A 48,891-nucleotide genomic window follows, 5' to 3' on the forward strand; every position below is an offset into this window, starting at 1 on the left:
CATTGGGAGATATGTCACCAAGGGAATACAAAGACCGTTTCGGGGAGGAATTCCTCCCCGAAACAAACATTATTAATGAAAAATTGTTGAATTTAGAGTTATCCTAAAAAGGGGAAGGCTACACCCTGTCCTAAAAACCCCAGACTGAGAACTCCCATTGAAGTTGAGGAAAAAGTGCTTCACCTAAGAAAGAAGTACCATTTTGGTCCAGAGAGAATCTATATGTACCTAAAACGGTATTTGAACATAGAGACATCGGAAAGCAGCGTTTCCGTATCCTGAAAAGAAATGGGGTCAACAGGCTTCCAAGGAACACAAAGAAACGTTCACCGGGACCAAAGATCAAGCTGTACGAAAAACAGACGCCAGGCCACCATGTGCAAATGGATGTCAAGTTCCTGGCCTTTACCGATAAGCAGGGAAAGAACATTAAACGCTATCAATACACGGCCATAGACGATGCCACTGGGATACGTGCATTAAAGGTCTATGACAGGCACAACCAGGACAACGCCATCCACTTTCTGGATTACGTGATCAAAAAATTCCCTTTCAGGATAAAAGTGGTAAGAACCGATAATGGGCATGAGTTCCAAACAAGGTTCCATTGGCATTGTTTGGACCAAGGGGTTGAGCATGTCTACATAAAACCTGCCAGCCCAAGGTTAAATGGCAAAGTGGAAAGGTCCCACTGGACCGATAAGCAGGAATTTTATCAATTGATAGAGTACACATCGGACGTTGACCTGAGCAAAAAATAGATCAGTGGGAGAAATTCTATAACTTTAACAGACCCCATAAATCAAATGGCGGTTTGACACCATATGAAGTCTTTAGAGCCAAAATGAACATTAATATACAAGGTTAATCCAAGTTTGAAGTATCACACTAGGGGTAAATCTGACGAAAAAATAGCTGGAGTTAGAATTGTATCATTTAAGCTATCACAATGAAATACACGGATGCCGTTTCGAATAAGTCCCAATTCCCTAATCAAATAGATTATGATGGAATGAAAATGAAAGTGGTGACAGCTCTAAAACTCGAAGATGATTTTATAAGATTTGTGGAGGACTTTCCCGTTATGAATTATAATGACAAATGCGCTATTCCCTATTCAACCAATCAACAGTTTCGGGTATGTGCTCTTTGGACTGATGGGGCAAGTGTTATGCATAAAGGAAAGCTATCAGAACTATTAGGTTCTTCGGAAGAAGAATGAGAACAACTGCCAAAGTTCAAATAAAGGATTCATTAAATGTCCATATTTGCTAAATATGGATAATTTTTATAGATTTATGTCAAAATGGGTTTGTTATGAATATCAGTTTCACAAAAAAGCAGAAAGAATATATTGCTAAACAGGTGGCCACGGGCGAATATCAAAACAATAGTGAGGTGATTCGTGATGCCATTCGTCTACATAGAATTTATCGGGACAAGGTCATCGAAGATCTTAGAAGGGAGATAGAAAAAGGTTGGAACGGGCCCGATAGCACCAGAACAATGGATGATATTATATCCTCAAAGAAGAACGGGTGACAAAAGGTTACGTTCTATCGCAGGAAGCGGACAATGACATTGAGGATATTTTCGAATACGGGCAACACCAATTTGGTGACTCTCAAGCAATCGAATACCTAGTTGGCCTAAACAATCATTTCAAGGCAATTGCCAAGAATCCTGATATCGGGAAGGAAAGAAAGGAGATTAAGGATGGGCTTTTCAGTTTTCCTTATATCTCTCATATAATTTTCTACCATAAAATGAACGGATATATACGTATAGTAAGAATACTCTACGGCGGAAGGGATTTGGTAAAGTTTCTAACTTAAAAGTTCAAATAAACGATACACGATTGCATAATTCCATTACTCTTTTAGGACATACAAAAATTACCATAAAACTAACGCCTCAGAGGATAAATTGAAAAATAAAATAGTTTATACATATATTGCCATATGTTAAAAATCATTAAAATGAAAAAGCTATTTGTCATTGCTTCAGTCATCTTATTTTCAACTGCTGTATTTTGTCAAGAAGATGAACCTACTGATTCGCAAAAAAGAATTGAGAAGTTTTCTGTGGACAAAAGGAATGAGGTAAGCATTGATGTTATATCGGCGATAGCCATCCCCGCCCTTAATCCTCGGTATGAATATATCTTGGGGCGTTATTCTGGAGTCGGAGTGGATTTGTTTGTTTCTCTAGAAGGGAGTGATGATTTTGATAATTTTTCGGAGTATGAAAAATTTTCACTGACACCATATTACCGACAATACTTTTTTTCAAAGCAAGACTACGGGGCTAAGGGGTTTTATGCCGAGGTGTTCTTAAAGTTTTTCACCTTCGAAGACCAAACGTTTGATAGTGCAAGCGATTCATTTAGCACAGACAGCTTTTTCGATACTTCCATTGGAGCTGGAATCGGTTGGAAGTGGATAAGCGAGAGCGGTTTTCTTGTAGATCTGGGTATAGGAATCGGAAGGAACTTTCGACTGCCGAGTGATGATAATGTGGGGTGGGAGGTCCAACCCAGAGGTGGTTTACATTTTGGTTGGCGGTTTTGACCTGTCTTAATTTCCAATCCTTGTTAGCCGTGTGAATGATTTCAAATTACAACAAAAAGAATCAGTGGCAACGTCCTGCCAAAGTGTCTTTGTGATTCGACAAGAATAAAAAAAGCCGATAAGAGATTATCGGCTTCGACTGACTAACTCAAATCAAGAACGTAGCCGAAGACGGCTCCACAATATTAGTCTACCTGTTCTGCGTAAAGGCAAAAATTAGTTGATGATATTGTTACTATATTGAAAGCTGAAAGTTCAAAAAAACGATTTTCAAATACTATGAAAAGACAATTATTAAATATACCTCATGAGGATTTCGAAAACCCAATTTTTGTAAGAGAGAAAGAAACCATCTTAAGATTTATATAATTGATGAAGTTGAATATGAAAAGTTCAAGAAATACCAAGATGATCAAAAAATTGTCAGTATTAATTGTGTTTTCTTAGAATATTTCGAGGAGGAAAACCGACTTGTCTACAACATGAAAAAACCCACCACAATGTTCCCTATTTCAAGTGATAAAGTTGAATTGATGATGGCAGGCATGGAATGATAACGTTCAAATAAACTATTGGAAAATGAAGGCATAAGTTCGTCATTGTACTTCAGCCATCATTATTTCTGTTATTTCAAAGAAATCTGCACAAATATCTTCTGTTTCAAAAGATTCGTAGATATAACCACTGAATATTATACGCAAACCATTTATTTCAAATTCATCACTAAGATTACAAGGACTCAAGATTCCTATTGGGTTTCGATCTAGTTGTTCATTTGGATCAATAATAAATCCACACAGTTCATTCATTACAATTGCTCCAATTACATTCTCTACTGTGGCAACTATACGTCTGCCACTTTTTTGATAACACCTTGGTACAGGACCATCATCTGAACATCCAAAGAATAAAACAATACTTATGACCAATAATCCTTTTTCCATACTTTTATTTAAGGATACGAAAATTAGCATTTGTTGCTTTTAATTTGTTATAAATGCATCAAGTTCAATAAAACGGTGGATTAAATGTAATTGGACCGTCCCGTAAAAGGTCAATTAACGAAACCACTAAAAGAGACCACCTTTAGGACTTTGTAGATAAAAAATTATGGCATCAAATAAAGAGCCCCGTAAAATGGCCGATTTTTGAAACTTAGAATATGGTAACCTATGACAAGTATTAGTGGAATCTAATCGTTAATTATGTATTTTTATATTGGTTCTTAACTATATTTCAAATTGGCAGTACGGAAAAAATCATCAATATGAATAAAACAAGAATAGTAATTTGTATAATAGCAGTTACAGGAATATTTTATTCCTGTAATGAAGAAAAGCAAAGACCAACCTATATGAAATCAATTGAATCAGGATGGAAATTGGTTTACCAAAATGACGAGAACGGAAGTCGATTAACAGGTAATATAGATTCATTAATAGTAGGAATTAGAAATGGATATGATATAAGAGTGGGCTGGGGCTGGGAAGAAGAATTAGCAGATTCAGTTCTTCGACTTGAACATATGGCAGAACCTGTTTTCCTTTCCATAATTCAAGAAAAAAGCGTGTCCGTTGTTATTGATGGTCATCCCCTTTTACAAAGCTACATTGATGCAGATAATCAGAAAATTGGAGAGGGAGGGCACATTTGGCAATGTGTTTTGACTACTAGTGGCACATTCAGTGCCCAAGTCCATAATCGTTCAACAGGCGAGTTAATTAAAGATTGGCCCCAGAGGCATAAAATGACCTGGTTTTTAGAATATCCTAACTACAAACAGAAAAAAAATAAACCTTTATTTTAAAAAATGAAACCATTTATCACTGTTATTTTGTTATTGATTTCGACCTTTTGCTTCTCACAGGACAATTGGAAAATGATTTATGAAAATGATGCCGAAGGCGTAGCGGTCCAAGGGGAATTGACCGAATTGATCTCAGCTATACAAAATGGAGAGAATATTAAAATCTATTTCAGAATGGAAAGGAAGAGTCTGCCGGATATCTACGTGGAACATACAGCAATGGTCAAGTTTACTACCATAATGAACTCGCCGAAGGGAAAGTCCGTAACGGGGCAAATCGACCCTATAATCGGACAGGTGCCGGATTATGAAAACGAACAGGCATTGCTCAAGGAGAACTTGGAATGGGCTCTAAGCGTCTCTTCAAGCGGAAATAATGATACGATGACCAGAAATGTGATAACGGGGGAAATAGTAGACCATAGAGTTGTAAGATGGGGCACGAAATGGTACGTGGAAAAGAAATAGCCACCCGCTATAAGCGCAGGTAAGGGTCTGCTTAATTTCCCCTTGACAAACCATTGCCAGTTGACCCTATTGTCAAGATGGTGAAGTATAGAAAGGGGCTTTTGACCGTAGAACGGTAAATTTTAAAATTACTATATTCTTCCCCTAAAACCGACCAATAAAAAGACTTTCTCTACTTCTAAAATCAGTTCGAATAACTCGCCGATTTTAAGAACATTTTTAGCAGTAGAAAATTAAAAGCCCCCTGACATTAATCTAAGGGGCCTAAATTCGTTCTTGGACAGATATTTGTACATTCAAATCCAATCAATACACTCCAATCAACTTTTACCCAATACTATTTGGTGTGTTTCTTCTGATTCTTTTCCAAGTATTCTTAAAAAATACATGCCATTGCCATATCGCTTCAGATTCAGCTCCATCTCACCGTTCCATTTTCGGTTTCTCTTTTCAAACAACATTTTACCGTATCGGTCATAGATTTCAAAACTGTATTTTTCGGAAGTGCCTCTTGATTTTGATTGACCATTTGAAGAAACCGACGATGTTGAAGTCGTTCGGGGAGAACGCAAACTAGCATTTTCGTAACTTCTTTCGCCAACATAGAACGTACCATCGTTAGATGGATTTGGATATACACTGAAGAAGCCACCACCCCCACAATTGACCACTTTTACAGGAAAGCTGACGCTAGAGGTGCCACAAGAATTGGTTGTCCGTAACGTTACGGTATATGTGCCCGCACGAGTGCCATAGAAATTTATGGGAGTGGGTGCGTAGTCATAAGTAACACTACTGCCTCCCTCAATCTGCAGATAGGGTGAACTTGAAATGAGCTTGTAAGAGTCCGCACCTGGTGATGCTGGGAGTATCCATGTCTCCTCTTGAATAAATACGTTCATGCAGACATCCTGCACCGGCCCTGCATAGGTCAGCGGTCTTCCAACATAGATCTGTTTGCTGACACTTGTGGAAGGGCCACAGGCAGCATCAGAAAGTGTCGCGGTGATGGTCGCATTGCCCCTATAACCATTTCCTTGGGAAAAGGTGGTCGATGCCTGGTTTTGTTGAAAATTCAATGAGGTAGATGGGCTTACCGACCAAGTGACCGAGTTGTTGGGCGCCGGAACGCTAAAAGTGGCCGATGTGCAAAAGTCGGAGGGGCCGTTGATCGTGATATTACTGCACACAAAACCGCAATCAAAGGTAGAGGACGCGTTATTGAGCTCATCGGCCAACCAGTCCCCGTTTCTTGCATTGAACGATAAATGTATTTCATTGGTCGAGATGGTGTTGAAAGAAGTCGTAAAGTTGTCGAAAGGAATGGCCCGACTGCCCGTGGGCCTGTTGGTCTGGGTGTAGGTGCGGGTATAATCGGATGTGTTCAAGGTCGTTGCGCCACTGCCGACATCCAAGGCACTGACAGCAGGTATGAAGTTTACGTTTTCGACTACATCAAGATTATAATTATACCTCACAAAAAAATTGCTTTCAGCATCAGAGTCGCTTTCAAAAAAATCATAGAACGGACCGACACCTCCCGAGAAATTATCTTGAAATAGCGACCCAATGGGTGAATTGAAGCTTCTGTCAGTAAAGGTTCTGGTGATGGGCATCAGCCACAAAAAAGTCTTTTTATAGGTAATTCGGCCAGAATAGATGTTCGCGGTGCCCGAACTGGGGAAGGCCCTCACTTTAAAATCGGTTTCTAAAGTTGCCCGGCCCGGCAAAAAGCCCAACAGGGCGGTTTCAAGATCGCCCAAGGCCACACCCACCAAAAAACCCGCAGGAAAAACGGACAGCACAATATCGGTGAATGCCCGGGTATTGCCCGAACCGTTCAGCCTGAACAACTGTTGGTTCGAGATTAGGCCTTGGGGCTCGGCACAATGGCTGGCATTGCTCAAGGCCACGTTGCGGGTCTGCTGTGGGTAGCCCATCGAACGCAGCTCACTCTGCCATGTGTTGTGTACACTGTTATCAAGCCCATAGTCTTCACGCACGTAATTGGTCAGCAACTGCTTTGCCGCTTGCGAATCTAATAGTCGAATGGCCTCGCCCACCGGAAAGTCTCCGCCGGCCACGGCGATGCCCACATTGCCCGCCGGGGTGGCCAACACCTCATTGACCAACTGGCGTGCCATATAAAACAGGCCCAAGGGCAGATGCACCCCTTGGTGCGGGGCGTCATGGCTCACGTAAAGGTTGGTGTCATGGTCCTCGTTGCGGTTCTCCATATCGCGCAGGGCATAGCGGGCGATGACCCCGCCCATGCTCTGCCCCAAGACCACATTGGGCGTACTGCCCGTTTTGTTGGCATTGACCCAATCGATGACCGCCTGCAGTACATAGGCATTGCGGCGCAGATCGTCCGTACCGTTGTCCCAATTGACGTAGATGACATCATAATCATTGGTAATCACAGCATTAGTTGTCGATATTAAATCAATTAGACTTTGACTTCCTGAATTATCTACAAATTGAAGAAATTGTTCTATATCACTATCGCCAATCGTTCCGCCCTCTTGCTGTAAACCCGTGTCCAAACCTTCGGCCACGATCAAGGGCTTGGTGATCTGCCCACAGGTATTGGCATAGGCAATCTGAAGGGTGGCCGAACCTGCAATGCTCTGGAAGGAACGGGTAGCATTGATGCCCTGAATGGCAATATTACAGGATGCATTTCTTGCTGTTAATGTATTTTGTCGCTCTGCACCCGTGACCTTTAACCGATTACGGCAATAGAGGTATTGCCCATTGGTCAACCTTAAGCGAAAGGTTACCGTGTAGTCACCATCACTGGCATAGGTATGCAAAAGCGCATTGCCCAGTGAAAAGCTTTTATAGCCACTGCCATCCCCAAAATTGACGGCAAAGCTGTGCACGTTTGAACTTTGGTTGGTGTACCAGGTGTCGTTGGAAATCAACAGCGAAACTTTTGAATTGGCGATATGCTGTACCGGTAGGGTCATGCCAAAACTGCTTTTGGTCTCATAGGGATTTTGCCATGTACCACTGATATAGACATCATCGTATTTGCCATTGGTCACCCTGATGTCGTTCTGTGAAAGTGCATTGCTCCGGATACGGGAGTACTTGTAATATAGGCCGTTCAATACCAAGGCACTGGTGGGGCTGCCCTTGCCCAATTTGTTCGTCTCACTTTTTCGTTTTGAGGCCCAAGCATCCTCCAGATCTTCGGGAGCTTCCAGACCGGGTACGGAGGTGTTAATACGTGAGGAAAGTAGGGTATTGTACAGCTCGCGGTAGATACCCGGCGAGAGGTAATTGTTGCTTCGTAGCACCCCATCGTATTGGGTCGCATCCAAAAAATCATAGCCGTAATCGAGCAATAGCTGATGGGGCACCCGGTTCTTTTCCAAGAGGCTGAACACCGTATTGGTCTGGCTCGCCACTTGGGTGTCGATGTGCTGTTGTGCGTTTAAAAATGGGCATAGCAATAGCTGTAAGATAAGTAGAGACTTTCTCATATAGGTAATTTTTAAAGGTTAAAGGATTGTTATGTTAAGATGTTATCATCAAAATTAGTATCGGTTAAGTTAGTTAATTGGTATATCTAAGATCAAACCGGCCATCGGTTATCCGTATTTCATTGCCCTCATTGTCAAGCACCGTAAACTCAAAGGTGCCGGAAATTATTTCATCTGTGAAGTTCGTTATGGTTAGAATACCTGGCTCCTCATCGGTAGGAGATGATGTTAGTTCAATACCACCGCCTATAAGATATTCTGCAAAAAAATTGCCGGATTCAAAAGTTGTAAGAGAATACGTCTTTTCTTCCAAACCCTCTATGTCCAAGGCACCTAGATTAAATCCAACCATTGTTTCACCTCCTCCTCTGGAAGCACTGATTCCCAAGGTGTAGGCATCACGAACAAACTGATAAAATGCAGAAGGCTGATCACCCCCAAACCTACCAGGAAAGAAGGGCTCACCGTCAATCAGACAACCAAAAGTGCCCTCTCCTGTTTGCGTGGCTGGAGGCAAAGCATCTGCGGGGTTTTCGGGCGTGCCGTCGTCATCGTTGTTGCAGGCCGTAAGGATGACCATGAGCATAAAGGCGAGCAGGGTTTTCATATTGTCAATAATTTTAAGAAAATGTTATCAATTGGTGTACTTAAGATCAAAACGTCCATCAGTAATCCGTATCTCAGTCCCGTCATTGTCAATCACAGTAAACTCAAAGGTGCCGGAGATGATTTCGTCGGTGAAATTGGTTATTGTCAAAGTACCTGGGTTTTCATATGTAGTTCTAGCTCTAAGAACTATTCCTCCTCCAAGATTATATCTACCTGAAAAATTTCCTAACCCTTCTGAAATAAGTAAATAGGTAGTCACTTCTAGTCCTTCAATATCCAGCGCACCCAACCCAATGCTAACAAAATTTTCACCCCCCCCGTCGTTTCTTCCGGCACTAATACCCAAGGTGTAAGCCCCACGAACAAATTGATAAAAGGCGGAAGGCCTATTACTGCCACTCTCTGGAAAAAAAGGCTCCCCATCTATAAGGCAGCCAAAGGTCTGCTCACCGGTCTGTGTGGCCGGGGGCAGGGCATCGGCCGGGTTATCGGGCGTGCCATTGTCATCGTTGTTGCAGGCGGTCAAGGTTGCCAAAAACACTAAAACAAGTAGGTTTTTCATGTAGTCAAGATTTTAAAGAAAAGTATTGCGATTTTATTTTAAGGGAATGTTATCAATTGGTATATCTGAGGTCAAAGCGTCCATTGGTTATCCGTATTTCATTGCCGTCATTGTCAAGTACTGAAAACTCAAAAGTTCCTGAGATTATTTCATCGGTAAAATTCGTTATGGTCAATGTACCCGGATTCTCTTCAGTAGTAGAACCGTCTAGAATATTTCCTACAGCAATATCATATTCAGCAGAAAAATTACCGGGCATTCTAGATTTAAGAGAATATGTTGAAATATCCAATCCTTTAATGTCCAAACCAGATATTCTTAGAGACTGTTTTTCAACCCCCCCCCCTCTAGAAGCACTAATGCCTAGGGTATATGCTCCACAAACAAATTGATAAAAAGCCGATGGCCTGTCGCCCCCGAACCTACCCGGGAAAAAGGGCTCGCCGTCTATAAGACACCCAAAAGTGCCCTCTCCTGTTTGCGTGGCCGGAGGCAAAGCATCGGCGGGGTTTTCTGGCGTGCCATTGTCATCATCGTTATTACAGGCAACTATAAGAAATGACAGAAATAAGAAAAGTAGGTTTTTCATTGAGACTAATTCACTTCAAATGTAAGAAAATACTGTAGGTTTATCTTACTGTAATGTTATCAATTGGTGTGCCGAAGATCAAAACGGCCATCGGTGATCTGTATTTCATTGCCGTCATTGTAAAGCACCGTAAACTCAAAAGTTCTAATAAAAAAAATATAGTTCCTTAAAACAAACATTTTTTGGGAATCTACTCCTTCCTTCCAAAGAGTCTCATAAACTCTCCGTTTTCTGGCACATCTCCTACCTCGCAATATTTGCCTGTTTTTTGTCAAAATTAATTCTCACACTTTCGCTTACCAATTGCTCATATCGGCAGATTCTTCAAGTCTATGGTAGACAGAAGATAGTAATCTTGATGATTTCTACAAAGACATATAGCGTTGGTTGAAGAAGCCTGAGCAATAGTTATATTATACAATTGGTTTTTAGTAATCAGTGAAAATCAAGGCGTCTCCTATAGCCCTTTCTCCAGATAGATCTGACGAACTCCCTGTTTTTTTGCCATTGACTATCATCATACTTGAGCCACCTCCATCCAAATTAAATGCTTCAGTGACTCCTAAATTTTTAAATAAATTCGACATTTCAGTAATGGAAGCTCCTGCCGAAATACCGGGCTGACGTCCATATACCACTGCTATATATACTTTGTTGTCTGATGTAATGCCAATAGCAGTTCTCGGATGTCTTCGAACCACCCATCCATGGTAAAATCCTGCCCTTGAACCTATTTCTGTAGTTTCAAAAGCAGCCTTGTCTTTTTTGTCTACATATTCATCTGAAACTTTAAAATCAGAAAAAACAGTCTCCCAACCTTCTTTAAATCTATCAGCTATCTCATGGTTCCCCTTCCTTAGTAGTGTGGGGCCTCCATTTACTGCATATAGGCCTTTTTTGAGTAGTATTGGGCCTTCGTCGCTTGTTATTGATATGTGCTTGGTCACTGTCATTTCTACTTTTGCAACATTTTCAAGATATGTCGCACTCAATCCTATTGCTTGTAACAAATACCCATTTTCTGGTATTTCACCCCCTCTTTGGCGTTTTATAGATATAATTCTGTCTGTACTATCTAAGGCGATTTCCAGACCTTCACCTATATCACCTTTGTTTCCATATTCGGGAGTGAATATGACTATTTCGTCTTTATTTCTACAGACAAAATCATGAATTGGGATTACATAACCTGACCCATCAAAGTTGCCACAATTCAATATCCTTCCAACTGACCTGTTAATCCCATGAACTCTTAATTTAATTGAGTCAAGCTCTATTTGGATATCTGTATTCACGTTGTGCGCAACTGAAAAAAGTGCCGGTAAATTGTTTTCTATAAGCAAAATAGACCTTCCCCCTATAGCTTCACTCAAGAGTTTACCATCTATTACTGAAATTCCAGCTGGGTCTCCTGGCATACCGACCTCGTTTTCCCATGCAAAAAATCCTGCATTTACAGCGGCCAAAGCCCTAAGGTTTCTTGACATTTTAGAGGTAGTTTCTTTTCCCGAAACCTGATTATTTCCTAATATTGCTTTTACCTGTCCTTTGTATTTGGTAAGGTCAATTTTTAAAAGGGATATCAAAAATGGCCCTGATGTAGGATACCCATCCTCTGCCGTGTGCCGAATCGCCATAGAAATGCCCTTGCAACTAAGCTTTTCTCTTAGCTTAATTGCTGCTTCTTTTGTATTGAAAGTTCCGACTCTAACAATTTTGCCGAGTTTACCCCCATGAGGATCGGGTTCAGGGGAATACTCCAATCGGGCAACCATACCTAGATTCTCTATTTTCAACGATAGTTCTTCTGCTTTGGCAGGAGTGACAATTCCACTGGTAAGCGTAAAAAAATCACTGTTAGAGAAATGCCCTCGATTGACTTGGATAAAATCTAGCCCATCTTGTATATTTTTAACAACCACCTTTTGTTCAAGGCCCATTTTGCCAATATCCAAATCTGGAAAGTTCATTGGATCACTGGCACAGGAAAACATCAATAGTATAATGAGTGCTTTTTTCATAGGGGTACTACTTATTTATCACTGGCCTGACTGTTTTAAATCAGAAAAAAAGGGATTGGAAAAATCTCCGCCCCCTTTTCAAACTAACTCAAACTAAAAACCAACTAAGTATAAACAACTTAAGCATATGAATCAATCAATATCCGGGATTCTGATTTAATCCGGCCAAATCGACCTCCCTTTGGGGGATGGGAAGTAACAATTGATTTTGTTCCGTAACATTTTCAAGCCGTTCAATGGCCTTGTTGGTGCGAACCAAATCATACCAAAAGAATCCCTCAGCATAGAATTCCCGTTGTCTTTCATCCAATATTGCATTCAAAAAACTTTCGGAATCGGTTGCCGTACTAGGGCCCAAGCCTCTCACTGCCCTCAGTTCGTTCAGCCTATCCAAACCACTTGGATAGCCTTGTGCTTCTGAACTGATCAAATACATTTCTGCCAACCGACTTACCACAACAGGTAAATTAGCACTCTCGGTATATTTGTTTACAATGTTCTGACCATTAAAAACAATCAGGGTTGCATCTTTCCTAAGGTCGACATCCTCGTATAGATTATTAAAAATAAACTCTGTAGGAGCAAACTGTTGGGAACCCGAAACTGGATGATCGTTGGGGTTAAAAGTGACATATTGCCTCACCAATTCTACAGGATTGTTCCCTAGAGAGAAAATGACTTCTTTATTGCCAGAAATACTGAATATTGAAGCAAATTCTGATTCCAATACAAACCCTCCAGAAGTGGACGAGATAACGGTTTCAGCTAAATCAAAAGCATCATTAGTATTGCCCATGGCCAAGTGAACCCTGGAAAGCAATGCCCTAACTGCGTCTTTGGAAACAAAATTCTCATTCGAAAAGTCATTGGCCAAACTCACTGCCTGATTCAGGTCCCCTAGAATAAATGCCCATGTTTCTTCAGCCGTGTCTCTGGGAACAATTTCAGTTGTATTCTCCGGCAAAAGAGGCACACCTCCGAACCTTGTCACCAAGTAATAGTAAGCCAATCCTCTAAAATATAATGCGGTAGCCCTTTCATTATCGAAACTCCCCTCCAAACTGTCAATAACTTCAAGTGCTGTGTTTGCATTAAAAATGATAGCATATAATTCCAACCACCAACTTTCGGTCTGTGTGGGATTCAGCCTATTTCTAACAAAATTGATATCATCGCCGGCGAATAGTGGTGTTGCTTCCAAATGATTGGCCAACAAGTCAAAATCAACAAACCTGTTTCCAATTCCAATAGTAGATCTATTATAAACCCCATTTATCAGCTGGGGCAAGTCAGTGTCTTGAAGTTGGGACGGGCTAATACTCTCCTCAGGAAAAAGGTCAAGTTCGTTTGAGCAAGAGCCCAGCATAAAAAAGACTGCTATAACCGATAGTAGCTTAAAAATTTTATTTCTTTTCATGGTGATTTTTTCTTAAAATTTAACATTGACACCCAAAATAACCGTTCTCAAAGGAGGAGGCGTTAGAAAATCCGCGCCAAATGTCCTTGGGTCAGAACTATCTGAAGCTTCCGGGTCATATCCCATATAATCTGTAATAGTGAACAGATTATTCCCTGTGAGATAAAACCGAAGTGTGTCCATTGATAATTTGGATGACACTTCATTAGGTAGTGTATATCCCAAGGTAATGTTCTTAATTCTAAAAAAGGAGGCATCTTCCACCCACCTTGAAGAGGCTTGGTTATTGTGGAAAGCAGCTCCAGTTCCACCAGCAATTGCCCTTGGAACATTATTACTGGTGCCAGGCCCTGTCCATCTATTTTCGGCAGTCTCCTTCAACTGGCCGAATTGGGTAAACCCAAGACCTTCCACTCCTCCACCAACACGAATGGATCCTGCCGACCCTCCAGCCAAGAAACCACCTGATCTCCATGCTGAAAAAATATCATTTCCGAATGAGAAATTGGAAAACACGGTCAAATCAAAATTCTTATACCTTAAAGTGTTGTTCAACCCACCAAAAACATCTGGAAAAGCGTTGCCAACAACTTGTCGATCACTGGCATTAATCTGTCCGTCACCGTTTATATCTTCGTATATTACATCTCCTGCACGGACTCCGTTGGCAGCCAAGCTAGCTGGCACTTCAGCATCTGATTGATAGATGCCGATTTGCTTTAACAAATAAAAAGAACCTATAGATTCGCCCACCTTAAGAACATTATATCCAATTGGTATGGCTTCATCACCTATCAATGATTTCAATTCGTTGTTGGCAGTAGCGATGTTAAAATCAACATTCCAAGAAAAATCTTCTTTATTTATTATAGATGCCGTAATAGCCAATTCAAAACCATTGCTGGTCAACTTGCCAATATTTTCCGAGAAAGTGGTAAAACCAGTAGTTCCGTGAACAGGTCTATCAAATAGGAGATCATCCGTGTCCTTTGTATAGTACTCAGCGGTTATTGATACTTTATTGTCCAACAGTGCCAAATCCACCCCAACATTAAAGGAACTTGATTGCTCCCAGGTAAGATTGGGATTCTCCAGTTGATTTGCCGTCAAACCGCTTTGTCCCAAATAATCTGCTCCACCTGAAACCAAGGCCAGGGAGTTATAGTTCCCAATACTGCTTGTGCTGCCAGTCACACCATAAGATGCTCTAAGCTTTAGGAAACTGAGAAAATCATTTTCCTTAAAAAATGGCTCCCTGGAAATGACCCAACCCATTGAGGCCGAGGGAAAGTTTCCGTACTTCTTGCCACTTGCAAAACGAGATGAGCCATCACGCCTAAATGATAAATCCAAAAAATAGCGGTCTTTGAACGTTCCAGATATCCGCCCCAAATAAGAATCCAAGGCATTTTCCGTTTTTGCGCCGAAAGCAAATTGTTCTGCTGCAGAAGAGATAGCCCTAAAAGAAGGGGATGGTAAGTTTCTGGCATCTATCAATGATGATTCTGTAACTTGCTTTTGAAAAGAATGCGCTGCTGTTACTTTTAAATCAAGATCGTTCCATGATTTTTGATAGTTGAACAAGTTCTCCACCAAAACGTTTGAGAGAATATTTCTGGAATCCAGGACCTGACCATTAAAATTCCTTCCTCTTACTTGAAAAGGAGACCTATAGGTATTGTCATGGTACGTGCCGTAATCAATGTTAAATGAAGGGGTGTACGAAAACCCTTTAAATGGCCTTATTTCAACAAAAGCATTGAGAATGCCTCTGTAAATCCTGTATTGGGAGTCTTGTTCTTCCACTACCTGTAGACCATTGTGCCTTGTCAATGTAGCTGATCCTCCTACATTGTAAAATCCATCTATAAAAGCTGGATCCGCAGGTCTCTGTTCAAGTCCTCTTATTAATAACCGCACTCCCCCTTCATGACTGGCTACCCGACTATTATCTGTAAAATTCCCTATGAAATTGACCCCTGCCCCAACTTTGTCACTAAACTTGTGCTCAATGCTCAGTTTATTGGAAAATCTTTGAAATCTGCTTTTAATGAACCATCCTTCTTGATCAAAATATCCCAGCGATGCATAATAAGTAGTATTCTCGTTACCACCACTCATAGAAATGTTATAATCTTGAATTCTTGAAGTCTCCCTTGTCAATGCTCCAATCCAATCAAATTCGGTCTCGCCCGATGGAAGAGGATTATCCAATGGGGCGAGAAACTCTTCATCGCCTGAATTTAGTCCTTGATCACTATTAAAATTTGCTCGGGCCTCATTGTTTACCTCCAACCAAAGAGCAGTATCAGCAGGCTTGATTTCTTGGGGGGCAAACTGAATTCCGGTATAAGAGGATACGTTGACCTGTCCTTTTCCTGTTCTTCCTTTTTTTGTTGTTATAATAATAACCCCATTTGTGCCACGAGAACCATAAATAGCAGTTGAAGCTGCATCTTTCAGGACATCAATACTTGCGATGTCATTGGGATTGAGAAGCGACAATGGACTTTGGTTATTCACTTCACCAAAAACATTGATTCCAGAAGGGTCGCTTATATTGATTGGAATACCATCTATTACAAATAAAGGAAGGTTGTCTCCTTGCAGCGAGCCAATACCGCGAATATTAATTCGCTGCTGCCCCCCCGGAGTTCCAGATGTAGAAGATACTTGCAATCCGGCCACACGTCCTTGAAGCACATCATCAGTGCCCAAAAAACCAGTCTTTTCGGTCTCGGCTACATTGACTTTGGATATTGCGCCTGTAATCCTGGCCTTACTTTGAGTACCGTAACCAACCACAACTACCTCATCCAATTTAGCAGAATCTTCACTAAGAGTTATGATTACCTGTAGTTGTCCGTCCAAAGACACTTCTTTAGTTGTAAATCCAATATAGGACACTACCAGAATAGCATTCTCATTGTCCGTTTCCAATTTGAAATTTCCGTCAAAGTCTGTAGAAGTACCATTTATTGTACCTTTCTCAACAATGCTAGCACCTGGCAGAGGTTGTCCATTCATATCTGTGACAGTACCAGAAACGGTTTGTTGGAGCACCTCTTTCACAACCTTTTTATCTGATTTATCAGACACCTCAGGTGCTTTTCGCCTGATTAAATAAATTTGTCTGTCTTTGGTGGTAAAATCAGTTTCTGTGTTTCCAAAAACTCTTCCTAAAATCTCCTCAATATCCTCTTTTTGTACTTTAATTGAAATTGAACGATCTAAATCAACATCTTCTATCTTGTAAATGAATCGAAAGTCAGTTGTACTTTCAATTTCATCAATAAATCTTTCCACTTTTACTTTTTCAAGATTTAAGGTTACTTTGGTCCCTTGCCCAAATGCGCTGTGTGCCCTAGCACTAAAAACGGCTATCAATAATAATAGCATACTAAGCTTCATCTTTAAATCGAATTTCAATAATGGGATGGACCTGCTTGTGAGTGTAAGCGGTTTTTTCATACTTTTATAGTGTAATTTGTGGTTAAAATCTTATTTTAATCATAATCCTAAATCGAGGAATGTCGCCACATTTCTCGATTTTTTGTTTTCTATTTATTCGTTTATATCATAGGCTTTTAGTTTTAGTTGCTTATTGAATGGTTATTTTATCATTCTCAATTGAATATCTTAAATCATAGACTTCACTCATGCTTTTTAATACTTTTTCCAGTGGGACCGCTTTAAAACTTGCATTGAATTCCTTACCTGTAAGATTTTTATTTTCATTCGTTATGGTCACATCATAATGTCTTTCCAATTTTTTCAGAATGTTTTCAAAGGTCATATTTCTAAAGACCAATTCTCCCTTTCTCCATGCCGTATAAATACTGGTAATAGCGGGCTTAACTTCAATTTCCCCATTATTCTTTCTGAAACTTGCCTTGTACCCTGGTGTTAGCATAGTAGCCCGATCTTTATCAAAAAGTTCATCCTTTTCATAAAGTCCCACGGAACCTTCAACAAGTACTATTTCCGATATACCGTCTTCTTGATAAGCATGGACATTAAATCGGGTGCCCAATACTCTTACATTCAATTTATCGGCATTAACAATAAATGGGTGCAAGGAATCTTTGGCAACATCGAGATAAGCCTCTCCCGAAACAAAAACTTGTCTATCCATTCCTTCCAAAAACTGTATCGGAAATCTTACCGAAGACCCTGCATTCAAATGAGCCATGGTACCATCTGAAAGTCGTAGTTCAAAACGCTTTCCAAAAGGGACGGTCAACGTATTATAAGCCAGTTCTTGTGAATCGACATCATTATATACCAGCTGATCCCCTTGTTGTTGACCAATGGTATTTCCTTTCTTATCCAAAACTTTTACAATACCGTTCTCCTCGATCACCTTAATCGTGCCATCTTCTAATTCTAAAGTAATGGCGTCATCAGGTATTACCATGCTTTTATTGGAAGTGACATATAAATAAAGGAAGCCAACAGAAATCAACCCTATAAATATCGCGGCATAAGAAGCAAAATTTCTCCATTTTACTTTTCGCTCTTGCGCGTGTTGATAGCCATCAACTGTGGTTATGATTCTTCGTAGCAATCTAATTTTTGACTTCTCTTCTTCCGAAAGATCCCATACACTCATCAAATCCTTAACCTGAGCCCTTTCACAAAACTCAAACAACAATGATTTCTCCGTATCGGAGCATTCACCTCTATTAAATTTGTCGACCAGTTCTAAAAAATCGTTTTTGTGCATAATTATTCTTTGCAGGAGAAGGACGCACCTAATCAGGAAAGCTCACATAACTAAATGCGACATTTAACATTTAATTAACGTGTCGGGCAAAAGGTTTTTTCAAAGCGTGGAGAGAAAATATAATAGGCTTACTACTTTACCAATAGTACCCTTTAGGTGTTTTAAGGCAATAGACAATTGATTTTCAACAGTCCGATGAGAAATATTGAAATGTTTTGCTATTTCTTGATTGGAATAATCCTGATACTTGCTCATATAAAAAATAACGCGGCACTTTTTTGGAAGTTCTTTAATTGCTTTCGCGATAATAAAATTTAGATCATTTTTTATTATGGGGGCATCGGCTTCATTTGTCAATGGAATTAAGCGTTTGATAATGCTTTCATCCAATTCGGTGAACTTTACCTTGCGGAAAAAAGAAATGGATTTGTGTTTGGCCGCAACAAATAAATACTTTTCCAGATTATCTATTTTCAAAGTTTCGCGCTTGATCCAAAGATTGGTGAAAAGGTCATGGAGGATATCTTCGGCAAGACCACGGTCATTAACAATATTAATGGTATATGCCATTAACCTTTTCCAATATCTGTTATAGATTTGATTAAAGGCCATGTCGTTGCCCTCCTTTAATAGATTTAAAAGATTTTTGTCCGACAGAAATTGAAACTTACTGTTGCCTTCTTTTTCCATTTGAAAACTAAATTAGTTTTCCTTCATGTAAATTATACAAAATTTTTGATTAATAAATGTTTAATTTTTTATGGGGAGCATTATCTTTTGACAAATTCTTTCTGATAGGCATGTCTAATCTCCTATTTTGTTTTCAATAAAATAAAATCACTCTTAACGAAACTCTTTTAGCCTATTGATAATGCCAAAGTCCGATACCAAGAAAAGCCATTGTTGCCAAATCATTGGTTATGGATTTTATCATATTTCCCCAAAGATTGTGGCATTTCGTTTTGCAAAGTGGTTTTAGCAGAAGTTTTTCGGTGTATTCTAAAAAGAACATTTTTTGGCAACCACTTCGCCCAACCATCCCTTTGAATTAACTCTCAATGTCATAAGGGACCTACATGAAAATGAATAATTCCTAAACCCTCTCGATACATTTAGACCGGGTTTGATTGGGTTTTGCAATATTGTTCTTAAGCTTTTGAAAAGGATTAGAAGTCGCGGTGCTAAATCAATTAGTCTACCCTAGTGTATTCGGTATATTCGTATACCTCGCCTTCCAAGGTGCTGTCATTGTCCAAATCCCTGTAAAGAAGTCTCTGCTCGTCCAGTTGGATTATGACGTATGGCCTGACAAAATCAGATTGAACAATGTTTATAATGGAGTCTCCTTGAATGTTCCATGTGCCAGGTGAACTGCCTTCTCTCTGGTCTTGACCAGGGCATAAAATATTTCCCGAACTGAAAAAGAAAGTCTGTTCTCTTCCATTGGGTGATTCAAATGTGATAAACCAATCCTTGATACAATCCATAGTACTTTTAAATAAATCCACATTAGGCGGCATACTGCCGTCGGCATCACCTGATACTCCTAGATAATTTCCAGTCCACTGCCATGTGCCGATAAGCTTGTTCTCAAGGGAATCAATCTCAGAATCAATTGAATCGTCATTGCTGCAAGAGCTAATCACGAATATTGGTAACAGGATTGGACATAACAAGATTTTTCTCATTGTTGATGACTTTGCTTAATTAAATTTACTAAACAGCTATTAGTGAAACATGAAAGAATTGTTACTTAGCAACAATTTAACTTTGTTCGACCAATTGGTGCTACAAAAGTTTAGGAAATCTTTCTATTCGGTAAACTGACCAAAGATTTTTCATCTCTAAAATCGAACACATTTTAGGACTTCACACTTTTTCTAAAGCCATCCCAAGAAATGACCTTTTTATGGGGCCCCAAAGATGACCCCTTATACCTCATATAAGTTGGATACCCTCATCAACTATATATCCCTATTTTAGTCAATAACTATATTGCCTTATTGTGTGTAATTAGAGCCGACCAAAAAGTATCTGACATACGAAAATCCGTATAAGGAGTTTGACCTGCTTCGAACCAACCTTTGTCTTATAATTTTTAACATTAAAAAAAATAGACTAAAGTGAATAAAAATCAATTTGGCAAAAAAGGCTGGACGCCAGACAGAATTGGAGATTTGAATGGCAAAACATACGTCATAACAGGAACTACAAGCGGAATAGGGTTTGAAGCAGTAAAAATCTTGCTTTCAAAAGGAGCAAAAGTCGTTATGCTTAATCGGAATCCAAAAAAATCAGCAGACGCGATTCATATTTTGAAACAAGAACTTGGAAACCACATAGATGTTTTAGCCATAAAAATGGATTTAGCAGAACAAGCTTTTGTAAAAAAGGTAGCTGAAGAAGTTCTTAAAACAGTTCCTCGAATCGATGCTCTAATTTGCAATGCGGCAATTGCCCAAGTGCCAAAACAAACACTAACCGTTGACGGTTGGGAAAGTCAGATGGGAACCAACTACTATGGAAATTGGACATTACAAGCGTTCCTTTTTCCGTTGGTAGAAAAATCCAAAGGACGTATTGTAACTGTTGGTAGTATGGGGTATGATATGGGAATTAAAACCATCAAATTCGATGATTTAAATTGGGATAAAGACTATACGCCGAATAATGCTTATAGTCAAAGCAAGCTAGCACAGATTATGACTGTCTATGAACTACAGGATAGATTAAAAGAGGCAGGTAAAACAGATGTTAAAGCATATGCTTGTCATCCTGGTTCTTCAAGAACCAACTTAATAAATACAAGTGGGAGCTTTATGATGAAATTCATCTTTAATATGATGAAATTATCCCCATTAACACAATCTGCAAAAAAAGGTGCATACCCCCAATTGATGTGTGCAACAGAACCAAATTTAGACCAAAGTGGTTTTTACGGTCCTACAGGAAGAAACAATTGGACAGGACCAGTTGGAGCTCATAAATTAGAGCAACACGCCAAAGATAAAGCAGTAACTACAAGACTGTGGGAGCTTTCGGAAAAAGAAACAAGTGTAAAATGGAATATCTAATTTTAAATTATGCAACACTTTAAAACGTTATCATCATATTTAGATTATTTAGGCCTTCCTGAACCAGAGCATCCTATGCTGAGCGTTTTCAACTCAAAAGGCGATGGCTACTTACCTTGTCCAAGAGAAAGTTCACCACCAATCACCAATGATTGCTATTCCATTAGTTTTAAAAAATATATAGGGGGTAATTTAAACTACGGTCGAACAAAATATGATTTCACGAATGGAGCTTTAATTTTCATTTCCCCAAGACAAGTCTTACAATGGGATAATAGCGTAGTATTTGAGCAAAAGGGGTTTTCGATAACCTTTCACGAAGATTTTCTAAAGGGAACGGAATTAGCCCAGCAAGCAAAAAAATACGGTTTCTTTTCTTATTCAACTAATGAAGCATTGCACCTTTCACCAAAAGAAGAAAGGCAAATAGAGTCAATTGTTGAGAATATAGAAATTGAGTATCAAAACAATCAAGATGCATTTAGCAAAGAAATTATTATTTCTCAATTGGACACGTTATTAAAATATGCCAATCGTTTCTATGAAAGACAATTCTTAAATCGGAAAGAATTGTCAAACAGCTTGTTGGAGCAATTTAATAAGCATATATCTGAATATTTTGAATCGGGACGATTGCAAGAAAAGGGTATTCCAAGTATAGAACTTATCGCAGATGAAATGTCGGTTTCCCAGCGCTATTTGAGTGACACACTTAAAAAGGAAACGGGTAAAACTACTACCGAACACCTACACTTGAATTTAATCGATGAAGCAAAAAATATATTATTACAACCCAATAAGAGTATTTCGGAAGTGGCTTATGAATTAGGGTTTGAATATCCACCTTACTTTTCAAGGTTATTCAAAAAGAAAGAAGGTATAAGTCCAACTGAGTACAGAGAAAAATATAAATTGAATTAAGCAATGGAATTATTAAAATTAGCCACAGAATGGGCAAAGGCCGAAGTCTTCTCAACACGTTTCTTCATCTTCTTTGCAATTTTATTTTTGATCGCAAGCGTAGGGTTTTGGCAGTTGGGAAAAACGGATTTAGCAAAGGCTTACATCATTCCAACCTTGGCGGCTAGTTTATTGCTTTTGACAATAGGACTTGGTCTATTTTACACCAACAAGTCAAGAATTACCCAATTTGAAAAAGCATTTAATAGCGATACCCCGGCTTTTTTACAGTCCGAAATTGAGCGTTCCGAAAGTACACTAAAGGAATACACCGTTGTATTCAAAGTAATTCCAATTCTTATTATCGTAGCAGCATTAATGATTCTATTTATTAATACACCAACTTGGAGAGCAATTAGTATAATAACTATCGCTACTTTGATAGTTATCTTATTAGTTGACGGAACTGCACACTCCAGAATTGAAGCCTACCATAAAGAATTGAAATTGATAGATCAAAAAAAATAACTATAAATGGCACTGTATATATGATCATAGCAGCATATCGGCAGGATACGCTTCATATGTAAATCTTTTATTCCCAAAAACAAAGTCAAATGCTTAATTTATGTCCGTAAATTTAAAAAGGGGTAATCCCATCTATATATGAATAAACTAAAAATAGGATCAATAATCTTAAGTGTTTGGAGCAGTTTGAATTTTTTCCCTTCCTTATATGTTGGGATAAGTATTTTATTCTTTGACAGCCACCCACCCGGATTATACGCAATATTAAACGAAGGGGATTTTAAAATAATGAGTCCAGAAATGCTAATGACGGTGGACTCAATTGGTCTCTTTGCAAATTTATCCGTGGCAGCTCTGAATTTGTTGATACTTGTGGTAATCTGGAAAGGACTTAACAATAGTATCATATGGACATATTGGGCTTTAATGGTTTCTTGCGTTATTGCAATATTAGCTGGAGTAGCTGCTGACTATGCTGTAAACTTTGCTTTTCCCGAAGTAAACATAGTCTCGGTGCTTATTGTGGCAGCTGGTTTTATATTTTCTGGAATCGGACTTTTTAAAAAGTAAATAAAATGGATGGAAGTATGGTATAACAGCCCCTAAAATAGAGGTTATGTCCTACCACTTCCTAAGCTTTTTATAGCCCAATAAAATGAACATTTTTTGGGATTTTAACTTTCTAGTTTATTCTATTTCTTTTAATGGCCGTTTTTAGGGACCTTAAAAATCGTAATCAATAATTCATATAAGTTGGGTATGATCATTAACTATATATCTCTATATTAGTTAATAACCATATCCGATTGTTGTGGTGCATTAAGAATGAACGAAATAGACACATATCAAGGTAGAAAAGTAATCTGGATTAACTACAATGAATTGCTTGAAGGAAAAATGCCTGAGAGTGATTGGATATGTTTAATGACTTCTTCTGAATCAAAGCCAAACTCGGACAAATTCGACAGATTTACTCGTGATGCAATTAAAAATGGAATTCTTGAATTTAAAGGTCATGGTGAGTTTGGAGAATTATTACACGATTGGTTTGATGAAACAATGGTCATAATGGAAACTATGGAGAATCATTCCGAAATAGATGTGATGACCACTTGGCACAATAACGAATCTCTTGCCGATACATTTTGGCAATGTTTCTTTGCCACTTGTTTGCCTGAAACCACAAAATATGACAAACTGAAAATAGTTTGCACCGATTTAGATGGCAAAGACAGGGAAAATGAATTAGAGAATTATCTCAAACGATTTGCACAAGGTTGGCTCCCAAAAAACTAAAGATATGTTTGACACTTTTGGAAATAAGGTTCGAATCAAACGAACAATAGAAACAGAAGAAAAAGGACTTGCAGATAAAGAAGGTGAAGTCTATGGACAAACAACTCCTTCAATGATGGACTGTGAAGTTATTGGAAATCTAATAGAAGATGTTGCGATAAATGTGCATTTTGACGATTTAAACGAGTCATTTTGGTTTACCGAAGACTTGATAGAACATTTAGATAATGGTCAAGGTGCTGAAATCACACTTGATGGAGTTGACAAAAAATGGACTAAAGGCGAAAATGGAGAATGGATTGAAGAAAACACTAAACAAGAAAGCAAATGGTGGGAGTTTTGGAAATAGAAAAACGACACCACAACACTGTATATGAAATCATAGCACCCTGCGGGATGCTACGCTTCATATACTAAACGTTGGAGCACATTCAGCTAAAGCTGACTTTTGTTGCTACGTGCTTGCGCACTCCCACACCAAAAGAAATGTCCTCCAACGACCCGCTAAACCAAATTACAGCCCCTAGCTGCCGATCGAGGGAAAACCAAGCACGGGGCAAACAATCCAAACCCCGTGGTGCGCCAACAGTGGCTAAATGTAATTTGGCCCCGAAATTCTTGTTCCCAATAACGCAAAACCGGCAAGTTACGGCCGCCAGGCGGCCTTCTTGACAGCCCGTCAAGTGCGATACACCACCCACCAAAGACTCCTTCGCACATGACAGTCGAACGATTTTGCTATATTTCCACAAAAATCCCGGAACTACGTTTAGCGGGTCGTTGTGCGTAATTATAAATCAACTGTATCCATTCGAAAGGGTACAAGAACAAGTTTGCGAACAATCCAACGGGCTTTAATGAATTGGTGGATTGGGCCTTTGGGGAAAGCCCGTTCCCCAGAGAGGGGATTCTGTTCGTTTTTGAACACACCGGACTTTATTCCCACGGCCTTTCCGATTTTTTCGCTGCCAAGGGCCTACCCTGCACATTGTTCCCGGTCTACAGGTAAAACGTTCCCTGGGGATCGCTAGGGGCAAGAATGACCAAGTGGATGCGAAACGGATAGCTATCTATGCCTATCGCTTAAGGGAGGAGATACGGCCGTCCAATGTCTCGGACCTGAAGATCCGACAACTGAGGGCGATGTTCTCGTTACGGGCAAAGTTGGCCAGACAAAGGGCCGGATACAGGACCACTCTAAAGGAACAGAAAAGTGTTTTGGGAAGCAAGGACTACAAAGTCCTCTTCGAGGTGCAAAGAGGTATGGTGGCACCCTTTCAGGTAAGATTGCAAAGCTTGAGGAGAAAATGATGGAGGTTGTCAAAAATGATCGGGAACTGCGGGAACTGTTCAGGTTGGTGACCAGCGTTAAAGGTGTCGGACCCATCACCTCCCTTTTGGTCATTGCCCACACCAACCGGTTCACAAAGTTCCGTACATGGAGGAAGTTCGCCTCCTATTGTGGGGTGGCACCCTTCCCATATCAATCAGGCACCAGTATTAAGGGACGGTCCAAAGTCTCGCATTTTGCCAACAAAGAACTCAAGGGCATCCTTAACATGTGCGCCATTGCGGCAATACAGAACAACCCTGAAATGAAACGTTATTATGAAAGAAGGACTGAAGAGGGAAAGAACAAGATGAGCACCTTGAACATTATCAGGAACAAGCTGATCTCACGGATGTTCGCTGCCGTGAATCGGGGGACACCGTACGTTAACGTCTACGAACACGCCTCCTAAACATTATTTTTTCCTTCAATATCGCCCCCCGCAAATGGACGGGGTGTATTGATAGGTAAAAATAATGCCCAAAAATCATCCGATTTAATTTGGATAGCTCTTAGAATACTAATACTACTGAGCAAGGCAGGTTTATTCTCGTTGGAAACCCATGCTTCTTAAAATATGACCGTCGAAAAAGTTATTGCCCCTTTAGCCTGCGTTTAAATTTCTCCAATTCCCCAGGTGTAAGTTCCAGTTTCAGATAAACCTTGCCAAAACCGCCCTTAACAACTTTGACATTTTCAAGGATATACTTTAAATCCGTTTTTAGTGAGGTAGTTTTCTCCTCCAAGCGTTCGTACCTGATTTTGGGAACCGTAATTTCACCTTCATAGATCGGGTCCTTTTCTGGAGGCTTTACTTCTTTCATGTGTTCCCCTATAATATCAAAATCATCATCCCCATTTTTCAGTTCTTGATTGAACAGGGCCTGCATCATTCCAATAGTAGGAAGGGTTTGGTTCTTTTCAATGTCCTTGATAATGGCGATCACGGCATCTGTCCGTTTTCTGTTTTTGACCAATTCCTGACCAATACTCTTTTCAAACCTTTCTGATGGCATAAACCCATGCCACTCAAAAAAGTCAATGACCATATTCAAAGTATGGGAGTAACTACTGCCGACCTTCCTTGAAAAGTTCTTGAACCTTGAAAGGGTCTTTTTTTTGATCCGTACAGTTTTAAAATCGTCCATTCCGAATATTTACTGGTTACGTTGTGACAATTTTTTCCGGTTTTATTGGGAGCTCCCAATGCTTTTGTTACAATTCATTTTACTCTTTTCAAAGTTCCTATATTCTTTAAACCCCTATAAACAGGGCTTTTCCGAAGGAAAATGAATCAGTAGCGCTGCGTAAGCACGCTACCCTCTTGCTTTTCCCTTAGAGTCGCCAAGGCGACGCTAAAAAGAAAACTTTTCCTTAGCTGCAATCGAATCTGATAACTTAGTATCCAGAATCGATTCCAAGCCTCTCATATCTTCACTAATTTTCCTGTCCAATACTCGTGCATAAATTTGGGTAGTCGCCAATCTTGTATGCCCTAGTATTTTGGAAACTGTCTCTATGGGCACCCCGTTACTCAAAGTAATTGTAGTGGCGAATGTATGCCGTGCCATATGGAAAGTGATATTCTTTGTTATGCCACAGGCATCTGCAACCTCTTTTAAGTAACTGTTCAATTTTTGATTGGAAATTCTAGGAAAAAGCTTACCAGTTTTTCGCTTTGGATGATATTGGTACCTTTTTATGATTGACAATGCTGGCCCTATCAAAGGCAGTTTAAATGTATTTTTGGTCTTTAGCCTCTTAGTGCTTATCCAATGTTTGCCGTCAATACCCATAACAATGTTATCCTCGCTTAGGTTCATTACATCGCAATAGGAGATACCTGTATAACAGCTGAACACAAACAAGTCCTTCACAATTCGCAACCGCTCTATTACTGTATGGTAATCTTGGATATCTTGCAGTTCTTTCAAGGTCAAAAACTCTCTTTCCTTTTTTTCCATCCTGACCTTAAACTTTTGAAATGGGTTCTTTTCAATCCATTCATTATGAACCGCCATTGTGATCATTTTACGTAATCTTTGGATATGTTTCATTGCGCCATTGTTTGAAAGTTTTCCATGGTAATGTAGGGGGTGTAACTTGCGTAAAAATGTTTCAAAACCTACAATAAATGGATGGTCCAGTAGGGACAATTTATAGTCATCACACTTGTATTGTTTCTTGATGTACTTTAATAGGTATTTCTGAGTGGTCTTGTAATGGCTTAAGGTGGCCTTGCTAAGAATATGGGCACTATGAGTATTGTGATACTCAAAGAGTGCCGTCATAGTAATTTGACCGTCATCTTCACCAAAATAATGCGCTTTGACCATCTGTGGAGTGATATGGGGCAAACGGGATCGTAACTCTCTATAACATTGAAAAAGTTCCGATTCGACCTCCTTTAAATAAGTGTTGATTTCTTGGGCTTCTTTTGTACGGCCAATTACTCTTGATACTTTCCTGTCCCAAGCATTTACAGGGATAGTGTATTTTAGACTAAGATTTACTCGCTGCGAATCAATGGTGATTCGAGCATAAATTTTTGCAGTGTCGTCATCCCTTCTGGAAGTACTTATCCAAAAACTGATGGAAAATGTTGACCGAGTTCTCATAGGTTTTGTGTTAAATTGAACGAAAATCACCTACGAAAGTCAAATACTAAGTCTCTGTAATATAGTTAATTACAAGCTTATTCGGTTAACACTTTTCAAAAAATAATTTACTAACCGAATTGCAGACCAAAACATTTCAAATCAAACCAAATCAAATGATGCCCCAAAACGCCAAAACCTTGCAAATCAATAAGATATGCAAGGTTTTGTTTTTACTTAAACTCTAAACGTGGGCGCGAAGGGATTCGAACCCCTGACCCCCTGGGTGTAAACCAGGTGCTCTGAACCAACTGAGCTACGCGCCCATTCCATTTTCCAAATGGGAGTGCAAATATAGAATAGTTTTCTGTTCTCCCAAAAGAAATAAAACAAAAAAGATACGCTTGGAAGCGACGGACATTTAATTTACTTTTCGTCATGGTCTTAGTTAATCTTTCGTTTTTTGAACCAAAGGTCTTCCAAGCTAAAGTTAAGCGTCAAAACATGGTAGTTTTCTTGAACCAAAACGTTCTCAATTTGTCCCTTTGAACCATAGCTATAGGACAAATTTAAAAGGGAATTGGCAAACCTACCCGTTGGTAGTCCCACACCCAGGGTAAAGTTATAACCTTCAATTTTCCTATCATTGATGGCTAAATATCCATTATCATAATTTATTCCAGTCCGTATCCTGATTCGCTCACCGTATTTCCGTCCCAAGGGATTCTTTACATACTCCAATCCCATGGCATAAACGTCCTGATCTTGATAGGCCCCTATGTTTTCAGTCTGATTTGTATCGTTCCAAAAATTCTTTTTGTAATCCGCACTCATGGTCAGGTAATCAGTTAATTGGACGCCAAGCCCAAACCCTAACTCGAGTGGAAGTTTAAAATCATCAACACTACCTCCTTCATCTTCCGCCACAACAATTTCCGAATCCAGAATTGTTTTATTCGCAGATCGCACAAGATTCCCTTTTAGGGAAACGGGTAGTTGCACCGTACTTCCAATCGTGACTTTATCAGTTAAGTCCCATTGGGCACCAAAACCAAATCGGAAACCACTATAATTGGTAGTTTCGGTGATTTCCAAACTCCCACTGCCCACTTGAAGAAATTCGTTTTCCTCTATATTTCCAAACAGGAGGGATGCGCTCAAACCCAACCTCAACTTTTCCGTTGGGCCATATCCCATATTCACCCTAAGATCATTCAACCCTCCTAAACCGGTTACATTACTTTCAAAAACCTCGCTGGATCCTTCAATATTGGTTTGGATTCCAAGCAACGAATAACCCACATCGCTGTAGGGAATCAGGGCAATCCCTGCTCCTAAGCGCTCTTCAATTCTGAAAGCAAATGCCAGATTGGAAAAGTTAAGGGTAGTTTTGGATTCACTATCGGATTGATTTTCAAAGGAATTGAACTCCCCTACCACCCCAACATCATAAAAGAAGGAGTTTTGCGGAATCAAGGCATAGGTTGCCGGGTTTAGGTTGTTAATCCCAGAATCTGTCCTAAGCCCTATCCCGGAATACCCCATACTGTTAGCCGCACCTATACTGGTCTGATTTATCGCTCCCAATCCATAAAGGGAATATGGAGAGCTAGTCAATCCTTCGGATTGGGCCTTTAAAAAACCTACTGAGATTAGGAAAACCAACCTAATCGAAAACTTAATTGTCATCTTCATCATATATGGCATAGGTAAGTTCAAGTTGAGCACTATTGTCCCCGGCTCCGGCCCCGTTAAGGACAAACCGATCCACTGTGGAACCAAAGTCTTCTGGAAGTAAGATTAGAGCTTCCCCAGTCTCATATTCTGACTGCAATAGCTCATCCAGGTAGTTCACCAGGGATATTTCATAATAGATGTCATTAAACTCTTCATTATCTCGATTGAGGACTCCAGTGACCGGGAAAACCTCATCAATGGCCAATTGTGCTATCACATCATTGTTACGGTCTACGATAAAAACTGAAAAACCATCCCTGAGCAGAAGCTGATCGTTATAAGACCCGGCTACTGGTGTAATTTTTAAAATAGCATCCATGATGGTTCCCTGACCGTTTATTTCATAGATACTTTTTAAGGATGGAAATTCAACTCTAGTAGTAATTCCCAACCCGGATTGGATAAAACTTTGCCCAGCAGCATCATGACTACTCAGGTTGATTTCCTGATCTGTAAGCATCTGCAATGGGTCAATTGGCGCTTCAGTACTAATTTGATTGAAAAAAGGAACGCGGGTCTCATTTAGGTTGAATTGAAGATCGATATGATCCGAAATTCTTTCATCCTCCTCGGCAATCCCAAAATGAATACGTATAAAGCTTGCCCCAATTTCTTTGGAAAACCCAATAACGGAACCATCATCGTCCAAGCCTGGGATCAAGGCGATTCCCTTGAAATAGTCAACAAATTCATCAGCATTGGTAATAAGATTATCCTGCAACTTCCCAAAAAGGTCTTGCCCAAGAACATCGTCCAGTCTAACTTCCAGGGTATCCGCCTCAACTGGTCTGGGATCATAAGTAAATACCCCCAAATCCTCATCATGGTATTCAACCGTGGATGTGTTGTAAAAATTGTCTCCTTCCGCAGGGTGCAAAGTTTTAAGCAATCTTTTAACATGAACCGAATTGGTTATGGTGGTATCGTTATAATAATAGCCGTCAAAATTTAAATGGAGGGTTATACTATCGTATTCGGCTTCCACATCGATGGCATATTCCGAAGGAATCAATCCCATATGGCTTGCCGCCCTAACAGTTCCAAAAACAGGGTCACTGTACTGGCCTACCAACATTCGCGTTGCTGGACTGGTCACAATGCTATCCATTTTCAAGGTTGATATATCAATGGTAAGCGTATCTATGAGTACCACCCTAACATTGCTGTTGGTAAATGCGTCCCCAGCTAAAAAATCAGTATCGTTTAAATTCTCATCATTACAGGAAAGAAGTCCCACCAGAAGCGGGCAAAATAACCACAAAACGTTTTTCATAATTTTTGTTTGTGGTAAAAGTAGCCGCCTCCATTCGGCACTAAAATGCCGATAGACCAACACTTCTTCTTTTAAGACAAATGCCATGTATTTCCCTATGAAGCCATTTTTCCCGTTCGTAGATGGAATTTCCCTTTTCATATGTTAAAAAGCCAGCTTTATATATTCTCTGATTGGACGGATGAGCGGAAAATTACCTTTGGCTAAAAATTAAAATGTTTGTCATGAGAAAAGCAATACAATACTCTAAACTGGCATCCTTGCTAGCTATTTCTGCCGCCCTTTTTGTGAGCTGTTCCACGGACGAGGATGACGAAGATTTGGGCAATTGGATAAACCGGTCTGTTTTTGACGGGAGTCCCAGGAGTGGAATTTCAGGATTCACCATAGACAATATGGGCTATATGGGAGTGGGTTATGATGGAGATGATTACCTAAACTCCTTTTGGGCCTACGACTTGGATGGGGATTATTGGTCCCAAAAGGCAGATTTCCCAGGAGTGGCTAGGAGTGCAGCGGTGGGATTCCAAATCAACGGTACAGGGTATATTGGGTCTGGTTATGATGGAGTGGACGAACTGAACGACTTTTATGCATATGATCCAAGCAACAACTCTTGGTCCACAATTGCCTCCATTACAGAAACAAAACGAAGAAGTGCAGTGGCTTTTTCAGCAAATGGATATGGTTACTTTGGAACCGGCTACGATGGGGAGAATGACAGAAAGGATTTCTGGAAATACGACCCTTCTTCAGATACCTGGTCCGAATTGGTTGGTTTTGGTGGAAACAAAAGAAGATCGGCCACAACCTTTACCATTAATGGCCTGGTGTATCTTGGAACCGGTGTATCCAATGGCATCTATCTTGAGGATTTTTGGGTTTTTGACCCTTCCGATGAGAGTTGGACCAAAAAAACAGATCTGGACGAAGAAGACGACTATAGCATTGAAAGGGGTAACGCCGTTGGGTTTTCCATTAACGGATATGGTTATGTGGCCTGCGGGGAAATCAACGGACCCACAACTACCGTTTGGGAATACGATCCTACTTCAGATACCTGGGAGGCCAAATCCAATTTTGAGGGTTCCACACGCCAGGATGCCATTGCCTTTACCAATGGCTCCAGGGCATTTGTAGGGCTAGGACGAACAGGAAGCCTCTACCTGGATGATTTGGATGAGTTTTTCCCTTTTGAAGAGTACGACGAGGAAGACTAATTTTTCATAATGAGTGGTTTTTAGGTTATTAATCATTGGGGTCAGGGGTAATGACCTGGCCCCTTTTACGGCAATTTTAACAGTTATGGGCAAGTTTTTGAGAATTCCACTACTTTCGGTAATCGCTTTTTGTGTATACCATGCTTTTTTCCATAAGAACAGGCTTCAAGACGGTACCTCATTACGTTCTGAAGTTGTAAGGGTGGAAGAGGGCTATGGGTATCACATCTGGGCTGGGGAAAAATTGTTGGTAAAACAAGAATTTATTCCAGCAATTAATGGAGCGATTCCATTTCAATCGTACGGAGATGCTCAAACGATTTCTATTTTGGTAGCCTCTAAGCTTAAAAATCGAATTAGCCCAGAAGTGAGCATTGAAGAGCTCAGTAAACTAAACATAGTTACATTAAAACAGTAATGATTTGCTGGTATACATTCAAAGGAAACATATCAATCAATTCCTGATCCATTTTTTCTTATGGGCGTCCATTTCAGTGCTTTTTTTGTTCGCATACATTTTCGAATACCGAAGGGTTCCACAAGGCATGCCCGTTCGGCTTTTGGCTATTATGGTGCTGTTTTATTTCAACTATTTCTTTTTGGTACCAAAAATCCTGCTCAAACGAACAACGCTTACCTATGTTCTTATCTGTTTTTTGCTAATTACGGCCGTAGGTCTTGCCATTAATCTGTGTTACCCTCCCAGAGCACCAAAATTTATCAGTAGCCCTGCCAGTATTCCGGAAATTACAGCAGCTCCTCCAAAGTTGTCCGACTTTCCTCCTGGCAGGTTCTACAGGTATCGGGACAATCCTTTTTTCAATCAAATTTTCACCATGCTCATATTGAGCACCCCATTTTTTGTAAGTGCCCTATTACGGGTCTACATAGAATGGGGGAAAAATGAAGAATTAAGGAAAAAAGTAGAAAGCGAAAAAACTAGTTCGGAACTGCAATTTTTAAAAACACAGTTGAATCCCCATTTTCTATTCAACTCCTTAAATGCTATTTATTCCCTTTCGGCCAAAAGTTCCAAAGATACTTCAGAGGCCATTATCAATCTCTCGGAATTAATGCGATATATGTTGTATGAGGCGGATAAAGACCTTGTCCCGCTGCGGAAGGAACTGGAATACATCAAAAATTACGTCCAGCTTCAAAGGTTGCGATTATCGGACAGTGTTAACGTTAAATTGAAAATATCGGGCGAAGACAGAAACAAGGTAATTCCACCCTTACTTTTTATCTCTTTCATAGAAAATGCATTCAAATATGGAACCGATTATGAGGGAAAAACCTATGTGGAAATAAACCTTTTGATAGAAAATGGGTCTATATATTTTAGGGTAGAAAATAGGATAGGCACCTACCGTAAACAAAAGAAAAGTTCTGGAGTGGGATTACAGAATGTAAAGAATCGATTGAACCTCTTGTATCCAGAATCCCATGAATTGGAAGTTAAAAATGATGGTGAAACCTATTGCGTAACCTTAAATCTGTATCTGTAAACATGAAGCGTATGACTTGTATCATTATTGATGATGAACCGTTGGCAATAGATGTTTTGGCTGATTATTGCCAAAAAGTGGATTTTATAGAACTAAAAAGTTCCTTCACCAATCCCCTGGAGGCCATTTCAACCATACAGGAAGAGAAAATAGATCTCATATTCTGCGATATTGATATGCCCCAGATTAGTGGAATCGATTTTATCAAATCCTTGGACAACAAGCCCATGTTCATTTTTACCACAGCATACTCTCAATATGCGGTTGAAGGATTCAACTTAAATGCTGTGGACTATTTGGTAAAACCCATTCCCTACAATCGATTTATAAAGGCTGTCTCCAGGGCCAAGGAAATTTTAACCTACAAGAAAAAACCGGTTAGCAGTAATGTATTTCCGTCTTACGGTGACACCAACGAATCGCAGAAGTACATTTTTGTGAAAGCGGAATATGAAAGCATCAAAATTGACCTCAACGAGATTGAGTATATCCAAGGTCTAAAAGACTATCTAAAAGTCCATATTGCAGGCTCCAACAAAGCCATACTTACACTCATGAGTTTTAAGGAGATGTTGGATAAATTACCCTCTAACCAGTTTCTCAGGGTTCATAAGTCCTTCGTGGTCAATGTGACGTGTATAAAAACAGTGCAACGGAACAGAATTGTGATCAACGATATTCGGATTCCAATTGGAGAAAGTTACAAAGCCAGCTTTTTTGCCATGCTCGGCCTTTGATACATGCAACAAACCCTAGATTAAACAACTTCTGCAACCACAAAAGTACTCCCTCCCACGTAGACAAAGTCTTTCTTTCCAGCATTTGCCAAGGCTTGGTTCAGCCCTTTTTTCACGGAATCAAAAGCTTCTCCTTCCAGTCCATACTTTTTAGCAGTATCTTTTAAATTGTTGGCAGAAAGTCCCCTGGGAATGTTTGGTGTTACAAAGTAATAGGTTGCTTGCTTAGGAAAAAGACCAAGTACATCCTCCAAATTTTTGTCGTTCACAAAACCAAGCACCATATGCAGTTTTTCAAACTTGTGCATTGTAATCTGGTTCAACACCAATTGCAGGCCTTCCTTGTTGTGAGCTGCATCGCATACCAGATAAGGGCGTTCACCCAATACCTGCCATCTTCCTAGTAGACCGGTATTTTCAGCTACTTTTTTCAATCCTTCCTTAATATGGCGTTTTTTAATCCTAAATCCCCGTAGGGCCCTTAAGGCATTCACCACCCCTTTGATATTTTTGGTCTGGTAGTCTCCTAACAGGTCTGTTTTATAATTTTCGATGGTAGTGTCCTCGGCAAAGCTAATGTTCGCATTATTCTTTGCAGCAATTATGTTGAATATCCCTTCGGTCTCCGGTTGCCGTTCACTGATGATCACAGGAATTTCCTTCTTGATTATTCCTGCCTTCTCCAAGGCAATCTTCTCCAGGGTATCCCCCAAAATATGGGTATGGTCCAAACCAATGTTGGTAATCAAGGAAACCTCGGGAACAATTATGTTTGTAGAATCCCATTGCCCCCCTAAACCTACCTCAATAACGGCGATATCCACCTGCTTTTTGGCAAAATAATGAAAGGCCATCCCTACGGTCATCTCAAAAAAAGAAAGCTCGTTGTGTTCAAAAAATGACCTGTGTTTTTTGACAAAGTTTTTTACGGATTTCTTCCCGATTTTTTTCCCGTTGATTCGGATGCGCTCCCGAAAATCTTTTAAATGGGGTGAAGTATATAGTCCCACCTTATAGCCCGCTTCCTGCAAAACAGAAGCCAACATATGACTACTGGATCCCTTACCATTGGTTCCGGCTACATGGATACTTTTAAATTGTTGATGGGGGTTTCCCAAGACATCCGAAAAGGCCAAAATGTTATCCAATTTGTCCTTAAGAGCCACTTGTCCCTTTTGTTGGTACATGGGAAGCTGTTGGAACATCCAGTCCAGGGTTTCCTCGTAAGTCATGGTATTATTGCCCCAGCTTAAAGTTGACCACAACAAAGCCTATTTGCTGTGATGGTGCATCGGAATCCAAGTTCCATTTGTGTAAAATTGCTGTTTTTCGTGCGGGATCTAACAAACAAGGAGCATTATTGGTGGTTCCTTTGACTCCAGGAGTTGCTTTTACTACCCTTCCATTTCTATCCACAACAATCCGAACCACTACACGCCCTTCTTCATTACATTCCTGCTGTACTTTTCCTTTGCTTACTAAGGAACGTCCATTGAGCCCATATCCTCCTGTCCCACTTCCACTGCCTGGAGCACCATAGTAGCTGGTTGCATAAGGATCTCCGTCTGGCTGGCCCTTGTCACCCTGCCTGTTATCGTCGCCCTCACTGCCAGTGGTTTTACCATCAGACTTGCCAATTCCACCAATCAGGGCATCCAAGCTTTTCTTTTTGGCTTCCTGCTCCCTTTTTTTGCGTTCTTCGGCCTGCTGCTTCTCACGAGCAATCCGCTCAGCTTCCGCCTTTGCTTTTCTTTCAGCTTCCACGGCCTTTCTTTTGGCTTCTTTCTGTTGATTTATTCGGATGGTCTCTTCGTTGTCCTGAGTCACTACCTTTTCTACGGGCTCAGGTGGTGCTACAGGTTCCGGTTCTGCTTGCTCTGGAACGGGTTCGGGAATTTGCTCGGTTTTTACCTGTTTAGGTTCCGACCGCACTTTCTCCTTGGGCTGAACTGGTCCGCTACCAAAATCCGTAGTACCGAAATTTACTGCGATACCATTTTCAATGGGTGGATCCAAATAGGTAAGCCCAATATAAAAAAGCAATAGAAGTAACGCACTTAACAATAAAGTGGTAAGTGTGAAGGATTTTTTCTTGTGTCTCGTGTCTAAAAATGACATTATTTTGGCCGCACTGCCAAGATAACCTTGTAACTGTTTCTGTTGGCTATATCCATAACGTTTACTGCCTCTTTAATGGCTACGCTCTGTTCTGCCCTAAGAATGATTGTAGGCTTCTCCTGCCCTTTTAGTGCCTTTTTTAATTCAATTTCAATGTATTCTGCGCTAATCCGTTCATTGTTTACAAAATATTCCAGGTCCTTGTTGATGGTCACTGAAACATTTTGGGTGTTCGTCGATTTCCCTTTGGCCTTTGGCAACAGTAAATCCAGCGCATTGGGAGCATTTGAGGTCAGCATAAAAAACACCAACAACAAGAATACTATATCCGTCATTGACGACATGCTAAACTCTGGACTTACTTTATTTCTTCCCTTTAACTTCATGTTTGGACGCTAGATGGGTTCATTCAATAGATCCAAAAACTCAACAGCATTGGCTTCCATTTTATGAACCACTTTATCTGTTCTGTTCACCAAATGATTGTATCCAATGTAGGCAATAATACCTACAACCAATCCGGCTACGGTAGTGGTCATAGCTGTATAAATTCCAGATGCCAGAGATCCCATTTCTGCTTGTCCGCCGCTACTTGCCATTTCATGGAACGCCAAAATCATACCAATCACAGTTCCCAAGAAACCAATCATAGGTGCCGCTCCCGCAACTGTGGCTAAAACACTTACATTCTTTTCCAGTTTGTAAACCTCCAGGGTACCTGCATTTTCTATAGCCGTATTGATATCATCCAAAGGCTTTCCAATACGCGAAACCCCTTTCTCAGTTAACCTGGCCACTGGTGAGTCCGTTTGGGCACACAAAATTTTGGCGGCGTCCAACTTCCCATTCATGACGTGGTCACGAATTTGGTTCATAAAGTTTTTGTCAATCTTTGACGCAGCCTTAATGGCAAAAATGCGTTCAAAATAAATGTAGAGTGCTACAAAAAGCAGTACAAAAAGCACCATTATAATAACAACACTTCCAGTACCTCCATTTACGATAAGGTCAATGACAGAAAGGGTTTTTTCTTCCGAAATAGCAGCTGCAATATCGGCTCCTTCCTCCAAATCTTGAAAAATAATCATATAAAATCCCCAATTTTAGTTGCAATAATAACGGAGATTTTTGAGCTAAAGTATTTTTTAGAAAAAATATCGCATTCCAACGAAGCAAATGGCACCTGCAATAAATCCTATGAAGGCCAACCATGCTATTTTTCTAAGATACCAGAAGAAGTCAATTTTTTCCATCCCCATGGCCACCACGCCGGCAGCAGACCCGATGATCAACATACTCCCACCTGTACCCGCTGAATATGCAATAAAGTGCCACAATGGATTGTCAATGGGCTCGGAGAACATTCCCAAACTGGCTGCCACCAAGGGAACATTATCAATAATTGCAGAACCTATTCCCAAAATAATCACTACTAAATCGGACACCTGCGTTCCTTCAAGCTCCGTCCCAAGTAAGCCCACACTCTGTTTTAGGTTTTCTGCAAAGTTGAACAGCAATCCAAGGGATTCCAAGGCGGCAACTGCCATCAATATTCCAAGGAAGAAAAGGATACTAGGTAATTCTATCTTGGTCAAGGCACTGTGTACCGGACTGTGGTGAGCCTCTGCATCACTTTCTGGATCCACAGACGAAATCGTAATTTTGGAGCTACTGTAGATTTCCGCAAAAGTGGCCACAACGGCAAGGGACAACATCATTCCCACATAAGGTGGTAAATGTGTTACCGTTTTAAAAATGGGCACAAAAACAATTGCACCCAAACCTAGGTACAACATGGTAGACCCAAATTTGGATTTGGCCGGAGCTGCTTCTTCCAAATCTATTTCGCCCTTAAATGCCGGCATAAAAGAAGCAATAAAGGTAGGCACCAACATACAAACCAATGAGGGCACCAATAAATAGCCTATCAACTTAGCGGTGGTAACCTTGTTTCCAATCCAAAGCATGGTTGTGGTAACATCCCCAATGGGAGACCAGGCCCCTCCCGCGTTCGCCGCGATTATGATCAAACCGGCATACCAAATTCGAACATTTCTATCCCTAACCACCTTTTGAAGTATGGAAACCAATACAATGGTTGCTGTAAGGTTGTCAATAATGGCCGAAAGGATGAAGGCCAAAAAGGCAAAAATCCAAAGGATTTTACGTTTACTCCTTGTCTTTACATAAGATTTGATGGTAGCGAACCCATCAAAATAATCAATGATTTCCACAATGGTCATCGCTCCTAATAGAAACACCAAAATCTCAGAAGTTTTACCCAAATGGTGCAAAAGGGTCTCCTCCAGCATATGCATTTTGTCTTCATGCCCCAAGTCTCCAAAACCATCCATTAGGGCATGTTTGCCGGAATCAAACCAAGTGGTAAACCCATCAATTCCAAATGCCATCATGGCCCAGAGAATGGCCATCATGGCCAATGCTGGTATCAGCTTGTCTATTTTAAGGTTATGTTCCAGGGTAATAGCTAAATAGCCTAAGACAAATATGGCAATGAGGATGGTTTCCATAGTTAGTTGGTTTAAGAAGTTGAAACTGGCCCAGCTTTTCAGCCAAGCTTGTCGTTAAAGATATTCAAAATGGATATTCCCACATAATCTTCGTTCCAGAAAATTAGATCAGCCCGTTATAGATTTAAAACCCTATTCATTGTATTAGGTAATTCTCATTTTAATGCGTTTTTTGATGAAAAATAACCACCTAAAAGCTATATTTGTATCCCTTTTTTAACTATTTCTCAATTTTATGGATTTTTCACTTTCGGAAGAACAACTGATGATACAGCAAGCGGCCAAGGATTTTGCCCAAAATGAGCTATTGCCCGGAATCGTTGAACGGGATGATGCCCAAAAATTCCCTTGGGAGCTGGTTGAAAAAATGGCAGGCCTAGGATTTATGGGAATGATGGTGGATGAAAAATATGGCGGTAGTGGTCTTGACACCCTATCCTACGTGTTGGCCATGGAAGAATTGTCCAAGGTAGATGCTTCAGCTTCCGTAATGGTATCAGTAAATAATTCATTGGTGTGCTGGGGGCTAGATGCTTTTGGAACGGAAGCCCAAAAAGAAAAGTACCTAACCCGTTTGGCCTCTGGTGAGGTCATTGGTGCATTTTGTCTTTCGGAACCAGAAGCAGGTTCTGATGCAACCTCACAAAAAACAACGGCTATAGATAAAGGAGATCATTACATATTAAATGGTACCAAAAATTGGATAACCAACGGAAGTTCTGCCGAAATCTACTTGGTAATCGCCCAAACGGATACCGAGAAGGGTCACCGCGGCATTAATGCCCTAATTGTGGAAAAAGGTATGGACGGCTTTGAGATTGGCCCCAAGGAAAATAAATTGGGCATTCGCGGAAGCGACACCCATTCCTTGATTTTCAACGATGTGAAAATTCCAAAAGAAAACCGAATCGGTGAGGATGGCTTTGGGTTCAAATTTGCCATGAAGACCCTTTCCGGAGGTCGTATTGGGATTGCGGCACAAGCTCTGGGTATTGCTGCGGGCGCCTATGAACTTTCCAAAAAATATGCAAAGGAACGTAAAGCCTTTGGTACTGAGATTGCCAATCACCAAGCCATAGCCTTTAAACTTGCGGATATGCATACCAAAATACAGGCCGCTCGTTACTTGGTTTACCAAGCTGCATGCGATAAAGATGCAGGGAAGGACTACTCCCTTTCTGGTGCAATGGCCAAATTATATGCCTCGGAGGTTGCCATGGAAACTGCAGTAGAGGCCGTTCAAATACATGGTGGGAATGGGTTTGTAAAAGAGTACCATGTAGAGCGACTTATGCGTGATGCCAAAATCACCCAAATCTATGAAGGCACATCCGAGATTCAGAAAATGGTAATCTCCAGAAGCATCTTAAAGGATTAAATATTACATTCTTTCATTTAAACCACCCCTATATTTTTAGGGGGTGCTCATCAAAAACTGACATTTATCATATTTTATCCCTTGTAATTAACCTCTGGCAACTGGACATTTTGATGTTTTACACTTAATACCCCCTTGATTTCAGAACAATCACTTACCTCTCCCTTAAAATTGAGATTATCATAATTATTGATTCTCCAAATTTTCAATTTGCATAATTTTTAAAGCATTTACACAAACGTTGATGAATTAGTTGCATTTGCTTTAAAACCATGCCTTTTCTTTATCAAAAATGATATTTTTGAACAAATACCATAATGATGAGGAAGTTGGAAAAACAAGGGTTATACCTGCCAGAATTTGAGCATGACAACTGTGGTGCAGGTTTCATTTGTAGTCTAAAAGGAAAGAAATCAAACGACATAATACACAAGGCACTCGAGATTCTAGATAAATTGGAACACAGAGGTGCCGTAAGCGCAGATGGCAAAACCGGAGATGGTGCGGGTATCCTAATAGATATCCCACACGACTTTTTTACTGAGGTATGCTCCTTTGAGCTTCCCAAAGCAGGGGAGTATGCGGTTAGCAATGTCTTTCTACCGCAAAAGGAAAATCAGCGCGATTTTTGCATTGCAACACTAGAAGAAAATATCAAAAAACAGGGACTGCAACTCCTAGGCTGGCGGGATGTCCCAGTGAACCGATCCGTGCCTGGAAGAATTGCAGCTGAGACAGAACCTTTTGTAAAACAGGTGTTTATAGGGAAAGTAGATGATTTGGATGATTTCCAGTTCAATCTGAAACTTTTTATTGCACGTAAGGTTACCGAGCATACAATCATCAAAAGTAAATTATCCCAAAGTCAATTCTTCTATTTACCAAGCCTTTCCACAAAGATTATCATTTTCAAGGGATTGCTGGTTCCTCAAGATATCAGTAGATACTATCAGGATTTATTGGATTCCAGGGTTGTAACCCGCTTGGCATTGGTACACCAAAGATTTTCCACCAATACGTTTCCAACTTGGGATTTGGCACAACCTTTCCGGTATATGTGCCATAATGGGGAAATCAATACACTAAGAGGTAATGTTTCCAGAATGCTTTCGCGTCAGGAGCTATTGGAAAGCGATTGGTTTGGGGATGAAATAAAAAATATCCTCCCGGTGGTGTTACCCGGAAAATCAGATTCCGCAAGTATGGATATGGTGGTTGAAATGCTATTGATGACCGGCCGCTCTTTGCCCGAAGTCATGATGATGCTGGTACCCGAAGCCTGGGAGAAGAATACCGAAATGTCCGAGTCCAAAAGAGCCTTCTATGAATACAACTCCTGTTTGATGGAACCTTGGGACGGACCCGCCTCCATACCCTTTACCGATGGAAATTATATTGGAGCGGTTTTAGACCGTAATGGATTGCGCCCCTCAAGATATTCGGTGACCAAAAAAGGATATGTAATCATGTCTTCTGAGACCGGAGTGGTGGATTTGCAGCCTGAGGATATTGAATTCCATGGAAGGCTGGAACCCGGCAAAATGTTCTTGGTGAACATGGAGGAAGGACGTATCATCAATGATGAGGAAATAAAGGAAGCCATTGCCAAGAGACACCCCTACAAAAAATGGCTAAAAAACAACCTGGTGCACCTAAAGGATATTCCATATAATGACTGTCCAGTTTTTTATGGCGAGTTTCCACTGGAGACCCGGCGAGCAGCTTTCGGCTATACCTTGGAGGACATCAACACCATTATTCTTCCCATGGCCAAAAATGGGAAGGAACCAATTGGCTCCATGGGTTCTGATACCCCTATCGCGGTGTTATCTGAGCGTCCACAGCTGATTTATAACTACTTCAAGCAGTTGTTTGCACAGGTGACCAATCCACCTTTGGACGGTATTAGGGAAGAATTGATCACCGATATCAGTCTTACCCTGGGTAGTGACCAAAATCTATTTGAAATCAATGAACTCCACTGCCGCAAACTAAAAATCCAAAATCCGGTGATTTCCAAAGAGGATTTGGACAAAATAAAAAATTATGACGCCAGTCCCGATTATAAGGTAGTTTCCATTTCCATTTTATATGAAATTGCCAAGGGACACAATGGAATTGAAGAAGCTCTCGATTCCATCCTACAACAAGCTTCGGATGCTATAGACGAAGGCGCCAACATTATTATTCTATCAGACAGGATGGTTAGCTCGGAAATGGCCGCCATTCCCGCACTGCTGGCCTGTTCTTACGTGAACAGTGGTTTAAGCCGAATGGGCAAACGTTCTAAATTGAGTATCATAGTGGAATCTGCTGAACCTAGGGAGGTTCATCATTTTGCCCTTTTATTCGGATTTGGAGCCAGTGCGATTAATCCCTACCTGGTAAATGAAATCATTGGGGAACAAATAGAAGAAAACGACATCACCGAGTACACCTTTGAAGAAGCCATCAAGAACTACAACAAGGCTATTGGAAAGGGTATCCTAAAAGTGATGAACAAAATTGGAATCTCCACCTTGAACTCCTATCGAGGCTCGCAGTTGTTCGAGTGTATAGGAATCAACACTAAGGTTGTGGGCAAATATTTTCCAAATACGCCAACACGAATTCAGGGCATTGGATTGTATGAGATTGAAAAGGAGGTTGCCAAGCGCCATAAAAAGGCATTTAAAAATCAGGAATTAGCGGCCAATCTTGACATTGAGATTGGTGGAGAGTACCGTTGGAGAAGGGATGGTGAAAAACATATGTTCAATCCATTGACCATCGCCAAACTTCAAAAATCGGTACGCAATAACGAGCCGGAGACTTATAAAGAGTACTCGGAATTGGTAAATGAGCAGTCCAAAAACCTAATGACCATCAGGGGATTATTCGAGTTTTCGAATTATGACCCGATTCCAATTGAGGAGGTGGAACCTTGGACTGAAATCGTCAAACGATTCAAAACAGGGGCCATGTCCTATGGAAGTATCAGCAAGGAAGCCCATGAAAATCTAGCGATTGCCATGAACCGAATCGGAGGAAAAAGCAATTCGGGAGAAGGCGGTGAGGATTCGGCTCGTTTCTATAAAAATCAAACTGGAGATTGGAAAAACAGTGCCATTAAGCAAGTAGCTTCGGGTAGGTTTGGAGTCACCTCCAACTACTTGACGAATGCACAGGAAATCCAAATTAAAATGGCACAAGGAGCCAAACCTGGTGAAGGCGGGCAATTGCCAGGACCTAAAGTGAATCCTGCCATCGCCAAAACCAGGAATTCCACGCCTTATGTGGGGCTTATTTCACCGCCTCCGCATCACGATATCTATTCCATTGAGGATTTATCCCAGCTTATTTACGACCTTAAATCAGCCAACAAAGACGCACGAATCAATGTGAAATTGGTTTCTGAAGTTGGGGTAGGAACTGTAGCTGCAGGGGTTTCCAAGGCCAAAGCAGACGTTATACTTATCTCGGGCTTTGATGGCGGAACGGGTGCTTCACCTCTGACTTCTCTAAAGCATGCCGGACTACCTTGGGAGTTGGGTATCGCTGAAGCACAACAAACCTTGGTATTGAACGATCTTCGAAATCGAATTGTGCTGGAATGTGATGGCCAGTTAAAAACGGGAAGGGATGTTGCGGTAGCTTGTCTTTTGGGAGCTGAAGAATTTGGTTTTGCCACTGCTCCATTGGTAGCATCTGGATGTATCATGATGCGTGTGTGCCATCTCAACACATGTCCTGTGGGAATTGCAACCCAAAACCCGGAGTTGCGCAAAAAATTCAAAGGGAAGCCAGAGCACGTGGTCAACTATATGTATTTCGTAGCACAGGAACTACGAGAAATTATGGCGAAGCTAGGGTTTAGAACCGTTGATGAAATGGTAGGTCAAGTACAAAAACTGGATAGAAAAAAGGCCATTGAGCATTACAAGGCTGCCGGGATTGATCTTACACCCATCCTTTATCAGGTGGATGTACCCAAAGGAACAAAATTCCATAACACCCAAAAGCAGGTTCACGGTATTGAAGATTCCATTGAATTTGACATCATTGCCCAAGCTCACCCTGCTTTGTTCAGAAAGGAGAAAACCGTTTTGGATTTCCCAATTTATAACACCGATCGGGCAGTAGGAGCTATTATCAGTAATGAAATTTCCAAAATTTATGGGGCGGAGGGACTTCCTGAGAACACCCTTAAAATCAATTTTACCGGTTCAGCAGGACAAAGTTTTGGAGCTTTTGCCACAAAGGGATTGACCATGGTGGTCAACGGAAACACCAATGATTATCTCGGAAAGGGACTTTCAGGTGCTAAATTGATCATTAAAGTCCCAGACAAGTCAACTTTGAAGCCTGAGGAGAATATCATAACTGGAAATGTAACCTTGTATGGAGCCACTTCAGGAGAAGCCTTTATCAATGGAAAAGCTGGGGAGCGTTTCTGTGTTCGAAATTCCGGAGCCAAGGCAGTTGTTGAAGGCATTGGTGATCATGGATGTGAATATATGACTGGTGGAGTTGCTGTTATCTTGGGTTCCGTTGGAAGAAACTTTGGCGCGGGAATGAGTGGAGGAATTGCTTATGTGCTGGATAAGGATGGTACGTTTGAAAAGCGATGCAACGGCGAAACACTCAACCTGTTGGATGTGGAAGAAGACAATGATATCAAGCAATTGAGAGAGCTCATTGAAAATCATTACAATGCCACTTTAAGTCCTTTGGCGCAAGAAATCTTGGAAGATTGGGAAAAGTATCTCCCAAAATTCATCAAGGTGTTCCCAGAGGAATATCGACAAGCATTGATCAGATTGGAAAAAGAAAAATTACAAACCTTATAATTTGAGGCATGGGAAAGACGACTGGATTTATGGAATTTGATAGGAAAGATGAAGACTATGCTCCTGTCAAAGAGCGAATCAAAAACTATAAGGAGTTTACCATTCCATTAAAGGAAAAGGAACTTAAAGATCAAGGTGCACGCTGTATGGATTGTGGTATCCCATTTTGTCACAGCGGGTGTCCACTTGGAAATCTTATTCCGGATTTTAACGATGCCGTTTACCAGGGAAAATGGGAAAAGGCCACAAAAATTCTTCATTCAACGAACAATTTTCCAGAGTTCACGGGCAGACTATGCCCTGCTCCTTGTGAGGAAGCCTGTGTTTTAGGCATCAACGAGGATCCGGTTTCCATAGAAAATATTGAAAAGAATATAGTGGAGACAGCCTTTAAAAATGGCTGGATTGTACCAGAACCCCCAATAACCAGGACTGATAAAAAAGTGGCCGTTGTAGGATCTGGGCCAGCTGGTTTGGCCGCTGCACAACAATTAAATCGAGCAGGGCATACGGTCACGGTTTTTGAAAGGGATGAAAAAGTAGGTGGATTGCTTCGATATGGAATTCCTGATTTTAAGATGGAGAAACATATTATTGACCGAAGATTGGAAGTGATGGAAGCGGAAGGAATAGTTTTCAAAACCGGAACCAATATCGGGGTGGACGTTTCCGCCTCTCAGCTCCGTGAGGATTATGACGCCATTGTACTCTGTGGCGGGGCAACTGTAAGAAGAGGGTTACCCATACCAGGAGCCAATTTGAAAGGTGTTGTTCAGGCTATGGATTTTCTCCCACAAAACAACAGAAAAGTGGATGGTATTCCTTACCAAGGAGAGGAATTGACTGCTGAGGGAAAAAAGGTCATCGTCATTGGCGGTGGAGATACCGGTTCTGATTGTATTGGAACTTCCATAAGACATGGTGCAGAATCCGTTACCAATTTTGAGATTATGGCAAAATCCACACCAGACCGTCCAGAGGGCCAACCTTGGCCTTTTTGGCCCATGCGACTTCGTACCAGTACTTCGCACAAAGAAGGGGCGGATCGTGTTTTCAGCATTTCAACAAAGAAGTTTATCGGAGATAAAAATGGTAACCTTAAAGGCTTGGTCACTGCTGAAGTGGTATGGGAAAAAGTGCCTGGGCAACGACCCGTTTTAAAGGAAGTTGAGGGTACGGAAAAGGAGTGGGAATGCGATTTGGCCCTACTAGCTCTAGGATTCACCGGTTCCGAGACTACCATAACCGATGAGCTTGGGCTGGAACTAGACCCGAGAACCAATATCAATGCTTCGGCCAAAGATTATAAAACCAATGTACCGGGTGTATTTGTTGCAGGAGACCAAAGAAGAGGGCAATCCCTTATTGTTTGGGCCATTTCCGAAGGAAGACAGGCAGCACATCACGTGGACAGTTTTCTTATGGGAGACTCCAATCTCCCATTAAAGGGAGATGGAGATCTACCAAGGGTCTAAATTTCACAATAACCAACCAGACCCTAAAGCTCTCTGTTCTTTGAACAGGGGGCTTTTTTTATCGAATCACCAAACGGTGAGTTTCCGTTTTGTCCGGAGCAGTCACTTTTAAAAAGTATAGTCCCGATTTGTATTTTTCCACACTAAATGGAGTTCCAATTTTATAGGTGCCACTATGCAGTATCCTACCATCCAAATGAATCAATTGCAAGACAACTTTTTCGTAGTCTGCATTTTGCAATCGGAATGAGGTTTTAGAAGGGTTTGGATAAAATACGGTCCTAAACTGCTCTTCATTGCTTACATCATAAAGTTCAGGATCCATGGGTATGCTAGCTATCAAGCTGGTACTTGTTGATTGGTATTCGTAGGCACCAACATCGAAGTTGTTTCCCATGGGTCTGCTTGCGTTTTCCATATCAAAGGTAATTCCCCAAGTGGCCAGATTAGATCCGGCATCCACCACATCAGAACTAGAAGACGCTGGACTAAAATCGTTGGCGGAGACATCGGTCAACCCTAGGGTATCAATCTGCCGAGTCATGATGTTGGAATAGATATTGGTGAGGAGACTATCCCTGGTATCTCGCTCATTAAAGTCAAAATAGCTTTCTTGGTTTTGCTTCCAGGTATTGCCCCCCTCAAAGTCATAACCAGGATCCACCACAAGATTGTTGACAAAATATGAGGGCACTTCGCTCTGATTACGGTACAAATCTGCCGGATCTATAGGGTGCAGTACTGTGGTATTGTAATGTACCCCCGCTCGTTCTGGTTCCACAATGGTGTTATTTACTACATAATAGCCCTCGGTAACATCTTCAAATTCATGTCGGTTATGTAGAAAAACACCATGCATTTTGGGCTTAACAAATAGGTTGTTGTATACCTTGGTTCCGCTTTCCCCATTAATGATTTGCATCCCCCAGCCCTTTTCCAAAGGGCCGTTTTCCACAAAGTTATTGTACACTTCATAAGTGCCTCCGCCTAGACTTATTGCAAAAGCTTGTCCCCAATTTCCTCTATTTCCGTAATCGTAAATGGTATTGTCCCTAACCTTTCCATTGATATGGGCCAGATTCAATTGAATGGCATCCCAACCAGTATCCTCAACAACATTATGATGGATATCCACATTTTCCAACCAGTGGCCATAGACTTCAGTTCCACCGCAATTTCTACCAGAGTCCAGTTTATAGCCCAGTGTAAAACCAATATATATGCCCTCACCGTGTGTATTGTGAATGTAATTGTGGTGAATGTTCAAGTTTTTCATTACAAAACCATTGGTTCGCCAAGTATCAGAGTTGTTGCAATCAGGATCCGTTTTGGCCATGAAGCCTGCAAATCCGGCCGTAGCCACTTCAATATGGTCAACTTCAACATCTGTAGTTAATGCACTGAGCACCACACCCATGGCCCATGATCCGGTACCGGTAATTTTGATACCATAGTTATAGTTTGAATCTCCCGAACCTGTGAGATGAATATATTTACTGTTTTTAAACTCCAAAGCTGAGTACGCAGTTTCATTTAGAACCACTTGGCCCCCACAATTTTTAAAGACCACAGGGTTGGTCGAGGTACCTTCAAAATCATAAAATCGGATACCAGCATAGTTCCCGGATGGAATGCAGATGGTATCACCGGGAGCATAATTAATGTTGGAAGCCCAAATAAGGTTTAGGGTGGTTGAGGACAGGCCTGTTAGAGTTACATCGCAATTACAAGACTGTGAGCGGGCCACAAAACCGCAAATCAATAAGGTGGCAAAAAGTAATGGTTTTTTCATAGTATCTAGGTTTTACATTCTAAAACTAAATACCATAGCAGTTCTTCATTTAATATTCACTCTCAACATAGGTTGGGGAAACATATTGGGATTTGGGATGAGCCAAATATATATTAAACGTAGTCTTTTTCCTACTTTATTGATTTGTTTTTAAGTTGTGGTCTGAAATTTACGTGGAAAGCACAAAAAAAGCCCTCCTAAGCTAAAGCTAAGGAGGGCCAAGGAAGGCGGCGACCTACTCTCCCACCTGGTGTGGCAGTACCATCGGCGCAAACGGGCTTAACTTCCCTGTTCGGAATGGAAAGGGG

Annotated in this window: 42 protein-coding genes, 1 tRNA gene, 1 rRNA gene and 1 pseudogene; 22 read left to right on the plus strand and 23 right to left on the minus strand. The window is 40.7% G+C overall.

All coding sequences use genetic code 11. The annotated features are described in order from the left end of the window. Nucleotides 1-225: 225 nt before the first annotated feature. The 5 genes and pseudogenes from FGG15_RS20355 to FGG15_RS19565 form a co-directional block, all read left to right on the plus strand. Nucleotides 226-868, plus strand: a pseudogene (locus FGG15_RS20355) (integrase core domain-containing protein); the annotation flags it as partial. A gap of 81 nt (nucleotides 869-949) precedes the next feature. Then, complete coding sequence (locus FGG15_RS19550; protein ID WP_138839467.1) at nucleotides 950-1,222, plus strand: hypothetical protein; 273 nt, start codon at nucleotides 950-952, stop codon at nucleotides 1,220-1,222. 95 nt (nucleotides 1,223-1,317) lie between these two features. Beyond that, nucleotides 1,318-1,542, plus strand: coding sequence for a type II toxin-antitoxin system ParD family antitoxin (locus FGG15_RS19555; RefSeq protein WP_138839468.1), 225 nt, complete (start codon nucleotides 1,318-1,320; stop codon nucleotides 1,540-1,542). Then, entirely contained in the window at nucleotides 1,539-1,835 is a 297-nt protein-coding gene (locus FGG15_RS19560; RefSeq protein WP_138839469.1) for a type II toxin-antitoxin system RelE/ParE family toxin, read from the plus strand. The genes FGG15_RS19555 and FGG15_RS19560 overlap by 4 nt, the downstream gene beginning before the upstream one ends. A 144-nt stretch (nucleotides 1,836-1,979) precedes the next feature. Further along, the gene (locus FGG15_RS19565; protein WP_138839470.1) at nucleotides 1,980-2,570 is read left to right on the plus strand and encodes a hypothetical protein; all 591 of its coding nucleotides are present in this window, start codon (nucleotides 1,980-1,982) and stop codon (nucleotides 2,568-2,570) included. A 596-nt stretch (nucleotides 2,571-3,166) separates the two neighbouring features. Here the strand turns inward: FGG15_RS19565 and FGG15_RS19570 are convergent. After that, nucleotides 3,167-3,514, minus strand: a complete 348-nt coding sequence (locus FGG15_RS19570; protein ID WP_138839471.1) for a hypothetical protein — start codon at nucleotides 3,512-3,514, stop codon at nucleotides 3,167-3,169. A 323-nt stretch (nucleotides 3,515-3,837) separates the two neighbouring features. On the opposite strand from FGG15_RS19570, the gene FGG15_RS19575 reads away from it, so the two are divergent. Both FGG15_RS19575 and FGG15_RS19580 read left to right on the plus strand, forming a co-directional pair. After that, nucleotides 3,838-4,377 carry a hypothetical protein gene (locus FGG15_RS19575; protein WP_138839472.1) on the plus strand — a complete coding sequence of 180 codons (540 nt, stop codon included), beginning with the start codon at nucleotides 3,838-3,840 and terminating at the stop codon, nucleotides 4,375-4,377. A gap of 3 nt (nucleotides 4,378-4,380) precedes the next feature. Further along, entirely contained in the window at nucleotides 4,381-4,845 is a 465-nt protein-coding gene (locus FGG15_RS19580; RefSeq protein WP_138839473.1) for a hypothetical protein, read from the plus strand. A gap of 320 nt (nucleotides 4,846-5,165) precedes the next feature. Here the strand turns inward: FGG15_RS19580 and FGG15_RS19585 are convergent, their stop codons facing one another. From FGG15_RS19585 to FGG15_RS19630, 10 genes are all read right to left on the minus strand, one after another. Further along, the gene (locus FGG15_RS19585) at nucleotides 5,166-8,336 is read right to left on the minus strand and encodes a T9SS type A sorting domain-containing protein (protein ID WP_138839474.1); all 3,171 of its coding nucleotides are present in this window, start codon (nucleotides 8,334-8,336) and stop codon (nucleotides 5,166-5,168) included. 73 nt (nucleotides 8,337-8,409) lie between these two features. Then, complete coding sequence (locus tag FGG15_RS19590; RefSeq protein ID WP_138839475.1) at nucleotides 8,410-8,943, minus strand: Riean_0653 family protein; 534 nt, start codon at nucleotides 8,941-8,943, stop codon at nucleotides 8,410-8,412. Nucleotides 8,944-8,970: 27 nt separating this feature from the next. Next, the gene (locus tag FGG15_RS19595) at nucleotides 8,971-9,507 is read right to left on the minus strand and encodes a Riean_0653 family protein (protein ID WP_138839476.1); all 537 of its coding nucleotides are present in this window, start codon (nucleotides 9,505-9,507) and stop codon (nucleotides 8,971-8,973) included. 52 nt (nucleotides 9,508-9,559) lie between these two features. Next, nucleotides 9,560-10,096, minus strand: a complete 537-nt coding sequence (locus FGG15_RS19600; protein WP_138839477.1) for a Riean_0653 family protein — start codon at nucleotides 10,094-10,096, stop codon at nucleotides 9,560-9,562. Between the two features lie 428 nt (nucleotides 10,097-10,524). Next, a complete protein-coding gene (locus tag FGG15_RS19605) occupies nucleotides 10,525-12,117 on the minus strand; it encodes a phosphodiester glycosidase family protein (RefSeq protein WP_138839478.1) in 1,593 nt (530 codons plus the stop codon). 136 nt (nucleotides 12,118-12,253) lie between these two features. Further along, nucleotides 12,254-13,534, minus strand: a complete 1,281-nt coding sequence (locus FGG15_RS19610) for a RagB/SusD family nutrient uptake outer membrane protein (protein ID WP_138839479.1) — start codon at nucleotides 13,532-13,534, stop codon at nucleotides 12,254-12,256. Between the two features lie 12 nt (nucleotides 13,535-13,546). Continuing rightward, on the minus strand, nucleotides 13,547-16,933 hold the full coding sequence (locus FGG15_RS19615; RefSeq protein ID WP_161992016.1) for a TonB-dependent receptor: 3,387 nt from the start codon (nucleotides 16,931-16,933) through the stop codon (nucleotides 13,547-13,549). A 202-nt stretch (nucleotides 16,934-17,135) separates the two neighbouring features. Beyond that, a complete protein-coding gene (locus tag FGG15_RS19620) occupies nucleotides 17,136-18,260 on the minus strand; it encodes a FecR family protein (RefSeq protein ID WP_138839481.1) in 1,125 nt (374 codons plus the stop codon). A 99-nt stretch (nucleotides 18,261-18,359) separates the two neighbouring features. After that, complete coding sequence (locus tag FGG15_RS19625) at nucleotides 18,360-18,950, minus strand: RNA polymerase sigma factor (RefSeq protein ID WP_138839482.1); 591 nt, start codon at nucleotides 18,948-18,950, stop codon at nucleotides 18,360-18,362. 500 nt (nucleotides 18,951-19,450) lie between these two features. After that, nucleotides 19,451-19,948 (minus strand): lipocalin-like domain-containing protein, encoded by a 498-nt coding sequence (locus FGG15_RS19630; protein WP_138839483.1) that lies wholly within the window; start codon nucleotides 19,946-19,948, stop codon nucleotides 19,451-19,453. A gap of 435 nt (nucleotides 19,949-20,383) precedes the next feature. Here FGG15_RS19630 and FGG15_RS19635 point away from each other — a divergent pair, with 435 nt between their 5' ends. The 8 genes from FGG15_RS19635 (at nucleotide 20,384) to FGG15_RS19670 (ending at nucleotide 25,800) form a co-directional block, all read left to right on the plus strand. Then, nucleotides 20,384-21,334, plus strand: a complete 951-nt coding sequence (locus FGG15_RS19635; RefSeq protein ID WP_138839484.1) for an SDR family NAD(P)-dependent oxidoreductase — start codon at nucleotides 20,384-20,386, stop codon at nucleotides 21,332-21,334. Nucleotides 21,335-21,343: 9 nt separating this feature from the next. Then, nucleotides 21,344-22,255 carry a helix-turn-helix domain-containing protein gene (locus FGG15_RS19640; RefSeq protein ID WP_138839485.1) on the plus strand — a complete coding sequence of 304 codons (912 nt, stop codon included), beginning with the start codon at nucleotides 21,344-21,346 and terminating at the stop codon, nucleotides 22,253-22,255. 3 nt (nucleotides 22,256-22,258) lie between these two features. Continuing rightward, a complete protein-coding gene (locus FGG15_RS19645) occupies nucleotides 22,259-22,762 on the plus strand; it encodes a hypothetical protein (RefSeq protein WP_138839486.1) in 504 nt (167 codons plus the stop codon). Nucleotides 22,763-22,900: 138 nt separating this feature from the next. Beyond that, a complete protein-coding gene (locus FGG15_RS19650; protein ID WP_138839487.1) occupies nucleotides 22,901-23,332 on the plus strand; it encodes a hypothetical protein in 432 nt (143 codons plus the stop codon). 255 nt (nucleotides 23,333-23,587) lie between these two features. Then, the gene (locus FGG15_RS19655; protein ID WP_138839488.1) at nucleotides 23,588-24,058 is read left to right on the plus strand and encodes a DUF7684 family protein; all 471 of its coding nucleotides are present in this window, start codon (nucleotides 23,588-23,590) and stop codon (nucleotides 24,056-24,058) included. Nucleotides 24,059-24,062: 4 nt separating this feature from the next. After that, a complete protein-coding gene (locus FGG15_RS19660) occupies nucleotides 24,063-24,407 on the plus strand; it encodes a hypothetical protein (protein WP_138839489.1) in 345 nt (114 codons plus the stop codon). 638 nt (nucleotides 24,408-25,045) lie between these two features. After that, nucleotides 25,046-25,369, plus strand: coding sequence for an IS110 family transposase (locus FGG15_RS19665; protein WP_237561887.1), 324 nt, complete (start codon nucleotides 25,046-25,048; stop codon nucleotides 25,367-25,369). Further along, nucleotides 25,366-25,800: a transposase gene (locus tag FGG15_RS19670; protein ID WP_138839491.1), complete on the plus strand. Its 435-nt coding sequence runs from the start codon at nucleotides 25,366-25,368 to the stop codon at nucleotides 25,798-25,800. Before FGG15_RS19665 ends, FGG15_RS19670 begins: the two co-directional genes overlap by 4 nt. 181 nt (nucleotides 25,801-25,981) lie before the next feature. Here the strand turns inward: FGG15_RS19670 and FGG15_RS19675 are convergent, their stop codons facing one another. From FGG15_RS19675 to FGG15_RS19695, 5 genes are all read right to left on the minus strand, one after another. After that, nucleotides 25,982-26,536 carry a BfmA/BtgA family mobilization protein gene (locus FGG15_RS19675; RefSeq protein WP_138839492.1) on the minus strand — a complete coding sequence of 185 codons (555 nt, stop codon included), beginning with the start codon at nucleotides 26,534-26,536 and terminating at the stop codon, nucleotides 25,982-25,984. 207 nt (nucleotides 26,537-26,743) lie between these two features. Beyond that, nucleotides 26,744-28,006 (minus strand): site-specific integrase, encoded by a 1,263-nt coding sequence (locus tag FGG15_RS19680; protein WP_138839493.1) that lies wholly within the window; start codon nucleotides 28,004-28,006, stop codon nucleotides 26,744-26,746. Between the two features lie 230 nt (nucleotides 28,007-28,236). Beyond that, nucleotides 28,237-28,311: transfer RNA gene (locus FGG15_RS19685), tRNA-Val, on the minus strand. Nucleotides 28,312-28,429: 118 nt separating this feature from the next. Continuing rightward, nucleotides 28,430-29,683, minus strand: a complete 1,254-nt coding sequence (locus FGG15_RS19690; protein WP_138839494.1) for a BamG family beta-barrel-assembly machinery protein — start codon at nucleotides 29,681-29,683, stop codon at nucleotides 28,430-28,432. After that, complete coding sequence (locus FGG15_RS19695; RefSeq protein ID WP_138839495.1) at nucleotides 29,664-30,995, minus strand: DUF4270 family protein; 1,332 nt, start codon at nucleotides 30,993-30,995, stop codon at nucleotides 29,664-29,666. The genes FGG15_RS19690 and FGG15_RS19695 overlap by 20 nt, the downstream gene beginning before the upstream one ends. A 224-nt stretch (nucleotides 30,996-31,219) precedes the next feature. Here FGG15_RS19695 and FGG15_RS19700 point away from each other — a divergent pair, with 224 nt between their 5' ends. The 4 genes from FGG15_RS19700 (at nucleotide 31,220) to FGG15_RS19715 (ending at nucleotide 34,460) form a co-directional block, all read left to right on the plus strand. Continuing rightward, nucleotides 31,220-32,215: a Kelch repeat-containing protein gene (locus FGG15_RS19700; RefSeq protein WP_138839496.1), complete on the plus strand. Its 996-nt coding sequence runs from the start codon at nucleotides 31,220-31,222 to the stop codon at nucleotides 32,213-32,215. 85 nt (nucleotides 32,216-32,300) lie between these two features. Next, entirely contained in the window at nucleotides 32,301-32,633 is a 333-nt protein-coding gene (locus FGG15_RS19705) for a DUF4907 domain-containing protein (protein WP_138839497.1), read from the plus strand. A gap of 4 nt (nucleotides 32,634-32,637) precedes the next feature. Then, the gene (locus tag FGG15_RS19710; protein WP_237561886.1) at nucleotides 32,638-33,723 is read left to right on the plus strand and encodes a sensor histidine kinase; all 1,086 of its coding nucleotides are present in this window, start codon (nucleotides 32,638-32,640) and stop codon (nucleotides 33,721-33,723) included. 2 nt (nucleotides 33,724-33,725) lie between these two features. Then, nucleotides 33,726-34,460: a LytR/AlgR family response regulator transcription factor gene (locus tag FGG15_RS19715; RefSeq protein WP_313791008.1), complete on the plus strand. Its 735-nt coding sequence runs from the start codon at nucleotides 33,726-33,728 to the stop codon at nucleotides 34,458-34,460. A 20-nt stretch (nucleotides 34,461-34,480) separates the two neighbouring features. Here the strand turns inward: FGG15_RS19715 and FGG15_RS19720 are convergent, their stop codons facing one another. The 5 genes from FGG15_RS19720 to nhaD are packed head-to-tail and all read right to left on the minus strand — an operon-like array spanning nucleotide 34,481 to nucleotide 39,109. Further along, entirely contained in the window at nucleotides 34,481-35,692 is a 1,212-nt protein-coding gene (locus FGG15_RS19720) for a bifunctional folylpolyglutamate synthase/dihydrofolate synthase (protein ID WP_138839499.1), read from the minus strand. 4 nt (nucleotides 35,693-35,696) lie between these two features. Beyond that, nucleotides 35,697-36,578 (minus strand): cell envelope integrity TolA family protein, encoded by an 882-nt coding sequence (locus tag FGG15_RS19725; protein ID WP_138839500.1) that lies wholly within the window; start codon nucleotides 36,576-36,578, stop codon nucleotides 35,697-35,699. Further along, entirely contained in the window at nucleotides 36,578-36,964 is a 387-nt protein-coding gene (locus FGG15_RS19730) for an ExbD/TolR family protein (RefSeq protein ID WP_138839501.1), read from the minus strand. The genes FGG15_RS19725 and FGG15_RS19730 overlap by 1 nt, the downstream gene beginning before the upstream one ends. Nucleotides 36,965-36,973: 9 nt before the next feature. Further along, nucleotides 36,974-37,666 (minus strand): MotA/TolQ/ExbB proton channel family protein, encoded by a 693-nt coding sequence (locus FGG15_RS19735; RefSeq protein ID WP_138839502.1) that lies wholly within the window; start codon nucleotides 37,664-37,666, stop codon nucleotides 36,974-36,976. 57 nt (nucleotides 37,667-37,723) lie between these two features. Beyond that, nucleotides 37,724-39,109 (minus strand): sodium:proton antiporter NhaD, encoded by a 1,386-nt coding sequence (gene nhaD, locus FGG15_RS19740; protein ID WP_138839503.1) that lies wholly within the window; start codon nucleotides 39,107-39,109, stop codon nucleotides 37,724-37,726. A gap of 235 nt (nucleotides 39,110-39,344) precedes the next feature. Here nhaD and FGG15_RS19745 point away from each other — a divergent pair, with 235 nt between their 5' ends. The 3 genes from FGG15_RS19745 to FGG15_RS19755 all read left to right on the plus strand — a co-directional run bounded on the left by FGG15_RS19745 (nucleotide 39,345) and on the right by FGG15_RS19755 (nucleotide 46,791). Beyond that, nucleotides 39,345-40,487, plus strand: coding sequence for an acyl-CoA dehydrogenase (locus tag FGG15_RS19745; RefSeq protein WP_138839504.1), 1,143 nt, complete (start codon nucleotides 39,345-39,347; stop codon nucleotides 40,485-40,487). A 320-nt stretch (nucleotides 40,488-40,807) separates the two neighbouring features. Continuing rightward, nucleotides 40,808-45,316: a glutamate synthase large subunit gene (gene gltB, locus FGG15_RS19750; RefSeq protein ID WP_138839509.1), complete on the plus strand. Its 4,509-nt coding sequence runs from the start codon at nucleotides 40,808-40,810 to the stop codon at nucleotides 45,314-45,316. An 8-nt stretch (nucleotides 45,317-45,324) separates the two neighbouring features. Continuing rightward, nucleotides 45,325-46,791 carry a glutamate synthase subunit beta gene (locus FGG15_RS19755; RefSeq protein ID WP_138839505.1) on the plus strand — a complete coding sequence of 489 codons (1,467 nt, stop codon included), beginning with the start codon at nucleotides 45,325-45,327 and terminating at the stop codon, nucleotides 46,789-46,791. A 58-nt stretch (nucleotides 46,792-46,849) separates the two neighbouring features. On the opposite strand, the gene FGG15_RS19760 is transcribed toward FGG15_RS19755, so the two are convergent. Together FGG15_RS19760 and rrf are read right to left on the minus strand one after the other, a co-directional pair. Then, on the minus strand, nucleotides 46,850-48,583 hold the full coding sequence (locus FGG15_RS19760) for a T9SS type A sorting domain-containing protein (protein ID WP_138839506.1): 1,734 nt from the start codon (nucleotides 48,581-48,583) through the stop codon (nucleotides 46,850-46,852). Between the two features lie 222 nt (nucleotides 48,584-48,805). Further along, a 5S ribosomal RNA gene (gene rrf, locus FGG15_RS19765) occupies nucleotides 48,806-48,891 on the minus strand; the annotation flags it as partial.

Origin of the sequence: Flagellimonas algicola (assembly GCF_005937185.1) — a bacterium.
Lineage (GTDB): Bacteria > Bacteroidota > Bacteroidia > Flavobacteriales > Flavobacteriaceae > Flagellimonas > Flagellimonas algicola.

What these genes read in the sequence shown, in the direction of transcription:
- FGG15_RS19715 (WP_313791008.1), top strand. Translation starts at nt 33,726, where the DNA reads ATGAAGCGTATGACTTGTATCATTATTGATGATGAACCGTTGGCAATA.
- FGG15_RS19650 (WP_138839487.1), top strand. Translation starts at nt 22,901, where the DNA reads ATGAATAAACTAAAAATAGGATCAATAATCTTAAGTGTTTGGAGCAGT.
- gltB (WP_138839509.1), top strand. Translation starts at nt 40,808, where the DNA reads ATGAGGAAGTTGGAAAAACAAGGGTTATACCTGCCAGAATTTGAGCAT.
- FGG15_RS19610 (WP_138839479.1), bottom strand. Translation starts at nt 13,534, where the DNA reads ATGAAAAGAAATAAAATTTTTAAGCTACTATCGGTTATAGCAGTCTTT.
- FGG15_RS19725 (WP_138839500.1), bottom strand. Translation starts at nt 36,578, where the DNA reads ATGTCATTTTTAGACACGAGACACAAGAAAAAATCCTTCACACTTACC.
- FGG15_RS19720 (WP_138839499.1), bottom strand. Translation starts at nt 35,692, where the DNA reads ATGACTTACGAGGAAACCCTGGACTGGATGTTCCAACAGCTTCCCATG.
- FGG15_RS19615 (WP_161992016.1), bottom strand. Translation starts at nt 16,933, where the DNA reads ATGCTATTATTATTGATAGCCGTTTTTAGTGCTAGGGCACACAGCGCA.
- FGG15_RS19595 (WP_138839476.1), bottom strand. Translation starts at nt 9,507, where the DNA reads ATGAAAAACCTACTTGTTTTAGTGTTTTTGGCAACCTTGACCGCCTGC.
- FGG15_RS19600 (WP_138839477.1), bottom strand. Translation starts at nt 10,096, where the DNA reads ATGAAAAACCTACTTTTCTTATTTCTGTCATTTCTTATAGTTGCCTGT.
- FGG15_RS19575 (WP_138839472.1), top strand. Translation starts at nt 3,838, where the DNA reads ATGAATAAAACAAGAATAGTAATTTGTATAATAGCAGTTACAGGAATA.
- FGG15_RS19730 (WP_138839501.1), bottom strand. Translation starts at nt 36,964, where the DNA reads ATGAAGTTAAAGGGAAGAAATAAAGTAAGTCCAGAGTTTAGCATGTCG.
- FGG15_RS19745 (WP_138839504.1), top strand. Translation starts at nt 39,345, where the DNA reads ATGGATTTTTCACTTTCGGAAGAACAACTGATGATACAGCAAGCGGCC.
- FGG15_RS19550 (WP_138839467.1), top strand. Translation starts at nt 950, where the DNA reads ATGAAATACACGGATGCCGTTTCGAATAAGTCCCAATTCCCTAATCAA.
- nhaD (WP_138839503.1), bottom strand. Translation starts at nt 39,109, where the DNA reads ATGGAAACCATCCTCATTGCCATATTTGTCTTAGGCTATTTAGCTATT.
- FGG15_RS19755 (WP_138839505.1), top strand. Translation starts at nt 45,325, where the DNA reads ATGGGAAAGACGACTGGATTTATGGAATTTGATAGGAAAGATGAAGAC.
- FGG15_RS19580 (WP_138839473.1), top strand. Translation starts at nt 4,381, where the DNA reads ATGAAACCATTTATCACTGTTATTTTGTTATTGATTTCGACCTTTTGC.
- FGG15_RS19690 (WP_138839494.1), bottom strand. Translation starts at nt 29,683, where the DNA reads ATGATGAAGATGACAATTAAGTTTTCGATTAGGTTGGTTTTCCTAATC.
- FGG15_RS19605 (WP_138839478.1), bottom strand. Translation starts at nt 12,117, where the DNA reads ATGAAAAAAGCACTCATTATACTATTGATGTTTTCCTGTGCCAGTGAT.
- FGG15_RS19660 (WP_138839489.1), top strand. Translation starts at nt 24,063, where the DNA reads ATGTTTGACACTTTTGGAAATAAGGTTCGAATCAAACGAACAATAGAA.
- FGG15_RS19655 (WP_138839488.1), top strand. Translation starts at nt 23,588, where the DNA reads ATGAACGAAATAGACACATATCAAGGTAGAAAAGTAATCTGGATTAAC.
- FGG15_RS19700 (WP_138839496.1), top strand. Translation starts at nt 31,220, where the DNA reads ATGAGAAAAGCAATACAATACTCTAAACTGGCATCCTTGCTAGCTATT.
- FGG15_RS19675 (WP_138839492.1), bottom strand. Translation starts at nt 26,536, where the DNA reads ATGGACGATTTTAAAACTGTACGGATCAAAAAAAAGACCCTTTCAAGG.
- FGG15_RS19590 (WP_138839475.1), bottom strand. Translation starts at nt 8,943, where the DNA reads ATGAAAACCCTGCTCGCCTTTATGCTCATGGTCATCCTTACGGCCTGC.
- FGG15_RS19640 (WP_138839485.1), top strand. Translation starts at nt 21,344, where the DNA reads ATGCAACACTTTAAAACGTTATCATCATATTTAGATTATTTAGGCCTT.
- FGG15_RS19565 (WP_138839470.1), top strand. Translation starts at nt 1,980, where the DNA reads ATGAAAAAGCTATTTGTCATTGCTTCAGTCATCTTATTTTCAACTGCT.
- FGG15_RS19620 (WP_138839481.1), bottom strand. Translation starts at nt 18,260, where the DNA reads ATGCACAAAAACGATTTTTTAGAACTGGTCGACAAATTTAATAGAGGT.
- FGG15_RS19570 (WP_138839471.1), bottom strand. Translation starts at nt 3,514, where the DNA reads ATGGAAAAAGGATTATTGGTCATAAGTATTGTTTTATTCTTTGGATGT.
- FGG15_RS19680 (WP_138839493.1), bottom strand. Translation starts at nt 28,006, where the DNA reads ATGAGAACTCGGTCAACATTTTCCATCAGTTTTTGGATAAGTACTTCC.
- FGG15_RS19555 (WP_138839468.1), top strand. Translation starts at nt 1,318, where the DNA reads ATGAATATCAGTTTCACAAAAAAGCAGAAAGAATATATTGCTAAACAG.
- FGG15_RS19705 (WP_138839497.1), top strand. Translation starts at nt 32,301, where the DNA reads ATGGGCAAGTTTTTGAGAATTCCACTACTTTCGGTAATCGCTTTTTGT.
- FGG15_RS19760 (WP_138839506.1), bottom strand. Translation starts at nt 48,583, where the DNA reads ATGAAAAAACCATTACTTTTTGCCACCTTATTGATTTGCGGTTTTGTG.
- FGG15_RS19645 (WP_138839486.1), top strand. Translation starts at nt 22,259, where the DNA reads ATGGAATTATTAAAATTAGCCACAGAATGGGCAAAGGCCGAAGTCTTC.
- FGG15_RS19695 (WP_138839495.1), bottom strand. Translation starts at nt 30,995, where the DNA reads ATGAAAAACGTTTTGTGGTTATTTTGCCCGCTTCTGGTGGGACTTCTT.
- FGG15_RS19670 (WP_138839491.1), top strand. Translation starts at nt 25,366, where the DNA reads ATGATGGAGGTTGTCAAAAATGATCGGGAACTGCGGGAACTGTTCAGG.
- FGG15_RS19585 (WP_138839474.1), bottom strand. Translation starts at nt 8,336, where the DNA reads ATGAGAAAGTCTCTACTTATCTTACAGCTATTGCTATGCCCATTTTTA.
- FGG15_RS19735 (WP_138839502.1), bottom strand. Translation starts at nt 37,666, where the DNA reads ATGATTATTTTTCAAGATTTGGAGGAAGGAGCCGATATTGCAGCTGCT.
- FGG15_RS19625 (WP_138839482.1), bottom strand. Translation starts at nt 18,950, where the DNA reads ATGGAAAAAGAAGGCAACAGTAAGTTTCAATTTCTGTCGGACAAAAAT.
- FGG15_RS19630 (WP_138839483.1), bottom strand. Translation starts at nt 19,948, where the DNA reads ATGAGAAAAATCTTGTTATGTCCAATCCTGTTACCAATATTCGTGATT.